The sequence below is a fragment of the Prevotella scopos JCM 17725 genome, from assembly GCF_018127785.1.
Lineage (GTDB): Bacteria > Bacteroidota > Bacteroidia > Bacteroidales > Bacteroidaceae > Prevotella > Prevotella scopos.
The window spans coordinates 1,730,138-1,787,808 of the sequence record NZ_CP072390.1 but is presented as its reverse complement, the minus strand read 5'-3'; the positions used below and the strand labels follow the sequence as shown (position 1 = coordinate 1,787,808).

At 41.1% G+C, this 57,671-nt stretch carries 37 protein-coding genes and 1 pseudogene (2 of these 38 running past the window's edge); 23 read left to right on the top strand and 15 right to left on the bottom strand.

Annotated features, from left to right (window positions below; translation table 11 throughout):
• The 6 genes and pseudogenes from J4856_RS12720 to J4856_RS12695 all read right to left on the bottom strand — a co-directional run.
• On the bottom strand, window positions 1-906 hold the beginning of the coding sequence (locus tag J4856_RS12720) for a T9SS type A sorting domain-containing protein (RefSeq protein ID WP_025837466.1). 2,301 nt of this gene lie to the left of the window's left edge; the window shows 906 of its 3,207 coding nt (coding positions 1-906); its start codon is at window positions 904-906; the stop codon falls past the left edge of the window.
• Window positions 907-1,212: 306 nt separating this feature from the next.
• Entirely contained in the window at window positions 1,213-2,781 is a 1,569-nt protein-coding gene (locus J4856_RS12715; protein ID WP_025837464.1) for a T9SS type A sorting domain-containing protein, read from the bottom strand.
• A 111-nt stretch (window positions 2,782-2,892) separates the two neighbouring features.
• Window positions 2,893-4,653: a helix-turn-helix domain-containing protein gene (locus J4856_RS12710; RefSeq protein WP_065367659.1), complete on the bottom strand. Its 1,761-nt coding sequence runs from the start codon at window positions 4,651-4,653 to the stop codon at window positions 2,893-2,895.
• 309 nt (window positions 4,654-4,962) lie between these two features.
• Window positions 4,963-5,210 (bottom strand): annotated as a pseudogene (locus J4856_RS12705) (IS5/IS1182 family transposase); the annotation flags it as partial.
• Window positions 5,211-5,216: 6 nt separating this feature from the next.
• Window positions 5,217-6,812 carry a SusR family glycan utilization regulator gene (locus tag J4856_RS12700; protein ID WP_025837462.1) on the bottom strand — a complete coding sequence of 532 codons (1,596 nt, stop codon included), beginning with the start codon at window positions 6,810-6,812 and terminating at the stop codon, window positions 5,217-5,219.
• A gap of 173 nt (window positions 6,813-6,985) precedes the next feature.
• Window positions 6,986-9,889: a right-handed parallel beta-helix repeat-containing protein gene (locus tag J4856_RS12695; protein WP_081764306.1), complete on the bottom strand. Its 2,904-nt coding sequence runs from the start codon at window positions 9,887-9,889 to the stop codon at window positions 6,986-6,988.
• A 1,456-nt stretch (window positions 9,890-11,345) separates the two neighbouring features.
• Here J4856_RS12695 and J4856_RS12690 point away from each other — a divergent pair.
• The 8 genes from J4856_RS12690 to J4856_RS12655 all read left to right on the top strand — a co-directional run bounded on the left by J4856_RS12690 (window position 11,346) and on the right by J4856_RS12655 (window position 26,079).
• Window positions 11,346-11,852: a DUF5004 domain-containing protein gene (locus J4856_RS12690; RefSeq protein ID WP_025837457.1), complete on the top strand. Its 507-nt coding sequence runs from the start codon at window positions 11,346-11,348 to the stop codon at window positions 11,850-11,852.
• A gap of 136 nt (window positions 11,853-11,988) precedes the next feature.
• Window positions 11,989-13,209 (top strand): hypothetical protein, encoded by a 1,221-nt coding sequence (locus J4856_RS12685; protein ID WP_025837456.1) that lies wholly within the window; start codon window positions 11,989-11,991, stop codon window positions 13,207-13,209.
• 59 nt (window positions 13,210-13,268) lie between these two features.
• Complete coding sequence (locus J4856_RS12680; protein ID WP_025837453.1) at window positions 13,269-16,205, top strand: SusC/RagA family TonB-linked outer membrane protein; 2,937 nt, start codon at window positions 13,269-13,271, stop codon at window positions 16,203-16,205.
• Window positions 16,206-16,244: 39 nt separating this feature from the next.
• Window positions 16,245-17,807, top strand: coding sequence for a RagB/SusD family nutrient uptake outer membrane protein (locus J4856_RS12675; protein ID WP_025837451.1), 1,563 nt, complete (start codon window positions 16,245-16,247; stop codon window positions 17,805-17,807).
• 493 nt (window positions 17,808-18,300) lie between these two features.
• A complete protein-coding gene (locus J4856_RS12670) occupies window positions 18,301-19,533 on the top strand; it encodes a glycoside hydrolase family 99 protein (RefSeq protein ID WP_065367863.1) in 1,233 nt (410 codons plus the stop codon).
• A gap of 20 nt (window positions 19,534-19,553) precedes the next feature.
• Window positions 19,554-21,575 carry a glycoside hydrolase family 97 protein gene (locus tag J4856_RS12665; RefSeq protein ID WP_065367660.1) on the top strand — a complete coding sequence of 674 codons (2,022 nt, stop codon included), beginning with the start codon at window positions 19,554-19,556 and terminating at the stop codon, window positions 21,573-21,575.
• 524 nt (window positions 21,576-22,099) lie between these two features.
• Window positions 22,100-24,577, top strand: a complete 2,478-nt coding sequence (locus J4856_RS12660) for a TonB-dependent receptor (RefSeq protein ID WP_025837449.1) — start codon at window positions 22,100-22,102, stop codon at window positions 24,575-24,577.
• 368 nt (window positions 24,578-24,945) lie between these two features.
• Window positions 24,946-26,079 (top strand): AAA family ATPase, encoded by a 1,134-nt coding sequence (locus tag J4856_RS12655; protein ID WP_025837447.1) that lies wholly within the window; start codon window positions 24,946-24,948, stop codon window positions 26,077-26,079.
• Between the two features lie 140 nt (window positions 26,080-26,219).
• Here the strand turns inward: J4856_RS12655 and J4856_RS12650 are convergent, their stop codons facing one another.
• Together J4856_RS12650 and J4856_RS12645 are read right to left on the bottom strand one after the other, a co-directional pair.
• Window positions 26,220-27,188, bottom strand: coding sequence for a phosphatase PAP2 family protein (locus tag J4856_RS12650; RefSeq protein ID WP_025837445.1), 969 nt, complete (start codon window positions 27,186-27,188; stop codon window positions 26,220-26,222).
• An 81-nt stretch (window positions 27,189-27,269) separates the two neighbouring features.
• Window positions 27,270-28,259 (bottom strand): NAD-dependent epimerase/dehydratase family protein, encoded by a 990-nt coding sequence (locus tag J4856_RS12645; RefSeq protein ID WP_025837443.1) that lies wholly within the window; start codon window positions 28,257-28,259, stop codon window positions 27,270-27,272.
• A gap of 265 nt (window positions 28,260-28,524) precedes the next feature.
• Between J4856_RS12645 and rnr the strand changes: the two genes are divergently transcribed.
• From rnr to J4856_RS12625, 4 genes are all read left to right on the top strand, one after another.
• The gene (gene rnr, locus J4856_RS12640; protein ID WP_065367661.1) at window positions 28,525-30,822 is read left to right on the top strand and encodes a ribonuclease R; all 2,298 of its coding nucleotides are present in this window, start codon (window positions 28,525-28,527) and stop codon (window positions 30,820-30,822) included.
• Between the two features lie 8 nt (window positions 30,823-30,830).
• Complete coding sequence (gene trhA / locus J4856_RS12635) at window positions 30,831-31,487, top strand: PAQR family membrane homeostasis protein TrhA (protein ID WP_025837441.1); 657 nt, start codon at window positions 30,831-30,833, stop codon at window positions 31,485-31,487.
• 27 nt (window positions 31,488-31,514) lie between these two features.
• Complete coding sequence (locus J4856_RS12630) at window positions 31,515-32,330, top strand: hypothetical protein (RefSeq protein ID WP_025837439.1); 816 nt, start codon at window positions 31,515-31,517, stop codon at window positions 32,328-32,330.
• 118 nt (window positions 32,331-32,448) lie between these two features.
• Window positions 32,449-33,450 (top strand): C1 family peptidase, encoded by a 1,002-nt coding sequence (locus J4856_RS12625; RefSeq protein WP_025837437.1) that lies wholly within the window; start codon window positions 32,449-32,451, stop codon window positions 33,448-33,450.
• Between the two features lie 103 nt (window positions 33,451-33,553).
• Here J4856_RS12625 and J4856_RS12620 read toward each other — a convergent pair whose 3' ends face one another.
• The 3 genes from J4856_RS12620 to J4856_RS12610 all read right to left on the bottom strand — a co-directional run bounded on the left by J4856_RS12620 (window position 33,554) and on the right by J4856_RS12610 (window position 36,091).
• Complete coding sequence (locus J4856_RS12620; RefSeq protein ID WP_025837435.1) at window positions 33,554-34,096, bottom strand: RNA methyltransferase; 543 nt, start codon at window positions 34,094-34,096, stop codon at window positions 33,554-33,556.
• A gap of 222 nt (window positions 34,097-34,318) precedes the next feature.
• Window positions 34,319-34,735 carry a SufE family protein gene (locus J4856_RS12615; RefSeq protein WP_025837433.1) on the bottom strand — a complete coding sequence of 139 codons (417 nt, stop codon included), beginning with the start codon at window positions 34,733-34,735 and terminating at the stop codon, window positions 34,319-34,321.
• Window positions 34,736-34,834: 99 nt separating this feature from the next.
• Window positions 34,835-36,091, bottom strand: coding sequence for a peptidase U32 family protein (locus tag J4856_RS12610; protein WP_065367662.1), 1,257 nt, complete (start codon window positions 36,089-36,091; stop codon window positions 34,835-34,837).
• Between the two features lie 579 nt (window positions 36,092-36,670).
• Between J4856_RS12610 and J4856_RS12605 the strand changes: the two genes are divergently transcribed.
• The 8 genes from J4856_RS12605 to J4856_RS12570 all read left to right on the top strand — a co-directional run bounded on the left by J4856_RS12605 (window position 36,671) and on the right by J4856_RS12570 (window position 50,845).
• Window positions 36,671-37,630, top strand: a complete 960-nt coding sequence (locus J4856_RS12605) for an AAA family ATPase (protein WP_025837431.1) — start codon at window positions 36,671-36,673, stop codon at window positions 37,628-37,630.
• A 15-nt stretch (window positions 37,631-37,645) separates the two neighbouring features.
• Window positions 37,646-40,048, top strand: coding sequence for a S8 family peptidase (locus J4856_RS12600; protein ID WP_025837429.1), 2,403 nt, complete (start codon window positions 37,646-37,648; stop codon window positions 40,046-40,048).
• A 1,049-nt stretch (window positions 40,049-41,097) separates the two neighbouring features.
• On the top strand, window positions 41,098-42,426 hold the full coding sequence (gene miaB / locus J4856_RS12595) for a tRNA (N6-isopentenyl adenosine(37)-C2)-methylthiotransferase MiaB (RefSeq protein ID WP_025837427.1): 1,329 nt from the start codon (window positions 41,098-41,100) through the stop codon (window positions 42,424-42,426).
• 100 nt (window positions 42,427-42,526) lie between these two features.
• On the top strand, window positions 42,527-44,386 hold the full coding sequence (locus J4856_RS12590) for an ABC transporter ATP-binding protein (RefSeq protein WP_025837425.1): 1,860 nt from the start codon (window positions 42,527-42,529) through the stop codon (window positions 44,384-44,386).
• Window positions 44,387-44,408: 22 nt separating this feature from the next.
• Window positions 44,409-46,421 (top strand): LTA synthase family protein, encoded by a 2,013-nt coding sequence (locus J4856_RS12585; RefSeq protein WP_025837423.1) that lies wholly within the window; start codon window positions 44,409-44,411, stop codon window positions 46,419-46,421.
• Entirely contained in the window at window positions 46,418-47,374 is a 957-nt protein-coding gene (locus J4856_RS12580) for a lysophospholipid acyltransferase family protein (protein ID WP_025837421.1), read from the top strand. The genes J4856_RS12585 and J4856_RS12580 overlap by 4 nt, the downstream gene beginning before the upstream one ends.
• Before the next feature lie 442 nt (window positions 47,375-47,816).
• Window positions 47,817-49,790 carry an LTA synthase family protein gene (locus J4856_RS12575; RefSeq protein WP_025837419.1) on the top strand — a complete coding sequence of 658 codons (1,974 nt, stop codon included), beginning with the start codon at window positions 47,817-47,819 and terminating at the stop codon, window positions 49,788-49,790.
• Between the two features lie 53 nt (window positions 49,791-49,843).
• Window positions 49,844-50,845 (top strand): glycosyltransferase family 2 protein, encoded by a 1,002-nt coding sequence (locus J4856_RS12570; protein WP_025837417.1) that lies wholly within the window; start codon window positions 49,844-49,846, stop codon window positions 50,843-50,845.
• Between the two features lie 731 nt (window positions 50,846-51,576).
• On the opposite strand, the gene J4856_RS12565 is transcribed toward J4856_RS12570, so the two are convergent.
• Window positions 51,577-52,356 carry a glycosyltransferase family 2 protein gene (locus J4856_RS12565; RefSeq protein WP_025837415.1) on the bottom strand — a complete coding sequence of 260 codons (780 nt, stop codon included), beginning with the start codon at window positions 52,354-52,356 and terminating at the stop codon, window positions 51,577-51,579.
• Between the two features lie 92 nt (window positions 52,357-52,448).
• On the opposite strand from J4856_RS12565, the gene J4856_RS12560 reads away from it, so the two are divergent.
• The 3 genes from J4856_RS12560 to J4856_RS12550 are packed head-to-tail and all read left to right on the top strand — an operon-like array spanning window position 52,449 to window position 55,532.
• Window positions 52,449-53,219 (top strand): glycosyltransferase family 32 protein, encoded by a 771-nt coding sequence (locus J4856_RS12560; RefSeq protein WP_025837414.1) that lies wholly within the window; start codon window positions 52,449-52,451, stop codon window positions 53,217-53,219.
• Between the two features lie 5 nt (window positions 53,220-53,224).
• Window positions 53,225-54,424: a glycosyltransferase family 87 protein gene (locus J4856_RS12555; protein ID WP_065367663.1), complete on the top strand. Its 1,200-nt coding sequence runs from the start codon at window positions 53,225-53,227 to the stop codon at window positions 54,422-54,424.
• Entirely contained in the window at window positions 54,399-55,532 is a 1,134-nt protein-coding gene (locus J4856_RS12550; RefSeq protein ID WP_025837412.1) for a glycosyltransferase family 4 protein, read from the top strand. Before J4856_RS12555 ends, J4856_RS12550 begins: the two co-directional genes overlap by 26 nt.
• Window positions 55,533-55,726: 194 nt before the next feature.
• Here J4856_RS12550 and J4856_RS12545 read toward each other — a convergent pair whose 3' ends face one another.
• The 3 genes from J4856_RS12545 to J4856_RS12535 all read right to left on the bottom strand — a co-directional run.
• Window positions 55,727-56,134 carry a GtrA family protein gene (locus J4856_RS12545; protein ID WP_025837410.1) on the bottom strand — a complete coding sequence of 136 codons (408 nt, stop codon included), beginning with the start codon at window positions 56,132-56,134 and terminating at the stop codon, window positions 55,727-55,729.
• Between the two features lie 12 nt (window positions 56,135-56,146).
• Window positions 56,147-57,091: a glycosyltransferase family 2 protein gene (locus J4856_RS12540; RefSeq protein WP_025837408.1), complete on the bottom strand. Its 945-nt coding sequence runs from the start codon at window positions 57,089-57,091 to the stop codon at window positions 56,147-56,149.
• A 79-nt stretch (window positions 57,092-57,170) separates the two neighbouring features.
• On the bottom strand, window positions 57,171-57,671 hold the 3' portion of the coding sequence (locus J4856_RS12535; RefSeq protein WP_025837406.1) for a polysaccharide deacetylase family protein. 279 nt of this gene lie beyond the right edge of the window; 501 of the gene's 780 nt are visible here — the last part of the coding sequence; its start codon lies beyond the right edge, outside the window; it ends in the stop codon at window positions 57,171-57,173.

Below are 57,671 nucleotides of genomic sequence, written 5' to 3'. Positions count from 1 at the left end.
TATACTTGCTTGTGGCGTTTTGTCTTGATTATAAAGATGATTCAAATAAGCAAACTTGTAAGTTTGCAGAAATTGCTGTGAGGTTGTATTAAATTTGTATTCTTCTACTTCATAAGGAATTGTGTCAGAGGCTGTATAAGCGTAATTGCGTTTTTGATATAAGCGGAAAGCTGTAGAACCACTTGGTTCTGTTATCTTCTTATAAATGGTATCACACAAAAGACGTTTTTGATCATCGTAAGCAAAAACCTTACGTTCTTGTACATCTCCGCTTGTCGCAGTAAATCTAATAACCTTTGTTTCGCATAACAGATTATCGTCATTATAGCTAAAGATAGTTTGACGTTGCTTTTTAGCCGTATTTCCTCCATTGCTATACGATGAGTAAGTAATAGTTGCTGGCCTGCCTTTTTCATCATAAGTATGTTGTTCTTCAGTATTTTTCTCTCCTTTATTTGTAAAGTGTGTAATGATAGACAACCTATTTTGTTGGTCATATTCACAAGCAATAGAGTCAATACGACGGGCAATATTGGTTTTATAATTATATTGGGTAGAATATTTTAATAGTCCACCATCATTGTAATAGTAGCAAGATTTAACTCTATCAGTACTGTCGGAAAGTAAACGTGATTGTGAATCGTAGGTATAGATAGTATTTACAGGAGTTTGTAATTTCCCATCTCGTGTAAAATTATATTTGCTACTTTGTATTAACCTACCTTTTTTGTCGTAAAAATATTGCTCCAGGATCTTTTTCTCCTCAGTTTTTGCTAACGTACCATCAGGAGCTTGTTGGAACTTTATGCGATATGTTTCCATATTTTCTTTCTTCAGAGTAGGCTGTATTTGTGCCGTCGTCAGAAGTGTAGAGAAGAAAAAGAGTATAAAAAATAACTTTCTCATAGTTGGTATGCAATTTAAAATCAAGTTTTCTTATAGGTTCTATAACGAATCGTGTGGGTAATTCGTCATAGAACCTAAAAATATTGTAAAAAAGTATAGCCTCGAAATAAACAAAACTCCAGGTTGACCTTAGTTTCAATAGCTTAACGCACATGAAATTCCTAGCCTTCCATATACAGTAATGGTGTTAGCCCTTCGCACATGTGGTGCATACCATCCGCACCATTAGTGTTAAGCACCCGCACCACATGTGCTAAGCACCCGCACCACACGTGTGGAATATCAACACACAGCCCAAACGATTCGTTATAGAGCCTTCTTATATACTTTGGCTTTAACATTTTGTCTACCAATTTGGGCAACTACAATGTAAATACCTTTAGAAAGATTACTTACGTTATAGCTTTCTTGCTTTGAGGTAGATTCAAACACTTTTTCTCCTGCTAAGTCGTAAATGCTAATCTTTTCTGCTTTTTGAGAGACAGTAAGCATATTGTCTTTGAAGTATATAGATGCAGAAGAAGGTGTGTTGAGTGTTTCAATGATGTTATTGACTATAGGAGTTTTAATACAGATAACTTCTTTCTTATCTAAATCGCCATTGTCGAGTACAGAGCGATAAGAAGCAACAATCAAACTAAGGTCTGAACCTATTGTCTGACAATTTAAATATTTCGTATTAGAAGGCAACTCCTTATACAGATTAAATCCGTATTGATTTTTAAACCAATCTGAAAGTTCTATCTTTTCATTGCTATCATGGAGTAAAAGTTCTATCTTCTCGCCATTAGATGACAACATATCACCATAATTAGAAACTGCAATAGGAATAAAATCAGGTACAGACTTAATAATTTCTGCCTCTTTCGTTTCAGTATTGTAACGACAAGGATAAACCAATTGTCCAACACGTTCTAAACTTGTAGCCCCCTCAGTATATGAATATTGATTTATTACAACAGTTGGAGCAACGAATTTCCCGTTTTCGCTCATGATAACAGGAACAGAAGTAAATTCAGGACCTTTCTTCCAAGCTTTGAAAAATTCATATTGCCACTTAGCAAATGCTTTTTGATAAGCTTTAACTTGTTCGGCATAATCGCTTTCTCCAGAATGAGCAGTAATATAATCTTTCGTTTGTGGTTCTTTGTTCATCCAAGTTTTATAGACGTCCATGTTATAAGATAAGGCAACAAAAGGAGTTTCATATTCCCATTCACCATTATCTTTCTTATGGTATATGATGACTTGAGAATAGGAACCACGTTGTTCCATCATAACACCAATAATAGTTTTTCCATCAGGCGAGATTGCTCGAGGAGAAATAAACTGTGTCTTGCCACCTAAAAAATCAGTTTCAGGATTAGGCAATCCTATATATTTATAGTTGTCGTCTTCCTGCTTTTCCCATAATGCTGGAATAGTTTTATAAGGGCTACTTGCATTTCCTTTACCAATGATGTAACCTGTAATATATTTACCATCGCCTGTACATTGTGCACAACAACCATCTTGCCATTCGCCTTCAGGATAAGGAAGTGCTTCCCAACCAATTACACTATCACGATAAATTGCAGGTTGTTTCTTATCGTTTTTGCCAACTAAAGTTCCGTCGTCTGTTACATCTAAAGCTGCCATATCCGAATAAGAATCAGTAGCAGGTATTGTGATAAGTGCTTTCTCTTCTAAATCGAATCGATAAGCTTCTTCATACATGCGTGCTCCGCAAATATACCTGCCATTGTTGGAAATACCCTTTACGTTTACAGAAGTACCTGTAAAAATAACTTGAGGATTATTTCCAGTTTGGGATTGAGCAGATACTTGAACAGCAAATGCTGCACTAATTAACGAAATGTAAAAATAATGTTTCATAAATACTATACTATTTGAGGTGGTTATTATAATTAGGATTGTTCACAAAGTTAGTGGTTATTGCTGAGAAGAAGGACTTTTAAAGGTTTTTGCTTGTTTGAATTCTTGAATTCAGACAAAATCAGAATATTTTTCCTTAATCTTAGCGTCGATGTTTCTTTGAAAGTCGAAAGGTGTTAAACCAGTTACTTGCTTAAATGCAGCTATGAATGATGAGCGGGATTTAAAGCCTACGCTGTTTCCAATAGCTTCCAAAGTAAAACCACCATACTGCTCCTTATCTTCTATGCGTTTACACGCTTCTTTAATTCTATATTTGTTAAGAAGGTTAGAGAAACTGCATTGTATTCTTTCGTTAATAACTTGAGAAATGTATTTGTAGTTTACTCCAACTTTAGCAGCCAACTGGTTTGCTGAGAAATCGCAAAGGAAAATGCTCTCATCATTATCCATCAGTGTGAGTATTTTCTGAAGTAATTCTTCCTTGCGTTGGTCGCTAAGATTGCTTGACTTATATTTTCTTTCCTGTTTATCTTCAGTAAACTGTTCCTCTAAAGCTTGTCGGCGCAGGCGTTCTTTTTCTTCAGATTGAAAGAGTTCGATATTTTTTTGAAACAGTGCTTGGTTAGATTGATTAAGTTTTTTATTCTTGGAAGCTACTAAATATAAAAAAAATGCAATGATAAAACCAATTATCAAAAATAGGAAAATAACAATTCTCTGAATTTCCTTTTGGTGCTCTAATTGTTTAAGATGCGATTCCACATCCTTCATCTTATTCTCAAATTCCATTTCGTTGATACCTGCAATAAGACGATAATTGAGCAGAGAATCTTTTAACAAGACATATTTGTTCTGATATTCTGCCGCTTTCTGCGCGTTCCCTATCTTGCTATAGGTTTCATGCAAGAGTTTGTAAGCCTCCAGTTTCGTATCCTTTGTTTCAAAATCCGCACTGATATTTTCTCCTGTTTTTAATTCTTGCAGTGCTTCCTCATATTTTCTTTGAAGACAATAACTTTTAGCTAAATTGATATGTGCTAAATAAATATAACGGGAATATTCGAGAGAAGGCTCTTTAAACAATTGCAATTGTGCTTTGAAATAAGTCAATGCCAATTCTGCATTTTTCTTTTCTAAGGCTAAAGTGCCTAAATAGAGTAAAGAGTCGTATTCGTATTCCAAAACACAAAAGCTCTTAGGAATTTGTTTAAAGACAGCAACTTCAGAATGTATAGAATTTAATTCCCGCATTTCGGATACTACTATGATAATGTTGCCGAAAGCATTGAGCATTACTCCCCAATCGTTATATTTTCGTGCTTCATAAAAGGCTGATTTGTAATGCCTAAGTGCTTTTCGATACAAATTCTTTTCCATACTTTGTTCGGCAATCATCTGATACATAAAACCAAAATTGAGATAGACCCATGCAGAATTTAGTTTTCTTTCCTTGCAAACGTTAAGACTTTCTTTTAGGATCTCGTTCGATTTGATATAGTCGTAGTAGTGAAAAAAGTAGATATACCACAGTCCTCCGAGCGTCTTTGTAAGCATCGAATCGTTGATAATTCCTTTGTTTTCTGCATATCTCTTATAGATAATGCTGTAACACATCAGTGCACTATCCAAAATATTTTTTTTGTCCATATAAACAGATGCTTCTCTAAGCAGAACTTCGTTAGAATATGTTTTGAAATCTGTTAAATGGTTTTCTGAATTATAGTTTGGTTCGTTTGTATTACTATGGTATTCTGTATTATGCTTTCCACTCAAATTTGTTTTCTTCTTGTTAATACTTGATGAAGAATTCTGAGCATACGCAATTATTGCTATCAATAGGCAGATTATTGTTAGTATTCTTCTTTTCATGAATTAGCTTTATTTAGATTTAGATGTTCTTATTCTACTGCAATATTATAAATAATTTTTATAATTAGCAAGTTTTTAAAACTCTAATACCTTATAAACACATGTACACTAAGATATTATGGATATAAAAAACATAATTAGGGTTCTATAACGAATCGTGTGGGTAATTCGTCATAGAACCTAAAATATTGTTGAAAGGTATAGCCTCCAACTAGACACAACTCCTGATTGACCTTCATTTTAATATGCTTAACTCACATTAAATCCCTACCCTGGCATATACAGCAATGGTGTTATACCTTCGCACATTTCATTCCTAAAAGAACATGTACCAAGAAAAATTCCTGACCATGAGCGAAGAATAAGTACTTTATTGCCAAACTTATATTGTTTATGTTCCTTACCTTTGCTGATGCAAACTACATCTGGTTCGTGCAAAGAATATACTTTGTTCTTTGACTTCCGATTCTGAGAAGGAACTCTGTAATATAGCTCAAACATCTTCTCATATCCTTTCCTTCTCTTCCCCCAAGATTACGCTCTAGCTCTCTTACTAATGTTTTTTAGAACTCCATAATACGGCTTTCAAACTTATCATTATCAATGTGTGAGCGGTTCTTTACACGTGTCTTATAGGTATTTATGGTGTGTACAGAATAGTTCAGGAAGTTTGCGATACGTTCAGAATCAGTGATTCCCAATCGGATAAGCGCAAAGATACGCATCTCTGTCGTAAGTTGTTTCCTATCGAGAGGCTTCTGGTCTGGTTCGTCAAAGAGTTCGTTGTATCGCTCGATGAAATGTGGGAAAAGCTTCAAAAAGGTCTCATCAAAATCTACAAACATCGACTTTCTTTCTTCTCCTAATTCACTCTCTTTTAATGAAGAACGCAAGTCTTCAAATCTGTGCATGGAAATCTTACGGTCAATAGAACGATAAAGTTTCTCTACCTTATTGATGTATTCCGAGTTGATATAGAATGACCTACCAATGTATTCATCTTTGATTTTATTCACCTCCTCCAACTGTTCGTTCTTAACTTCCAACTGTTGATTTCGCTGTGCGATAAGTGCTTGTGCCTTCTTCAGCTTTATCATTTGCCTACGGATAAACCATCCTGCCATCAACAGTCCAATGACAAAGAGGATGAAGATTATTGCAGCCATAGCAATAGCATTGCGTTGTCCCTGCATTATCTTGTATCTATCCTGTTCAATGATAGGTAATACGCTGCTAACCTCAATCACACGCTGTCTTGCTCCATAGAAGTTAGCATTTGCAAGTGACTCTCTTACATACTCCGTAGCGTGCTGTATGTCTCCTTCTTTATAGAGAAGATTAGCCAATGTACAAAGAGCAGTAGTCTCTCTGACCACTCCTTCGTTGTCATATATGGCTGCTTGTGCAAGATAATCCATTGCCTGATCATTCTCTTTTAGAAAGAGATAAATCCATCCGATACAAGATGTAACAATCGCCTTGTGGTGCAAATCCACCCCTTTCCTTTGTAAGAACTGCTTGAAAGTATCGAGAGAAGCCTCGTATTTTCGTTCCTTCATTTGTTTCATTCCTATCGCATAGAGCCATTCCGTAGAGCCTTCTGGAAGATAATGGAGCAAAGAATCAGTATAGATGCCTGCTTGTCTCACATACTGACTCTGGTAGGGTTCAGTGCGTGTATAGTCAGATACGTCATAATAAAGGCGTGATGCCATTGTGTAATATAGCTTTCGAGCATTGGGAGTCGTTCCTTCCGTGTGAATAGAGTGTAGTTCATTGAAAGCCTCAGTATAGAGTCCTGCAGACAACAAGCAGAAGACTAAGTCGCAATGTGCCTCAACCTCATAGTCAGGATTCTTCAGTTTACGGGCTTCAGAAAGCAGATGATTAGCATAGACGTAGGCAGAATCGTATTGATAAGATGAATATGCTTTAAATAACTGTCTGTTTATTTCAAATCTGTCTTTCGCTGGAATCGTTTTCAAACGGCCTTTTAATCGTTTGATTTTTTCAAGTTTTTCATGCTCAAACAGCTTCTTTTTTTCCAAACTTTGATCGAGTTGGTTTAGTCGTTCTTCCCATTTCTCATTATTTGCAATACTGAATAAGGGAATAACAAGTAAAAATAATGACAGATATAACTTCATAAGCGTATTCATCTGAGGTATTGTTTGTTGATTATCAGATGTTTTTAATCATCTAATCTATCTGCAAAAATAAATCTTTTATTAATAACTACAAAAAATATCGACTGGAACTTCTGTCCAGCCGATACATTATATATCCTATGGGAAAATATGTATTAGATACTTCCCCATAGGCAGCTTGGATATTATCTTACGATGATTTTCTTTCCCTTATGGATATAAAGACCTGGTTTCAGACTCTCCTTGGATATTGAAACCTTATTTCCTTGCAGGTCATAGTAGGCTTCATCCGATTCAATTCTATTTGTCAAGCCATTGATACGATTGCTTTGATCGAGGTTATTCAAGTCGTCTGGTGAATTAACTTCAGCATCAGAGAAGAATCTGATAGCACCCAATGGAATCTTCAACTCAATAGTCTTTTTATTAGCATCATCACTTCCATTTACCTCATCTCTATAATCATGAGTATCATTTACCCATGCGGTGAGCGTATGAACACCATTTGTTGCAGTCCAAGTATTCTTTCCATTCGTACCGCCAGTTGCTGAAAGCGTAATCTTCTGATGTGACTTCAAACCGCTATAGTGCTTGTCGTTCCATGTGATAACGCTAGTATTGCCATCTATCTGGAACTGTACACCAAGTTTTGTACCTGCTGGTACGTCTTTATCACCAGCATTAACAATCGTTGCTGTGAAGCGTACTTCATCGCCAGCATTGATAGTTTTCTTATCAAAAGCAACCTTTGTAACAACAAGGTCATAGCCTCCCGTAACAGGAGTATAGTCTTCGTTGTCATCTTTCTCAGTCACATTAAACTTCTTCTCACGGCTGTTATTGTCTCTTGTTAACTCATCAGTAAGCTTGTTACGATAGTCAGCTCCAGCCTTTACAATGTGTCCTCCAGCTGTTGCTTTCCATGCTGATTGAGTTGTAAGGATGACGGTCTGCTTTGCTTTCAGTCCATTCTTATAGCTTGCGGTGACGAAACTTTGCTCGCCATCAATGGTTATCTTTATGCCGATATTTGCACCAGCAGGAATGTCAACATTACTTACGTTCTTAAGAGCAAACTTAAAGGTAACATCATCTCCTTCCTTCAGTGAAGTATTACCTTCGGCATTCTCCCATCTTAAACCTTGTAAAGCAATGTCATACCCTTTGATACCTTCCAACGGATTGACGATACCTCCCTGCTGACTTGTGTCTGCTTCAGGGAAATCTGGTACTTTATATGTAGCATCACTCAGGTACTCATAACCGATAGCAGCCGCACGTGCCTTGTTATTATCAGTCCATACAGGCCATGTCTGATTGTTTTTAATCTTGTCCTCGCTAACGTTTGCAATCTTAATGCCATTGCTAAACTTTACACCATCAACGTCCAAACGAATAGCACCAGTAGAGTGTTCCCAAGTAGAATACTTGGTTGTCTGTCCTGCAAGAGAAGCACCAAGAATCTCTGTGTTCTTAAATTCAATGCCTGTTGGGCCTGACATGACACGGATAGCATCGAAAGGTGAGTCATAGATCTTCGTATTGTTGAAGACAACATTGCGCACACCACCTTTGATATCAATGGCAGCTAAGTCCTCATGCCAACTGTCATTGTTGGTTCCACAGCGTACAAGTATGTTGTTGTCAAAGCTAATCTTCTGTGTATTCTTATACTTTGGACCAGGGAATACATCATTCAGATGAATACCTGCAGCCATGAACATATCAGCAATATAGTTATTATAAATCTTATGACCATCACCACCATAGAGGGCAATACCGCCTGCACGCCAAATAAGTTCAATGGTATTGTAAGCAAAGGTATTGTTCTTTTCATCTACAGCACCCATTGTTTCATCGTTCCACATTGCCAAACCATCATCTCCGTTGTTACGAACACTACAATTATAAACTGTTGCATTAGATGTTCCTTGACAGAAGTTCACACCGTCAGCGAAGTTATTACGGATACGACAGCTGATAATCTTCACACCATTGCTATAATCTACTTTACCATTGTAATCGCCTAACCAGAAGCCACACTCAAAGTGATCTTCCCATACATGATGGATAACACTTCCACCCTTGAAGATATCCATGAAGCATTTATATACTGCTTGCTGGTTATGACGACTTCTCAAATTAGAGTTCAGATAGAGGTTACAGATTTCAACATTGTTGCAGTAGCCATCTGGTCCGTGTGAGCCATTACCGCCAGAGATACCACCTCCGAAACGATTAGGGTTCGTAAACTTAAGGTTAGTGTACCACATACCAGCACCAGTAATCTTTACGTCGGATCCAAAGATGTACCAGATACCGCTCAATTCGAATGTTCCAGCAGGAATATAAAGAATCTTTGAGCCTGCGTCAGCATCCTTCAAAGCTTCTTCAAAAGCCTTCAGATAATCATTCCCTTTGATATACTTGCTATATTTGGCATCTGTAACGCTCACCGCACCAGCAGGGCATTCAATCTCTTCTGGCACAACCTCGGTCTCAATGAAATCTACTCCATATTTATGACCATTGGCACCAGAACTCTGAATGCGGATTCTATCACCTGCTCGAAGTGACTTATTAAGAAGGAAGTGGGTCTCATCAAAGGCAAAACAAGCTGGTCCACCATCATTTACATCAGCTGGATTACCACCAGAAAAGTACTGATACATATAATAAGATGTCAGATTAACTGTCTGCACCTTCTTATCATTTACATAGACATCCAACGAACCATTCAAACCCATTCCGTCACCAGAATCAGGCATTGTAAAGCGCATTGTCACACCATTAGCATCTCCCTTCATGGTCCATTCGGCGTAGGAGCCATTAGAAGGAAGCTCAACATATGACTGACGAGAAGCCTGTGAAGCTATATTCTTACGGTCCCAAGTAGGAGAGGTCTTCAAGGTGGCACCTCCTCCAAGACTTGCTGTTTCAGAGTCATAACGTGTGTAAGGCATCAAAGCACCCACTCGTCCCTTGGCATCAGCTGACGGGATATTCCAGTCATCAGCGTAAGATGCCTTTGACACCATCGTACAAGACAATAGAAGTGTCAGAGCAATAAATATTTTTTTCTTCATCATATTACTTGATTTTGTTCTTATAAAATGAGTTTTTGAGATTAACTTTGTTATGACAAAAATAGACTTTTCATGCTACAATGTAAAGTTAAAAAAGTCAATTACAAGTCTTTTAAGTGTATATAAATATTATTATCTTGATTATCAGGTAATTATAAGTATCTTAATTGAGTTTAATACAAATAAAGTCAGTGTATTAGAAAGGGCAAATAGGTTATATATTGCCCTATTCCCCTTAAATAACAAGGTTATATTGTAGGGTGATAACATTTAAATACAAGGTGTTGATAATTAGTTCATTATGTTATACATGGGTACTTATATAGCTCTCTTTTCTTTATATTTATAAATGACAAGCTTTAAAAATAATTGACATCAGCATTTTTTTTAGTAATTTCGCTATCAGAAAATGATAATAAATGCTTGGTATTTTTACCTGATACAATAAGAATTGTTTGGTTTTTGTTCAGTGGAATATAGACCTATTAGGTTAATGAATTAAAGTTAGGTTTAGTTTAACGAAGTGCAAACTTCAGAATGATATTTGGTATATATATTTGTTATTTGGGTAATTTAAGTAATATAGATTTAATTAGACGCATTTTATAAGTTAATTAAAGAAGTTAGAGCTTGTCGTGAGACAGGCTCTAACTTTTTGTTTTCTATTCTGCTAAATACATGGATTGTAAATAGAATAAAGGCTTATACACTTGTATAATATTAATATCTCAAATCAGATGGTCTTTCAAAGTGGGATTAATTTAAAGCTATAATGCATATCAGTCAAATTAATAATTAGGTCTATCCATTAGCATATTTATGGCTCTATAACTAATCGTGTGGGTTGTGTGTTGATATTCCACCGGTTTGGTGCGGGTGCTAAGCACATGTGGTGCGGGTGCTAAGCACTAATGGTGCGGATGGTATGCACCACATGTGCGAAGGATTAACACCATTGCTGTATATTGAAGGGTAGGAATTAAATGTGAGTTAAATGTATTAAAACAAAGGTCAATTTGGAGTTGTATTTTGTTGGAGGCTATACTTCTTGAAAATATTTTAGGCTCTATGACGAATAACCCACATGATTCATTATAGAGCCATTTAAGCTATACGAAAAATGCCTGCGTATTTAATGAAAGAAGCTTTTCAAGAAGAACTATACCTTTTGTGGTCTAATGACAGATATGTTTTAAATGTTAATAATTGCATTCCTTTTAGGTGAAAGTTTGTTGTTTTGAGGCTACGAAATGGCTAAAAAGCTAATATTTAAGTTATATTATTTGCTCTATACGATAATAAATATAGTTTGATTATCAGCTATTTAGGATTCACTATGGTTGATTTACGTTTATACAATTATCTGTTTTCTTTACTTAATGAATAAAGATAACTAACTTTGCCAATAAAGAAATAATCAACAAAAATAAAAATTTAATAACTAAAAACAAGATTCACTATGAGAACAATCAGAGGTTATTTGTTCGCTATTGGGCTACTCTTTTCTACGGCAATGGCGTTCACGGGATGTTCTACAGTTGATGACGGAAGTTTCACAGCACCGATAACGCTGAGCGAAAAGATTGGCGGTAAGTGGGTGGTTAATTCTGTTTTGCAGACTGATGAGGCGAATGCTCGTACAAAGACATTGACAGACCTACTCGATTTTGATACGTTTGTCATCAATCTAAACCAAGATGAGGCTGGCAATCCATCGACCTTCACGGTAGAAGGTAGTGCACCACTTTTGTTGCCTACAAGTGGTACATGGAAGATGGATTACAATTTCACAAAGAGTGATAATACGCCAAGTCGGCTCCTTCTCAATGACGGAAAGGCTGAGACAGCACTCACTGTAACGGCTGTGCCGGGTAATACGAAGACACTGGAATATCGTTTGACACGCAAGACAAACGGCCAGCCTTTTGTTTCTTACACTTATAATCTGACACAGGCAGTTAAGTAAATTCGGAGCGTGGAAGTTATCAGTACTTATTCTCTTAGGCTTATCAAAGCTTCAAAGTTTCCCTTCTCAAGGACTTTACTATAAGTCACAATCTTATGTTATAACTTCCTAACTCCCCTAAAATGACAGAATCAATATGAAGAAGATATTATTTGCATTGATGTGCTTGTTCCCCTTGGCATTGTTTGCTGATGGTGTAGAACTACCGAAGGCACCAAAGTGCTGGACAGTTCCAGCTGTCTTCACGGCTGATGAAGAGGTTACTTTCTATTATGATTTGACCGATGTCGGTTTTCAGGAGGGCGTTGACCTCTATCTATGGGCATGGCAGCCAACTGAGCCTGATGCTGGTCATGGTGGCAATTCGTCTGACTTTGCGAAGTTGGAATACGTTGGTAACAACATCTATAAGAAGACAATGGTGCCAACACAGTATTTTAATAGTGATGTATCAAAGTTTGAAGACGATGCATGGCCAGGCTTTTGGCAGCGTTTGAAGACGAAGGATGGTAGTATGTGGTCGGGTGTTTTCGCAGCTCCTGATAGCCGTTCTGAATTCAAGGAGTTTAAGAAGTCGGGTGATGGAATCCGTTTTTTCAGTGGTAAGAAAGACAAGGGTTTCACCGATAAGTTCACCTTAGACGAGCCGTTGACGGTAGTCTTCAATCCTGATGTCTATAAGTTGGGTGAGAAGACATTAACAGAATTGGCAAAAGATGCCGACTTCGTAGAGTTTGCTGCACACTCAGGTTTGAACGATTGGACCGTACAACAGACCTTGGATGTATGGCGTCCTGCGGTGTTGGCAAAGACAGGTTTGAAGAAACTTTCTAATGGTTTGTATGTTTGGAATGTAGGTGTTCCAAGTGAATACTATGCTTATAACCCACAGGATGCTGGTCAGGCAGACAAGCCAACAATCCTTGCCGATCCCGATGAAAAGGCAGCTTTTCAGCTCGAAAATATGACTTATCTTATCGTTAAGGTCATTAAGGATGCTGCAGGAGCTAACCAGTGGGGTGTGAATAGTGGTGACCAAAAGCAGAAGGCAGGTACGGCTACTCCTTATCCAGACCCTGTTTTCTCTTATTTCCCAACACGTCTAAGCAGTAAGGATATCCTTACCTTGACACGTGAATACAACGAGCGTACAGCTGGTGACTTGAAATATACAATCGTTGCAGGTACAAAGACGATTACTGGTACTATGCCTGGCGTGCGTGATAAGCGTGAGGCAACACTCGACTTGAACAAGGAGTTGCAGGGAGTAGAGGCTTCTGAACTGAAAGTAACAATAAAAGATCAGCATGATAAGACGGTCGTTACATCAACAATACCGCTCGTTGTGGCTGATTAATAACGGAAGAGGAGAGAATGATTCCTCGTCTTATTCAATCCATAAAAGCATTAAATTCTATGAAACTAACAATAAAAAATAAACTATCGGGACTCATCCTCTTTGTGTTGATGATGTTCTGTAGTCAGGTATCAGCACAGGATTTCACTGCTACTGGTACGGTATCTGATAGCGGTCATGAACCACTTATCGGTGCCTCGGTGAGTGTTGTAGGCGGTAAAGTGGGTGCTATCACTGATATTGATGGTCATTTCAGTATTCAGTGTAAGCAGGGCGATATGCTCGAAATCACCTATGTGGGTTATACAAGTCGTAAGGTGCAGGCAGGAAAAGGCTTGAAAGTCGTGATGGAAGAAGATGCCAAGACACTTGATGAGGTGACTATCGTGGGCGTCGGATACGGTAAGATGCGCAAGAGCGACCTTACGGGTGCCATTGCCTCAGTCAATTCTAAGGATATGAAACAGGGTGTTATCACCTCTACAGAGCAGTTGTTGCAAGGTAAGGTGGCTGGTCTTTCTATTGTTCAGAGCTCTGGAGCTGTTGAGTCTGGTGCTTCTATCCGTCTTCGTGGTGGTACATCTTTGTCAGCAAGTAATGGTCCGTTGGTTGTTGTAGATGGTATTCCGGGTGTTGATATCAACTCTGTTCAGCCTTCAGAGATTGTCAGTATGGATATTCTTAAGGACGCCTCTGCAGCGGCTATCTATGGTTCTCGTGGTGCAAATGGTGTTATCATCATTACTACCAATCGTCAAGGCTCAGACACTGAGGTGAATACTATTCAGTATAATGGCTATGTTGCCTTAGCTTCTGCAGCCAAAACGCTCGACTTACTGTCAGCAAATCAGTGGCGTAGTTATGTTCGTTCAACAGGCAATATGAGTGCTTTAGACTTCGGAGCAAGTACCGACTGGCAGAAAGAACTTATGCGTACGGCTGTCTCTCATGGGCATAATATCAACTTCTCATCGTCAAAGAAGAAGCATGGATATCGTGCCAGCTTCACTTATAACAACAACGAAGGTGTCATTAAGAACAATACAATGAACCGACTTGCAGGTTCTCTCTCTGCCTATCAGACTGGAATGAATGGTCGTTTACGTTTGGATGAGGGCATCAATACCAACTTTGACAGTTGGCATCCAGTCGATAACCGTATCTTTGAACGCATGACTAACCTTCAACCAACCTTCCCTGTCTATAATCAAGATGGCAGCTATGCTCAATTCAATGGTACTAACACAGAGAATCCAGTTGAGTTAAACAACAACAGAACCGAAGACCGCAAGCGTCATCGTTTCTTAGGCTACTTGAAGGCAGAGCTTTCTCTCCTCGAAGGATTGGTTGCTACGGTGAATACATCATACGAATTTAACTCTGTTAAGTCGGGTTTATACAAGCCTACTTACGCTCGAATGGAGGGACAGAGTGAGCATGGATGGGGTCAAAGAATCTATGATGACTATACAAATAAGCAGTTAGAACTTTACTTAACATACGATAAAAAGTTCGCAGACATCCACCATTTGAATCTTATGGGTGGTTATTCTTACCTCGATAACACCTATGAAGGCTTCAGTTCAACACGCTCTGGCTTCGATTCTGATGCTTTCGGATATAACAATCTTGGTGCAGGAACAGACCACAGACAGGGAGATGTGGGTTCTTATAAGGGTGAATCAAAGCTCATTTCGTTCTTTGGTCGTGTGAATTACAGCCTGATGGACCGCTATATGCTTACTGCTACGCTACGTAATGATGGTTCTTCTCGCTTCGGTCAGCACCATAAGTGGGGCGTATTCCCATCTCTTTCTTTGGCTTGGCGTATCTCTGAAGAGCCTTTCATGGCTTCAACACGTGAGTGGCTCGACAACTTAAAGCTTCGTGCAGGCTTCGGTGTGACTGGTAATCAGAATGGTATTGGCGAATATAAGTCGCTCTCTATCCTCTCTGCAGCAGGTTCTGCCTACTACGATGGGACTACGGGAACATGGAAGAACTCCTACACACAGATTCAAAACCCTAACCCTGACCTTAAATGGGAGTCAACAGCACAGTGGAACCTTGGTGTTGATTTCTCTTTATACAATAGATTGAATGGTACGTTAGAACTTTACTATAAGAAGACTTCCGACCTCCTTTGGACTTATCCAGTGCCACAACCTCCATACCTTGTGGGTACGATGTTGGCGAATGTTGGTGACTTAGTAAACAAGGGATTTGAGCTTACTTTGGGTTATAAAGCAGTCCGCACGAAGGATTGGACACTTGATGCTAACCTCTCTCTTGCCTACAACCATCAAGAGATTACGAAGCTTTCAAACGACCAATATCAGGCAGTTGGACTTCAAGCAGGTCCTCTGCACAGTGTTCGTGGTATGTCAAACACCTACGCACAGGTCATCAAAGAGGGCTTTCCAGCAGGTGCCTTCTGGGGTCCTCATTGCACAGGAATATCAGACGACGGCAAGTATATGCTTGAGAAAGACGAGAATGGAAAGGTGAAGGAAGGCTATTTAGGCTCCGCAATGCCTAAGTGGAACCTTGGTCTTTCACTCAATGCAACATGGCACGACTTCGATGCAAGCGTAGCTGCATACGGTATGTTTGGACAGAAGGTACTGAATGTTAGCCGCATGGTGATGTATGATCCAACACGCTTCCCATCACAAAACACCCTCGACGACTTCATGAAGAGCGGTATTACAGATAATCCAACTTTCTCTGATTACTTCATAGAGAATGGTGATTTCTTCCGTCTACAGTCTATCACTTTGGGTTATTCTGTTCCGATGAATGCAGTGAAGAAGATGGGTCTTAGTCGTCTACGTTTCTACGTGACAGGCGAAAACCTCTTCTGTATCACAGGCTATAAGGGTATCGATCCAGAAGTAAGTGTACCAGACAACGTACTGAACTCACCTGGTATTGACTTCTTCAACAGTTACCCACGACCACGCACTTTCTCATTGGGTGTGAACATCGGCTTCTAATCTTACCGTAACATTCAACATTATAAGAACATAATTATTATGAAACGATTGAATATTAGCATATCAAATATCCTTCCTGTACGGAAGGCTTGGTTAGGAGTAGGACTGCTCTTGGCAATGGCTTCCTGTACTGACCTTAACGAACAACTCTACGATAAGGTGTCGCAGGATGACTATGGCAAGACTTCTTCTGAGGTAGCAACTATCGTTGGAGGTGCTTACGCTACCCTTCGAGGCTATGGTTCTGGTACTCCTGAGGGCGCAGGTATCATCTGTTATCCTACTTGTGAGTATGTCTTCTTCACACAGGAGTGCTCAAGTGATGAGGCATGTATCCCAACCCGTGGTACAGACTGGTATGATGGTGGTCGCTATCAACAGTTCCAACGCCACAACTGGGACGCTAAGAACTCTGGTATCCTCTCTGTTTGGCGATATAACTTCACTGGTGTTTCAAAGGTGAATGCCATCATCTATCAGGTAGAACAGAGTGGACTGACCACAGAGGATAAGCGGAAAGTGGAGGCAGAGTTGCGTGGTTTGCGTGCTTACTACTATTACAACCTACTTGATTGCTTTGGAAACGTACCTGTTGTGACCGACTTCACGCAGAAGGAACTCCCAACGAATACTCCGCGTAAGGATGTCTTTGCTTTCATAGAGAAGGAACTCAAGGAGATTATCCCACTCTTGCCTTCTGGCATTACCTACGGTCGTTTTACCCAGAACGTAGCCAATACGCTCTTAGCACGACTCTATCTCAATGCCGAGGTGTTTACTGGTACAGCTCGTTGGCAGGATTGTCTTGATGCCTGCAATAAGGTTCAAGGCTATTCGTTGACAGCAAATTATAAGGCAAGTTTCGCTATTCAGAACGAGAAATCTCCTGAAATCATCTTCGCAATACCTTACGATCACAAGCAGGGAACCGTAGGTAACTATCTTGCAAGTATGACCTACCACTATAATCAGAAGTTGGCTTTCGATCCAGCTGGCGTTTATCAGTGGTGTGGTAACGGTATCTGCGCACAGCCGGGACTCTACTCATCATACGATGCGAAGGATGTACGTCGCCAAAGTCTGCTCATCGGTCAGCAGTATAGTGCTAAGGATGGTTCTGAAGTACTGATGGATGATGGCTCACCATTGAACTATACGGAGGAGATTGACAACTTCACCGATGCTGCTAAGAATGCTGGTGCACGTCTGAACAAGTACGAATGGAGTGCTAATGACTCTTGGGAGCGCGACAACGACTGGGTACTAATGCGCTATGCAGAGATTTTGATGATGCAAGCAGAGTGCAACTTCCGCTTAGGTTACACCTCAACAGCACTCACTTATATCAATCAGATCCGAAAGCGTGCAGGCCTTGACGACCTCACAACGCTCACCCTCGACGATCTTGACACAGAGTGGAAGCATGAGTTTGTATTTGAGAATCTGCGCCGTACAACCAACATCCGCTTCGGAACTTACTTCAAAGCATGGTGGGAGAAACCAGCTGACCCTGCCGACAAGCATACAGGTATCTATCCAATTCCACAAGAGGAGTTGAGCAAGAACCCTAACTTAAAGCAGAATCCCGGTTACGAAAGTTAATTTTAGAAGGGTTTATATTATAAAGATGCCCAATGGTACGGCAGGGATTTTAGGTCCATGCAGTTGCCATTGGGTATTAAGGGCTTTATTAGAGAAGCTTTATACAGCTTGGAATAAGCTACTAACGCTTACGAAAACAGCCTCTTTTATGATGCAATATACCACGTAATATCATATTAATAACATGACTTTCTCCTATAGAAAAGCTGTCTGTGGCAAATTATTTTCATGAAGAAAAATATTTTTTATCGTGAAAAGAAATATTTATTATCATGAAAAGAATTCTTTTTCTTCATGAAAATAATTCGGAGAAGATGACTTTTTATACTATTAGAGTTTACCTTTATGGTATTTAAAGTTTATCTTTGTGCTTATGAAAGGATAGCTTTTGTATAGTGGCAGAGAGTAGGATAGCGGTATCAATATAAGAAGTAGGAATCTTTCTGCACCTGCTTTGGGAATAGGAAAGTCAGCTAAGAGAACATTAAACGAGATGAAGTTAAAATCAGTATTTACATTTGCAGCTGTCTCAGGATTGCTTTTTGCGTCTTGTGCAGACAGCTATGAGGGTGCACCTAAGAAGCCTGAAGCCATTCAGTCGGCTGGTCAAGTAGTGCCTGTTGCCGTTACAAAGTCAAACACCATGCAGGTATATGCACATTATATGCCTTGGTTTGAAACCACCACATCCAACCCTAAGAACGAAGGGAAGTGGGGTTATCACTGGACAATGAAGAACTGTGACCCGAATAAGACCGATACTAATGGTAAAAGGCAGATCGCTTCCCACTATTATCCACAGACGGGTCCTTATGCAAGTGGTGATGAGGCAGTGCTGGATTATCAGTGTTTGCTGATGAAATATGCTGGCTTAGATGGTGTAATGGTTGACTGGTATGGCGTTAATAGTGATAATTCTATTGCCTTACATAAGTCGAATACCGAAGCACTCTTCCGTGCTTTGAAGCGTGCAGGGCTCAAGATGAGTGTCGTTTATGAAGACAGAACACTCGAAGGAGTGACAGATAAGGTTGGAACAGTACGTCAGGACTTACGTTATTTAGCTGAGAACTTCTTTAAAGATGATAGTTATGTGAAGGTTGAGGATCGTCCATTGTTATTAGACTTCGGTCCTATTCAGATGGAATCACCAAAAGACTGGTATCGTAGTTTCTCTATCCTCACCACAAAACCAATGTTCCTTGTACTGGAAGGAAAGATGGGCAGCGTTAATAATACTACTTATTCAGACAATGCACAAGGTGTTTATACGTGGGTAAATCCTAATCCTAACTATGCTATAGCTAAGGATTATAAGTGCTTTGTAGGCGGTGCTATGCCTAGTTTCTGGGACTATTACAAAGAAGGTGAGGGCGGTACAGGTTATCAGACATACAGTGCTGAGAACGGAGCGTTGTTCCAGCGACAGCTTGATGCAGCCCGACAGGCAGGTCTGAAGTATCTGCAAATAAGCACATGGAACGACTATGGCGAGGGAACTACTATCGAACCAACATTGGAGTATGGGTATAAATACCTTGTTATGTTGCAGAAGTTCATGGGTGTAAGTTATCAGCAAGCCGACTTGGAACTTATCTATCGTTGGTATCAAGCACGTGTTGCACAACCTAATAATACGAAGGTAAAGGAGGCTTATAACGCCCTTGTACAGTTGAAGACAGCTGAAGCAAAGGCACTGTTAGACGCAGTTAATGGTAAGAATTAATATTATTAAAATCTCAATAAATGACAACAGAACGTTTTAAAAATCTCTTTTTAGTGCTGTGCTTTGCACTCCTTCCAATGACAATGATGGCAAAGCAAGAAGCTACGGTAAGTTCACCTTCGGGCAATCTGACACTGACTGCAGGTGTTGATAATGCTGGACGACCTTATTATTCTTTGCGTCGTGGCGGGGAAGTAATCCTTCTCCCTTCAGCTTTGGGAATGAAACTGAAAGATGGAAGTCTTGATAGTGACTTCCGTGTTGTGGCTTTTGCAAGAGCAACAAAGGACGAAACGTGGCGCCAGCCATGGGGAGAAGAAGTCGATGTGCGCAACCATTATAACGAGTTGACTATGAAGTTGGCACAGAAGAAAGGACTGCAGCGACAGCTGAATATCGTCTTCCGTGTCTTTGACGATGGTATGGGCTTCCGTTATGTGTTCCCCGAACAAAAGCAGTTAAAGGACTTTGTCATCACGGATGAGGCTACAGAATTTTGCTTTAAGGGCGATCCAGAGGCTTGGACATTACCATACGATGCTAGTTACTATGAGGGACTGTGGACAAAGGAACATCTGAGTAAGAAGGGAAAGGTGTGTACTCCAGTTACTATCGAGGCGAAACCAGACCTTTATATGATGCTTCACGAGGCAAATCTGACAGACTATTCTTCGCTGAACGTCAAGCCTGTAGAGACAAAAGGTGGTAACGTAAGTTTGAAGGCTGAGTTAGTTCCATGGTCAAATGGCGACTTGGTGCGTGCAAAAGCTCCTTTCGTTAGTCCTTGGCGTATGTTGTCAGTGGAGAATAAGGCGGGTGGTTTGATTACAAACCGTGTCATGTTGAACCTCAACGACCCTTGTAAGATTAAGGATACATCATGGATTACAACAGGAAAGTACGTAGGTGTATGGTGGTCTTATCACATGCAGACAGCAACTTGGGCTCCTGGTCCTAAGCATGGTGCCACAACCGAGAATACAAAACGCTACATCGACTTTGCTGCACAGCATGGTTTCAAGGGTGTATTGGTTGAAGGTTGGAACTATGGATGGGAAAACGACTGGGGTAAAGAGGGTGATAAATTCAACTTCACAAAGGCTTATCCTGATTATGACTTTGAGGGATTGCAGAAGTATGCACTGTCAAAGGGTGTCTCGCTCATCGCTCACAACGAGACAGGTGGTGCTGCAAAGAACTATGAAAACCAGTTAGAAGAAGCCTTCTCTCTCTATGAGAAGATGGGAATCAAGGCTGTTAAGACGGGTTATGTCAATAATCTAATGGACGATAAGGAGCACCAACACTCTCAATATGGTGTGCGTCACTATCGCAAGGTAATAGAGGCTGCAGCTCGCCATCACATTATGGTGGTTAATCATGAGCCTGCTATGCCAACGGGTTTACAGCGCACTTATCCAAACCTCATTGCCAGTGAGGGTGTTAGAGGACAAGAGTGGAATGCTTGGGACGGCAATGGTGGCAATCCTCCTTACCATCTTTGTGTGCTTCCTTTCACCCGTCAGTTGGCTGGACCGATAGACTTTACGCCAGGTATCTTTAATCTTGAAGGTAAGGTTTTCCCTAATACGCATCCACATACAACACTTGCTAAGCAGTTGGCTGAGTATGTTGTTATTTATACTCCATGGCAGATGGCAGCCGACGAAATCGAAAACTACAAGGACCAACCAGCCTTTGCTTTCATTGAGGCAATGCCTTCTAATTGGCAAAAGACTGTGATTCCTATGGCGGAGATAGGCAAGTATATTGTTACAGCACGTAAGGATCGCGATAGTGAGAACTGGTTTGTTGGAGGTATGAGTGACGAGAATGCACGTGATATCAAGTTGAAACTCGACTTCCTTTCACCCGGTAAAAGCTACAAGGCAATCATCTATAAGGATGGTCCTGATGCTGAATACGATAAGAATCCTTACTCTATGACGATTGAACAGCAGGTGGTTAACAACGAAACAGTACTTAACTTGCACTTGGCTAAGAGTGGTGGCTTTGCTATCCAGTTGGTTTGTTTGAAGTAAGATAACTTTTTAAAAGATGATTATCAAGTCTTTACGATTGTCTATCTGGGCTTGGTAATCATCTTTTCTTTTGTATTATGGGGTAAATGTCTACCCTTATGAAGTGGGTCATTAACGCCTTACGATACCTCTTATCATGCCAATAATGATTCTCCAGAACCCTTTTCTATTACTTTGTTGATATCCCGCACATAATGTGCGGAGCGTTAGCACGAGTGGTGCGGGGCGTTAGCACCAATGGTGCGGAGGGTTAATCACGATGCAATACGTTGTTAGTATAGTTATTGTATATCATAGAAATGATAGGAAAGGATCCTATTTTAAGTTGCTCTTTTTTACCTTCAAAACTTGTTTTATTAGAATATTTTCGTTAGTTTTGCATTGTATAATGCGCACATAGATTAGATAGTAAAACACTACTGGTTAGGTGATTGATAATGATTTTATTGATGTTGTTTGTCGTAATGGGAAACAACTTTATATTACATCTATATCATCTTTGCAGCCGTAAAAACATAGAGAATATGAAAATTAATAGATTAATTTTTACTTTGGGTATGATGGCTATTGCCATAACCGCACATGGTCAGACCTCAACGATATCGGGTGTATTACTCGATTCTTTGACCCACGAGGGGGAACCATACGCCACTATCAGAGTCTATAAAGGTAAGAAAAGCGACAAACCGGTGGCTATGTCGGTGACGGCAGCAGACGGAAAGTTCTCTCAAAAGGTGGAAGGACAGGGTAGTTATATCGTTTCTTTCACTTCGATGGGACGTAAGGAGATTCAGCGTAGGGTAAACCTTACAGAGGCTGGTGGCACTATTGACCTCGGAAACCTCCTTGTACAAGATGATACAAAGCAGTTGAAGGGTGTGGAAGTGGTGGCACAGAAGCCGCTTGTGAAGATGGAAACCGATAAGATGACCTACGATGTTCAGAGCGATAACGATGTCAAGACAAACACCGTACTTGATATGTTGCGTAAGGTTCCGATGGTAACAGTGGATGGACAGGACAATATTACTGTCAATGGACAAGGTTCTTTCAAGGTCTATGTGGACGGAAAACCTAACGTAATGTTCTCTTCCAATCCCTCACAGATATTCAAGGCAATGCCTGCATCGGCTGTGAAATCAATCGAAGTAGTCACAAACCCCGGCGCAAAATATGATGCAGAAGGTGTCGGTGGTGTGCTGAATATCATTATGAACGGCGCTGATGGAAAGAGCAAGACAATGATGAATGGATATAATGGCAGTGTAGCTCTTACCTTAGGCAACAATGGTTCTCGCACCACAACCTTCTTTAGTGGACAGCAAGGAAAGCTCACCTACAGTGCCAATGTCATGGGAGCGAAATTCAAGTCAAACGGAACAGAAACCGAAATGCGCCGTACTTCATCTGATGGGTCTGCTATGTCCTATTGGCAAAAGGGCAATACAAAAATCAATTTTACGATGGCTAACATCAGCTTAGGCTATGAACTCGACTCTATGAGTAATATCGGTGCTACCTTTGGGTTGACTGGTCACACAATGAAAAACGATGGTCATCCTACGACAACCTTCTCAGGTGGAGCCTATGGCACTGGTTTTACGTATGGTAATGAGATGACAATGGAGAATAAAAACATGTCTTTTAATGGTAGTGTTGACTATCAACGTTTCTTTAATAAGGCACGTACAAGTAGTCTGACATTGAGTTATCTCCTTACAACCTCACCTGCAGAAAACAACAATCGACGCATTTATGATGCCTTACCAGCAGGTGTGTCGATCCCTTTAACAGACCTTTATTCGGCTGCAAAGATGCGTGGAACGGAGCATACTGTGCAGGTTGACTTTACGACTCCATTAGCAAAAGGACAGACATTGAGTACTGGTTTGAAGTTTATTTCTCATCGCAACTCGTCTGATTCTAAGTTCTATGACATCACAGGAGGTGCAGAAGTCTATAATGCAGCTAACAGTGTGAACTATAAGAACACACAGAGTATCTTGGCAGAGTATGCTGAGTACAGTGCGACAATGGGTAAGTTTGGTGCAAAGGCAGGCTTACGTTATGAGCATACGTGGGAGAAGGTGAACTTTATTGTTGGTTCTGGTGCCGACTTTAAGAAGAATTATGGAAGTCTTGTTCCCTCTGCCAGCTTCAGTTATAACATCTCTGGCGGTATCAACTTAGGCTTGAATTACAACATGCGCATCAGTCGTCCGGGTGTTAGTTACCTCAACCCATATATCGATCGTTCCAACCCAACAGTCTTGAGTTATGGTAATCCGAACCTATCAGTTGAGAAGAGCCACAACGTTAGCTTAGTATTCAATTACTTTACACCGAAGTTTATGATGAATATGACGCTTGGTGAAGCTTTTGCTAATAACCAGATAGAGCAGTATTCATTTATGAATGGAACCGTATTGAATACTACCTACGGCAATATTGTGCGTAGTCGTTGGACCAATTTTACTACTTTTATGAATTATGCTGTCACCCCTAAGACACGTATCATGCTCAATGGTGGCGTTGACTATGGAGATATTCGTTCAGAACAGTTGGGTGAACACAACTTTGGATGGCAAGCAAGTGCATTCTTGGGCGTACAACAAACCTTCCCATGGAAGATAAATTGGAGTGTGTTTATGGGTGGACTGACAAAGAAATACTTATTGCAGGGACATAATGGAGGTTTTAATATGTTCACATCAACCCTTTCAAAGAGTTTCATCAAGGACAAACTCAACCTCAGTTTGATGTATTTCGTACCGCTGACAGGAAAGATGCACATCAAACAATACAGCCATGGTGCTAACTTTGAGAACTACATGAACATCACGGTACCAGCACAACAAGTAGCATTGACCATTACTTGGAATTTTGGAAATACTAAGAAGCAGTTCCAAACACATGAGAGTAAGATTTCAAATGACTTCCAAGAGAAGAAGAATGACCAACAAATGAATGGTGTTGGACTGGGCGCTGGCAGTGGTATGTAGCCCTATCGCCGAATTATTTTCATGAAAATAAATATTTCTTATCATGAAAACAAATATTTCTTGTCGTGAAAATAATTCTTTTTGTTCATGAATAAAATTCATAGTTGTGGTCTTTCTGTATGATAAACACAGGTAGAATGTAGGTTTCCCACATGTTTATTCTACGTAAAAAGAGCATAAAAAAGAAGCGATATCAAGGTGTTTTTGATATCGCTTCTTCCTTTTCTTGTATATTATAATTGATTGTTAGTAAGCGTGTTAGTTGTCACACAAGTTTGTGTCACACAAGTTTGTATCACACAAACTTGTGTGATTGTTATTTTATTACTATATTTGCAGTCGTAAGACAAGCTAAAATTGTAATCGTTATGTGCAAGAAATTCGTTTATGGAGTAGCTGTTTCTGATTATAACTTCATAGGGAGAGAAGTGGAAACAAAGCGATTAATGAATAATTTCAGAGGTGGTATCAATACCATTCTGATGTCTCCTCGTCGACTGGGAAAGACTTCCTTGGTGATGCGCGTGTGTGAAAAGCTGAAGTCAGAAGATATTATTACGATTTATTTAGACATCTTTGGATGTAAGAGCGAGTATGACTTTTACAACCGTTTGACGTCAGAAGTACTGAAGCAGACGGCATCGAAGCAGAGTATGTGGCTCGAGGAGGCAAAGGAGTTCTTGTATAGGCTTACGCCAAAGATATCATTCAGTCCCGAACCGAACAGTGATTTTGCTATTTCCTTGGGTATAACACCGAAGACGCATACGCCAGAAGAAGTACTTGAGGTGGTTGAAAAGATTGCCATAAAGAGAGGAAAGCGGATCGTTGTCTGCATAGATGAGTTCCAGCAGATAGGTGAGATGACCGATAGTAAGCATGTACAGGCACGATTAAGGAGCGTATGGCAACATCAGAAGTACGTTTCTTATTGTCTCTTCGGTAGTAAGCATCACTTGATGAGTAGCATCTTCCTACATCGCAGTATGCCTTTCTATCAGTTTGGTGACTTGATTATATTGGACAAGATTTCAACGGCTGAATGGGTAGAGTACATTGTTAGCCATTTTGCAGACGGTAATAGGGCTATCAGTCCAGCCCTTGCAGAGGAAATATGCAGCTTCACCGACAACTATTCAGCATACGTTCAGCAGTTATCTTGGCTTGTTTATACACAGAAGGAAGAAGGAGAGACGGTGGATGAAACCGATATCAAGCAGGCAACAGATGATCTCTTAGCGACGAATGAGGTACTCTTTATGCAGATGGTTGAACCCCTTTCGGAGTATCAGCTTAACTTTCTACGTGCCATTACCTCTGGTGTTACGAAGGACTTTGGACTTGCAAAGATACGAGAAAAATATCAGTTGGGTAGTTACTCGAATATCAGCCGATTGCAGAAAGCACTCCTTGAGCGCGACTTGATAGAGAAACGCGGGACAGAGCTGGCTATTACTGACCCTGTGTTTGCCAAGTGGTTCCAACGGAAAATGGTATTTTAAAGATTAGAGAAGTAGAAAAGTAAAAGGAGTCAAGTCAATAGTTTTTATTGTATTACATGCTTTTTTTATACGAAGAAACGATTGACTTGACTCCTTTAATTGACTTTATTTTAGTTTTATTTCTTATTCATAGTGTCGCATTACTCTGTTATCATCTTACGTGATACACGTAGGAGGATGGCGAAGAGGATGACTGCTGTGATGAAACCTACGATAGCATCAATGAGATAATGAGCTTGGATATAAACTGTGGCACAGCAGAGAAGGAGATAGAATGGTGCCAATACTGCTAAGAGCTTATAGTTGCGGTCGTGCCAAAGGAGCAACATACAAATTGTGCTGACACCCACGTGCGAGCTTGGGAAGGCTGCAGTAGGGCGTTCTCCAGCGGCTTTTGCACTCTCAACAAGGTGGTAGAAGATACCATCCGTATAGCCAGGACTGGGTAAACAAGTCTGGTTGTGGTTGAAGTAATCGTGTATGTTAGGGAAGATACCTGCTGCAACGTTCTGCATACCAATTGCCTTGTAATAGAACGTAGGACCAGCAACGGGCACAAAGAGGAAGACAATGTAATAAAGGAAGAACGAAGACAAGATGATGAAGGTTGCTCTGTTAAACTCCTTATAGTACCAGCCGAAATAATAAACAGCCGTTGCGGCAATCATTGGATAATAAGCTGCATAACCCATATCGAATAACTCGCTGAAGACAGGACCCGGCAAAGCCTTTGAGAAGAGCAATGCTGGCTGATAACCAAAGAGGTCTTGCTCCCATTGCGCAAAGAGGTGGTCGAGGTTGGGCAGGTGCCTATTGATTTCAAAGGTGTCAGGATACCACCAAGCCAGTAGTCCTAACTGTACGCCAACACGTGCAAATCGCGTTGCTCTACAAGGTGCCATGCGATAGACAAGCCACATGGCAGCTGTCAATGCGACGATGCGAAGTCGTCCGAAGATCATTGCCTGCGGGTTATCTATGGTTGTGTACATAAAGAAGATGACGATGAGTGTAAATAGTAAGTATGCCATTACCACCCATTCGTAAGCCATAAGTCCCTTTACGGGCTTCTTTTCTAATTTAAATAAGTCTATGATGAATTGTTTCATTGTTTGTTGTTATTGGGCTAATTGGGCTTATTAGGCATATTAGCCCAATAGGGCCAATAAGCCTAATAATAATTAGCTATTTTATAGCCAGCCTTCTTTTTTATACCATTCTATAGTTTCTTTCACGCCTCGTTTGAGGTCATATTCAGGCTTATAGCCTAATTCTTCAATCGCAGGACGGACGTTACAACGCCAGTTACGCTGCTTCAGAATCTGGTATTTATCATTGTTCAAAGCAGAAATCTTTCCCGTCATCTGTGCGATGAGGTCGCCGAAGAAGGTTACGACACGCAGTACCCATATCGGAGCAGTGATGCGAACCCACCAAGGCCGACCTAACTCCTCGTGGATGAGGTCGCTGAAGGTAGTACTCTGATAGACCTTTCCATCACTTAGGAAGTAGGCACTGCCCGTCTTTCCGTGGTCAAGTGCAAGGAAGGTAGCCTGCACCACGTCCTTAACATATACGAAGGTGATATCCTGTTGTTTGTAGCCAACAGCGAAGTCGCTATGCCCCTTAATACTCTTCGCCATCAGGAAGTAATCCTTCTCACGTGGTCCATACACGCCAGTTGGGCGCAAGATGACGTATGGGAAGGAAGAAGGGAGCAACTGTTCAGCCTCTAGCTTACTCTTGCCGTATGCCGTGTTAGGATGTGGAGTGTCTGTTGGCTCAATCTCTTTGTAAGGTTGTTGCTCTCTGATAGCACCGAAGATGCTAAGACTTGAGAGGAAAACGAATCGCTCCAAAGGCTGATTAAGTTTCTGTAGAGCCTGTACGAAATTGCGGGTACCATCACGATTGACACGGAAGAAATCTTCCTTGTTCAGACATTTCGTAACACCAGCGGCATGAACAACATAGTCAAACTGATGTCCAGAGAGTTGTTCTTTTAGTTTATCGACAGATGAGAAGTCTAATTCTATGAAATGAATTCGTTCATCTTGGAGGTATTCTCGTGAGGATGTACGACGTACCACTGCCCAAGTCTCCATACCTCTGCGCAGTGCTTCCTCCACGATAAAGGAGCCAATGAAGCCCGATGCGCCTGTTATAAGTATCTTTTTCATTAAAAATTTCGTTGCAAACGTTTGCAAAGATACAAACTTTTTCGTTACTTTGTAGAAAATAACAAAACTCAAGTTTCGGTTTTTAGTTGTTTTGTTTAGAATGAAGTACATGGCAACTAAGCATCAAACGATTTTGTCCGGATGCTCCGGACACACGTTCCGACTATCTCGGACAACTTGTCCGGATGCTCCGGACAAATTGTGCGGAAGTCTGTTGAACTAAAAAAGGATAACCATTACTTGAGTTCAAACTACTAATTCCACTATGAGGAAAGAAAAGAAAGCAAGTAAGCGATTGACAAAGAAACAGCTTGCAGAGAAACTCATAAGTTTCTTTCAGACACAGCCCGACGAGACATTTAGCTTTAAACAGATATTTCATGCACTCAAGCTTACCACCCATCCAGCCAAGATGTTGGCTATCGATGTAATGGAGGAATTGGCATGGGACGACTTCCTGTCAAAGGTTGGTGAGAGTGCTTATATGTTGAATACCAAGGGACAGGTGCAAGAGGGTACCTTTATCCGTAAGGCAAATGGTAAGAATACCTTCCTGCCTGAGGATGGTGGTACACCAGTCTTTGTCTCTGAGCGTAATTCTATGGCGGCTTTGAATGGCGACCAAGTGAGGGTTCAGTTTATGGCACGCCGCCAGAACCATATCAAAGAGGCAATGGTCATCGCGATTCTGCAACGGAAGAAAGACACCTTCGTGGGAAGGTTGCGTGTCGAGAAGGACATTGCCTTCCTTGTAACACAGGAGAATCTCTATATTCACGATATCCTTATCCCTAAGAAGAAACTTAAGGGAGGAAAGACAGATGACCGTGCTTTGGTGAAGATAACCAAGTGGCCTGATGCCGACCATAAGAACCTTGTGGGCGAAGTGGTGGACGTCTTGGGTGAAGCTGGTGACAATGATGTAGAGATGAATACCATCCTTGCACAGTATGGCTTGCCTTATAAGTATCCGAAACGTGTCGAGGAGGCTGCTGAGAAAATTAGTGCAGAGATTACAGCACAGGACTATGCGGAACGTGAAGACTTCCGTGACGTGTGGACTTGTACGATAGACCCAAAGGACGCCAAGGACTTTGATGATGCGCTCTCTATCCGAAAACTCGAGAATGGATTATGGGAAGTGGGCGTACATATTGCTGATGTATCGCATTATGTTAAGGAAGGCGATATCATCGATCGTGAAGCACAGCAGCGTGCAACATCCATTTACCTCGTTGACCGCACGATTCCGATGCTTCCTGAACGTCTGTGCAATTTCATCTGTTCGCTCCGCCCAGATGAGGAGAAGCTTGCTTTTAGTTGTATCTTCAACCTTGACGAGGAAGCAAACGTAAAGGCTTACCGCATTGTGCACACGGTTATCAAGTCGAATCGTCGTTATGCCTACGAAGAGGCACAGCAGATATTGGAAGACAATGGCGTTGTTGATGGTACAGGTGAGCCTGCACCAGATCCAGGAAAAGCAGGATATAAGGGCGAAAATGCCGAACAAATCATCACACTCGATCGTCTTGCAAAACAGATTCGTGCGCGTCGTATGAAGGCAGGAAGCGTGAAGTTTGATTCTGAAGAGCTCCACTTCGACATTGATGAGAAGGGTAAGCCAATCCGTTGTTACTTTAAGCGTTCAAAGGATGCCAATAAGTTGATTGAAGAGTTTATGCTCTTGGCTAATAAGACAGTAGCAGAAAGCGTCGGCATAGTGAAGAAGGGCAAGAAAGCCAAGACCCTTCCTTATCGTGTTCATGATAATCCTGACCCACAGAAGTTCGAGAACTTGCGTGAGTTCAGCGCTAAGTTTGGTTATAAACTCAAGTCTGCCAGCACCAAGGGTGCCACTGCTCGCGCACTGAACAAGCTGATGGACGAGGTGCAGGGTAAGCGTGAGGAGAAGGTGATACAGACGATTGCACTCCGTTCGATGATGAAGGCAAAATATACCACGCACAACATCGGACACTTCGGTCTGGCTTTCGATTACTATACCCACTTCACTTCGCCTATTCGTCGTTATCCTGACACGATGGTTCACCGCTTGATAACACGCTACCAGAATGGTGGTCGCTCGGCTAACAAGGAACATTACGAGGAACTTTGTGAGCACTGTTCAGATATGGAACTCGTTGCACAGAGTGCTGAACGCGACTCTATCAAGTATAAGATGGTTGAGTTTATGGGTGAGCATATCGGTGAATGTTATGATGCACACATATCTGGTATTCAGAGCTTTGGTATCTATGCGGAGATAGATGAGAACCATTGTGAAGGTATGATTCCTATGCGCGACCTCGATGATGACTACTATGACTTCGATGAGAAGAACTATTGCCTTGTTGGTCGTCGTCGTCACCATGTCTATCAGCTTGGTGATCCTATCCGCATACAGGTGGCTAAGGCCGATTTGGAGCGTAGGCAGCTCGATTTCGTACTTGATGATGGTCGTCCATTGAAGGCAAAACAAACCGCTGCAGAGTATGCTGTAAACAGAAAGAACGACCGAAAGAGCAGCAAGCGTAGTAGCAAGAGCCGCAGAAGAAAGTAATAAATAAAGTGAGGCGGAAGATATTCTTTTCACACAAGGAGGAGCTATGGAACGCATGGAGTCATAGTGGAGGAATCGTACTGGGCGTAGTGTTCGGTACGATTTTCCTTGTTTGGTGCTTTCATGAGAGGGCTGGTTGGGCAACAGCAGGTGTGATATTGTATCTTATTGGAATGCTTTTTAGCTATATCACGTCAACCGGCTATCATGCACTCTCTGCCCATTCAGTATGGAAAGAACGGCTGAGAAAATGGGACCATGCCGCCATCTATTGGCACATAGCAGGTTCTTATTCGCCCATAACACTGATAGCTTTGCGCAATCACGGTGCTTGGGGCTGGGGCTTGTTTGCCTTTGTATGGCTTTGTACAATCCTTGGCACCATCTCTTCCTTCCGTAAACTGCGTGACCATAGTAACTTAGAAACGTTGACATTCATTGGTATGGGGCTATCCGTATTGGTAGCTTTCAAACCATTAATAGACACATTGGCGACATCATCGCTCGTATGGATCATTGCAGAGGGCGTGATGTATATTACTGGTGCGGCGTTCTATTCGCTCAACAAAAAGAAGTATATGCACACAGTGTTCCACTTCTTTGTCCTTGCAGGTAGTATCTGTCATATCATAGCCGTGTGGGGAATATTGAAGGTGTATCTGTGAGTTGTTTTCGAATAAAAACTTAAAGGAATGTTGAAACGTAGTGTTTTCCTCTCTATCATCCTTCTTCTTGCCGTCTTACATACGCAGGCACAGGAACGGAAATACATGCGTCTGAAAGGCTATTATCGTGCCTATCAGGCAACAAACTCTATGCTTAGTTATTTCATAGATGGTATGATGGAGTTTTATGTCCCACTAACCGATTCATCTGATGTGGTTTCAGAAGGGAAGAAAGGTTCGCCCTTTGTTGAGCGAAAGTTCTTGGGTGAACGTCGTCGGAAGGCTCCGAAGGCGAATGGTGACGACACCTTTGTGCGTATCTCACTGCCTAATCTGGAACGGCAGACGCTTCTTGAGAGTATTAAAGGTGAGGAGTATTCGACACGGAACAATGGGGATGTGTACCGATGGGCAGATAAATGCGGTAAGATAAGCACGGAAAAGCGGAAGATTAATGAAAAGGCAGAGAATGTGACAACCATTGAGATGGATGAACTTGTAGGACAACCAAAGCACGAAATAGATATGAGTCAGCTGCGTATGTATGGTATTGTGGCTCGTATGACACAGTATGATGAGAGCGAGAGCTACCTCTCTAATAATCTCCTCCTTGCCTCACAAAAGCATCAAACCTTCTTCGCTCATTATCGTGGAGAGGATGATGACGAGCGAATTGATGTGTGGAGTGAATTCTATGTGTCGGATCGTATGACTATTACAGAGAGCGAACTCAAACGTATTAAGAAAGAGAAGAACAACGTTTGGACCTTCTCCGTTCCTGCTGTTGTCCCACCATTAGACAAGGAAGTGGCTGAGGCTTGGACGAAGATGGTGGAGTATTGAGTGGAAAGGATGGTCTTAGGAGTGAAGGAGTAAGGAGTGAAACGGAGTTAAGACGAATGTCATGTAGGTAATATCTACAAGTGAGTGCAAGAAAGAAACGATAATATTGAGTTGAAGGATGAAGAAAGCAGTCTTTTTATTCTTATCTTGTTTAGTTTTGATCAGCTGTGGAAAGCAGCGTGATAAAGTAAATGTTCCAGAGGAGAAGTTCACTGTTGAGTTGCGACTGCCTACTACCCCAGTAAAAGATCAGGGAACAAGTTCGCTCTGCTGGGTGTATGGCATGCTTGCAACCCTTGAGACAGAGCATATCATGCGGGGTGATTCTATAAACCTAAGTCCTGACTATGTGGCACGTATGTACCTTAGTGAGCAGGCTGACCGACATCGTCTGCTTCCTAATAAAGTGGCGAAAAATCTACCTTCTATCACCACACGTGGAATGTCCACAATGGCACTCGATCTGATACAAACATACGGTTTGCAGCATGATGATGCCTATCATCGTAAGGCAGATATGGACTATAATGTTCTCTGTCGTAAGTTGGATTATGGACACGATACGGAGAAACTGTTGGATGAGTATATCGGACCGCTACCTAAACAGGTTTTTATGTTTGGCGCATTATACACTCCATTAGAGTTTGCCCATAGCGTATGCACTGATGATGAGTACATAGCATTAACGAGTTTCACACATCATCCTTACGGACAACGCTTTCCTTTGGAAGTACCTGATAATTACTTTCATAACACTTTCCTCAATGTTCCACTTGACACGATGATGAACCGAATTGTTCAGAGTTTGCGTTCAGGACATCCAGTGTGCTGGGAAGGCGACATATCGGAACCTGGTTTCTTATTTGGAGATGGCTTTGCAGTGTTGAAACATGAAGACAAAAAGGTAACAGCAGAGCGCCGTCAGGCTGCGTTTGAGGCACACCGCACAACGGATGATCATGTCATGGAAATCGTCGGATTGGCTCACGACCAACACGGACGTCGCTTCTTCCTTTGCAAGAATAGCTGGGGAACAGCCAATCGCTACCATGGTTTTATGTTCTTAAGTGAGAACTATGTACGCATGAAGACGATTGCTGTTGTGCTTCGTAATGTATAAGACGTATTTAATCGTCTGTTTTTCATCGGTTTATTCCAAATAGTTGATAATAAAAAAGGGGACGAATACGTCCCCTGTATCTTATGTTGGTAGTTGGTTATACTTATTTTATAAGCAACTGACGAGTAAACTCCCAAATGACAATACCGGTTGTTACACTTACATTCAGTGAGTGTTTGGTTCCGAATTGTGGAATTTCAAGACAGCCATCACTTATATCTACGACACTCTGCTTAACCCCTTTCACCTCGTTGCCCATGACGATGGCATAGTGGGTGTTGGGTGTTGGGTGTTGGGTATTGAGGTCTTGCAGCTTTGTTGAGCCTTCCACTTGTTCTACGCTATACACGAATACGCCTTGACGATGGAGTTCTTCAATGGCATCCTCAGTACGTTCAAAGTAACGCCAGTCAACTGAATCCTCACCACCAAGTGCCGTCTTATGAATCTCAGCATTGGGTGGTGTGGCAGTGATACCGCATAGATAGACTGCTTCCACACGGAAAGCATCAGCAGAGCGGAAGACACTTCCCACATTATGTAACGACCGCACATCGTCTAACACAACGATGAGTGGTAACTTATCAGCCTCCTTGAACTCCTCAAGGGAAAGCCTATTCATTTCTATTGTGCGTAGTTTTCTCATAAATAAAAGCCCCACCCGGCCTCCCCGAAAGGGGAGGAGTGTTAGCTTGTATGTGGGTTATACTTGTAGAATATTATTATAGAATAGGGATATATGCTAAATATTATATAGAAGTCTCAACAGAGCGAACCTGTATTATTCTCCCTTTGTTATCTGCACTCCCCTCCTTTCGGAGGGGTTGGGGGAGGCTTTCTCCTTTCGGAGGGGTTGGGGGAGACTTTCTTACTGCAAACTAAACCCTACAGCGTACGCCTTAATCTTTGTCACCATAGATAGCAAGCCGTTGCTACGTGTAGGTGAGAGATGCTGGCGAAGACCAATCTGCTCAATGAAATACAGGTCGGCATCAATAATCTCTTGTGGTGTATGATTACTCAAAACACGTATCAGAAGGGCGATGATACCCTTTGTGATAAGTGCATCAGAGTCAGCAGTGAAGATGAGCTTACCCTCTACATAGTCACACTGCAGCCATACACGGCTCTGACAGCCATCAATGAGGTTCTGTTCGTTCTTATACTGCTCGTCTAATGGCTCTAACTCGTTGCCCAAGTCAATGAGCATCTGATATTTGTCCATCCAATCGGTGAAGTCCTCAAACTCAGCGATTACTGCATCTTGTGCTTCGTTTATTGTCATAGATCCTTATTTTTAATTCACAATTCATAATTCATAATTATGATTACTTCTGTGGGCAGAGTTTATCGCTACAAGCAACTTGTTAACTCGTCAACTTGTTCACTTGCTAACTCGTTCACTTATCAACTTAAATAGTTTATCATTTGGGCGCACCTTATCAGGAACAGGGATAGAAACGCGCCAACCTTGTTCTGCTTTATCAACAGGATTGAGGTCGTAGCGGATTTCTTCTGCATTGAGGAACATTGCTCCAGTGCTGTTACCAGTGATAAGAAGCTTTTCTCCCTTTACAAAGGTATTAGCCTCAACAGCCACCTCAGCCACACCAAGACGTGAGAAATACTTTATTACTTTACCGATGAGTACCTTCTTCTCTGTAGCCTTATTACCATAATCCTTGGTCCATTCGCCCATCTTCTGACCTTGATAGTAGCCATCCCAGAAGCCACGGTTGAAGACTGTTGAGAGACGTTCGTCCCATTGGTCTTTCTTCTCTTCGGTGAAAGTGCCATCGAGTACGCTCTCAATAGCTTCTTTGTAACAGCTCACAACGGTGTGAACATACTCTGGTCCACGCGCACGACCCTCAATCTTGAACACACGTACACCGGCATCCATCATCTTATCAATGAAGCGAACGCTCTTTAAGTCCTTTGGACTCATGATGTACTTGTTGTCAATCTCAAGTTGGTTGCCCGTCTCATTGTCTGTAACCGTATAGCTACGGCGGCATATCTGGGTGCAAGCACCACGGTTAGCAGAGCGGTTAGAGTCGTGAAGACTCATATAACACTTACCCGAAATTGCCATACAGAACGCACCATGGCAGAACATTTCAATGCGCACAGGCTCTCCCTTTGGTCCGCAGATATTCTGTTTGATAATCTGTTCGTGTATCTCCTTCACCTGATCCATATTCAGCTCACGTGCCAAAACGGCAACATCAGCAAACTGAGCGTAGAACTTCAAGGCATCAATGTTAGAGATGTTCAATTGTGTAGAGAGGTGAACCTCAACACCTACTTGGCGGCAATACATCATTACGGCAACGTCACTTGCAATGACAGCGGTGATGTTGGCGGCCTTAGCAGCGTCGATAATCTCGTGCATAGTCTCAATATCCTCACCATAGATGACGGTGTTTACCGTAAGATAAGTCTTTATCCCCTTTACATTACAAGTCTCGGCAATCTCTTTGAGGTCGTCTATGGTGAAATGGTTAGCTGAGTGCGAACGCATATTCAGCTTTCCGATACCGAAGTAAACAGAGTTAGCTCCAGCATTGATGGCAGCTGCGAGTGACTCTCGTGAGCCAACGGGTGCCATTATCTCATATTCATTTGTATTCTTATTCATTGTTTTATTTTCATTACCAGGTAGTTATCAGGCATTGGTTTTGTTAGTAACCTTTCGTAGGTTTATCCCAATACTTTATCTGCCTTGTTGCTATCCTTTATTTATTGTGAATGTGTCTAATCGGTCTGCAAAGGTACGGAAAAATATCCGATAAAGGGCGTAAACGAGATTGTAAGTTTTGCAAATCTTACTATCTAATAAACCTAAATAGCGTTTGTTTAGCCCTTTCTTGATAATAAGTTTTATCTATATTGATGGTATATTGTAGGATATTTGTTCCTCCGCACACATGGTATTAAGCCTCCGCACCACATGTACTAAGCCTTCGCACCACTCGTGCTGAACCTTAATACATTGGTAAAATATAAGTAAGACAAGTCATAAATATAGGTCTTCAGAAATTAAGAGTGATAAGGTTTGTCTCTTGCGTTAAGTTTTTTAAGAAATGACACACAGAGAAATAGAAAGCTTCTTTTTTATAGTTAAAAACATGAAATGACATTTTTTTGAGCATAAAAGTCTTTATTGTCAATATAAGATGCTATCTTTGCAATAGCAAATATTGTATATATCTTATTTATGGCTACAGCTGATCAAATATTATCACTGATACGTAATCATGTAAACAATGATGATACGCAGTTCAGAAAGGTTGCCCTACAGATTTCCGCTGTGGAGGCAAGGAATGGTCATGCTATAATTGCACGAACTATACAAGAGTTGCTTAGGCAAAAGAACACATCTTCAGGGACTGTTCGTTTAGTATCAAAGAATAAAGAAGTAGATGACTTGTTGCTTCAGTTAGAGACTTATGACGATATAAAGAGCCTTATCCTGAGTAATAGTGTGGAGGAAAAATTGGATAGAATAATCAAAGAATACCTTAAAAAAGAAACACTAAGGAAATATGGGCTTGTCAATCGTAGAAAACTTTTGCTATATGGGGCTTCTGGAACAGGTAAGACAATGACTGCAAGTGTACTTGCAAAGGAATTCAACCTTCCTTTCTTTGTTGTTAGAACTGAAAAAGTGGTGACCAAGTTTATGGGTGAAACGGGACAGAAGCTTGGTCGTATCTTTGACTTTATAGACGAAGTGCCAGCTGTGTACCTGTTTGATGAATTTGATGCTATTGGTTCTCAGCGTGGTATGGATAATGAGGTCGGAGAGCAGCGAAGAATACTCAATACTTTTCTTCAGTTATTGGAGCGTGACGATTCTGATAGTTTTATTATAGCTGCTACTAACAGTATTGAATCTATAGACAAAGCAATGTTTAGGCGGTTTGATGATGTCATAGAGTACAATTTACCAGATAGAGAGCAGCGATTAGCATTGTTGCATGAATATCTTTATACGGCTAAGGATTTAGATTTTGCATCAGCGGAACCCTTGTTTGAAGGTATGAGTCACGCTGAAATAAAAATGTTATGTTCTGACATCTTCAAGGAGTCTCTTCTTAATGACAAGAAGATAGATTTTTCACTGGTTCAGACTATTGTAAATATGCGTCATCAGTTAAGTTATCAAATTAGCTGAACAAAGTAGAACGATATGCATAAAAAACATTTCTTTTTAGGCAACAATATAGCCGAAGATTATGATTTTTCACCATGGAACACTCCTTTTAAGGGGGAGCAACTTCCTCAAAGAGATAGAACAGCACACGCTACGTTAGTGAGAGAATGTTATAAAGCTGCAATTGCTCATGCTATTGCTTGTCAAGAAGAAAGAAACAAGCAAGGTTTTCCCATGGCGAACGGAGTATATGTTGATATAGAGATGGATAAGAAGTTTATACCTGTTTCGTTGGGCAAACAAGATGGGCATGGAGGTGCTACTATCATGAAAGTCACGGATAAAGGTAATGAGTCGAGTGTCGACGTAACTGTATTCGTGAAAAAAGACAAGAAGAACTGGCTTGATAAGAAAGTTGACGATTATGAAAAAAAGAACACACCAAAAGGGATTCCTTGCAATGAAAAAATAATAGCTCCAATTAATAATATAGTAGCAACTGATATCAGAACCCTCTACGTATCAGCAGCAGAATTTGATGCGATACCAGAGGATGGTTTTTATCGTTATGAATTGTGGTTAAGTCATAGTAAAGAAAATACCGACGAAACAATTGAAACAACTTTGTTACAACTTGGAATTGAAAAGCTTACAGAGCCCTTGCGTTTCGATGGTGTTAACGTGTGGTTGATTGGGGCAAGCAAGCAACAATTATGCTCACTTCCTTTTTCATTGGGCTATATTGAAAGTATTCGCCCTTACAAAGAACCTTCCATTCTCATAGGGACTAATACAGAGAATCGGGAATGGAGTGAACTCATAAAAAATCAGATTACATTTTGTGATGATGCGGAGAATGTAATAGTAGGTATATTGGATTCTGGAGTAAACAATGCGCATGAGTTGCTAAATTTTTCACTTCCAGACAAACGTATGGATGTAGCCATAGGTGTGCAGGATGCAATAGACAAAACCAACCATGGTACAGGTATGGCTGGACTTGCCTTGTTAGGTGATTTGACTGATATAGCTTACCAAAGAAATATGTCGGTAGACGTACATCATTCATTGTCCTCTATTAAAATTTATGAAGAAGGATATGAAACCCTCAAAGAGTTTTATGGAGCTGTCATAGAAGAAGCCGTTGATAAAGCTTCAAATATGGGAGCTTCAATACAATGTATGGCTATTACAGACGAAAGCTCATACAATGGAATAGCCACTTCAAGCTCAGCAGCACTTGATGAAAGTATCTACCACCAAGGGCTGTGTGATAGATTAGTCTTAGTTTCTGCAGGAAATGTAGAGATTAGTGGTGTTGATTCTAACAATTATATTGAATCTTGTAAAGCGTATACTGTAAAAAGCCCTGCACAAGCATGGAATGCGCTGACAGTTGGAGCTTATACAGAAAAGGCAACTATAAATAATCCTGCTTATAGACCCTTAGCAGCCTTAGGAGGTATTTCGCCATATTCTTGTAGTTCATTTCCATGGAAAGAAAAGCGTAACAAACCTGATATTGTAATGGAAGGTGGCAATGTGGCTTTCCACAACATATACAAAGAAACATCACATCCTGATTTGAGTCTTGTTACTACCAGTAATAATTTACAAGAGCCTTTAGAGTCATTTTGTGCTACAAGTGGTGCAACAGGATTAGCTGCAAGACTTGCTGCGCGGATAAAGGTTGAGAATCCGCAATTGTCTATGCTTTCTATTCGTGGACTTATGATACATTCCGCTCAATGGACTGATGAAATGAAGCGTATTAATAGCATAGAGGAGCGTATGTCTTTATGTGGATATGGTGTACCTGATGAGGATATAGCACTATTTAGCAATGAAAAATGTGCTACCTATATCTTTGAGAATCATCTAAAACCTTATACAGAAGGAGACAACTGTAATATTTATGGTCAAATGCACTACTATGATTTGCCTTGGCCAAAAGAATTATTGGAAGAAATGGGTAGCGAAGACGTAAGGATTCGTATTACTTTATCTTATTATGTAAAGCCTTCGCCAGGTTATACGGGAAGAACCAATAAGTATCGTTATCCATCCGCAACATTACGCTTTGATCTAAAGACTGCTACAGAAACACAAGAAGAATTTCTTTGTCGTCGAAATAAGTATGAAGGGGAAAAGACTACTGATAATGAACCTGATAGGTGGAATGTCAAACAGCAAAGAAGAGAAAGGGGAACTGTACAGTCTGATTGGATAAAATGTACCGCTGCAGATTTAGCAGAGATGGATAAAATAGTTGTATTTCCTGGACCAGGATGGTGGAAAAATCGGAAATTAACTAACGTGGATAATGTAGTGTCCTATTCTCTTATTGTAGCTATAGAAACGAAAGAAACAGATATATATAATGCTGTAGAAGCGGCTATTGAAAATCGTATTGGAATACAAATAGCACAAGGAACATAGAGCCAACTTTCTTTACAGACAATCCTAATTGATTATCAATTGAAGAAAGCTGGAGTGATAAGAATCATCGACATAAGTTGTTGGTTTCTGAAACTCCCACTTTTTTCTTAGTTAATTCTCGCGGAATTCCATAAAGAAAGTTCATAAAAAATCTGTGAGAAACTGTTGCTAACTCTGTGGTTGTTTCGTATAAAGCGATGATTATCAATTATGTGTTTTTTTTATTCTGTGGAAATTTGTGGAGGAAGAAAATAAGACATAATAATAAGTTGTTTTAAACTTAATTTTCTTAGCCCCTTTTGTTTCATCCATAATCTTTTGCATATATAATGAAAATATCCAGAAATAGTTTCCTGTCATTCTATCATCTTATAGAAGCGTGTAAAGTGCTATTATACATAATGTTAATTGAGGATGTTAAAATGACAGCAACCTAAAAAAAACTAAAATAGCTGTTTTGCAATGGTTTCCTCTTAATCTTAGTTTGTGTTTTGTGAGAGATAAAAGTTATTTTCTTGCATGAATAACATTTTATGGGTCTTTAGAGTGGTAAGGTTTGTCTCTTGCGTTTATAATTTTAAGAAATATAACACAAATAAATAGAGGGAACGGAGGGCAGTTAAATACAACGTTATGGTAGTCACGGAGGTACTATCGATGCGTGGAGTCACGGAGGGTGTTTGGTAGTTTTATTAGAGATTTTATGCACAAGGTTTATGAATAGCCTTTATTCCAAAAGTTATCAGGAATCTATACGCTTCACCTCTGTCGCTCTTTGTGCTACTTTAGCTCTGTTCTCTCTTTCTCTGTGTACCTTATTATGTAATAGATTAGTTTATCGCTCCATATTTCGGAAGAACAATAAATGCCTTTATAATATTAATGAAATATCACTGACAAAACTTGTATGAGAAATGTTTATTAAGCGACTTAATTAGATAAAAAGACTGTGTTAGCACGCCATAAGACTCAAATAGTCAGGTGGTTTTTCGATGATATGCGATAAATTTTGTATCTTTGCATGCTAAATTTTTCGAGATAACAACAGAATGAAGAAACTATATATTGAGACATACGGCTGCCAAATGAATGTGGCAGACTCTGAGGTTGTGGCTTCTGTCATGAAGATGGCAGGCTATGACGTATGTGAAAACGAGGATGAGGCTGATGCTATCTTTCTCAATACTTGCTCTATACGTGAGAACGCAGAGAACAAGATATACAATCGTTTAGAGGCATTACACGCAGAGAAGAGGAAAGGTCGCGACTTAATTCTAGGTGTGTTGGGATGTATGGCAGAGAGAGTAAGGGATGACCTAGTTGAAAATCACCACGCCAACCTTGTGTGTGGACCTGACTCTTACCTTAATTTGCCTGATATGATAGCGCAGTGTGAGAATGGTAGAAACGCATTGGATATCGAACTCTCTACTACTGAGACCTATCGTGATGTGATTCCACAGCGTATTGGTGGCAATAGAGTGTCGGGCTTCGTTAGTATCATGCGTGGTTGTAATAACTTCTGTCACTATTGTATTGTGCCTTTCACCCGTGGTCGTGAGCGCTCACGTGATGTTGAAAGTATCTTGAAGGAGGTTAAGGACTTGCATGACAAGGGCTTTAAGGAGGTTACACTCTTAGGTCAGAACGTTAATTCGTACGGCTTGTTGCCTAATGGTAAGCGTCCTGAGAATGGTGTTTCCTTTGCAGAATTGTTGCATAAGGTGGCACAGAGCGTACCAGATATGCGTGTGCGCTTCACGACTTCTAACCCAGAAGATATGACAGAGGATATTATTGAGGCGGTAGCTACTGAGCCTAACCTCTGTAATCACATCCACTTCCCTGCTCAGAGCGGTAGTAACAAAGTGTTGAAACTGATGAACAGAAAGTACACCCGTGAGGACTACCTTGAGAAAGTGGCTGCTATTCGTCGTCTTGTCCCTGACTGTGGACTTACAACTGATATCTTTATCGGTTATCACGATGAGTCGGAAGAAGACTTCCAAGAAACGCTCTCGTTGATGCGTGAGGTTGGTTTCGATTCAGCCTTTATGTTCAAGTATTCTGAACGACCAGGTACTTATGCTGCAAAACATCTTCCTGATAACATATCAGAGGAAGTTAAGATACGTCGTTTGAATGAGTTGATTCGCTTACAGACCGAGATCTCAGCTGAACAGAACAAGAAAGACGAGGGCAAGGAGTTTGATATCCTCATCGAACGCTTTGGAAAACGTAGTCGTGAACAGCTGATGGGACGTACTCCACAGAATAAGGCTGTAGTCATGCCACGTGGCAATCATCATATTGGTGAGACAGTCCGTGTACGTATTACAGGCTCAACCAGTGCCACACTCTTTGGAGAAGAAGTATAAATATACTTTACATATAAAGATAAAACCGCAAAACAATTTTGCGGTTTTACTATTTATAGCTATATTTGCAAAATTGAATATAAGATAAGAAGATTAGTTGATGAAGGAATTCATACACGTACTACGCAGGTTCGTACCGCCCTATAAGAAGTATCTTGTGCTGTCAATCATTTTCAACATATTGTCAGCAATTCTCAATATATTCTCCTTTGCAACCCTTATCCCTCTCCTTCAGATTCTTTTTAAAGTTGATGCAGGAACGGGAGCGATGCGTGCAATGGCTTGGAGTGAAGGCTCTTTCAAGGAGGTACTATCGAACAATGCAGATTATTATACGCAGATATACATCACTAGTTGGGGTCCAACAACTGTCTTATTGGTTATTGGATTGCTACTTGCCTTTATGACTTTCCTAAAGACTGGTGCCTATTTCCTTTCTTCTGCATCAATCATTCCTATCCGAACAGGTGTAGTTCGTGACATTCGTAACCAACTCTATGAAAAGATAACATCCCTTTCTCTTGGTTTCTTTAGTGAGGAGCGAAAAGGAGACATCATCGCTCGCATGAGTGGTGACGTACAAGAGGTTGACAATTCTATCATGTCATCTATTGACATGCTCTTTAAGAACCCTGTTCTTATCATTATTTATTTTACCACACTACTTGTTATCTCTTGGCAGTTGACCCTCTTCACGCTCATCTTCGTACCTATCTTCGGATGGTTCATGGGCTTTGTTGGTAGAAAGCTAAAGCAGAATAGTATGACAGCACAGAAGTTGTGGAGTGACACGATGAGTCAGGTAGAAGAGACCTTGGGTGGTTTGAGAGTCATCAAAGCCTTCTGTGCTGAAGGAATGATGAACGAACGCTTTAACAAGATTAACTCACAATACCGCAGCGACATCATGCGCGTGAACATCCGTCAGCAGTTAGCACACCCGATGAGTGAGTTCCTCGGAACGGTTATGATTGTTGTCGTACTTTGGTTTGGTGGTACCCTTGTCTTGGGCGAATCTCCAATTATCAGCGGTCCTACCTTCATCTACTATCTTGTTATCCTCTACAGCATTATCAATCCACTGAAGGAATTCTCTCGTGCAGGCTACAATATCCCTAAGGGACTTGCCTCAATGGAGCGCATTGATAAGATTCTTAAGGCAGAAGTGAAGATACAAGACCCTGAGAAACCTGTTCATATTGATAGTTTCGAGCATGAGATAGAGTTCCGTAACGTCAGTTTTGCTTATACTGATGGTAAGGACGATGAAGATTATCCAGAGCTACACTGGGTATTGAAGAATATTAATCTTGTTATTCCAAAAGGTAAGACGGTTGCCTTGGTAGGACAGAGCGGTAGCGGAAAGTCAACCTTGCTCGACCTCATCCCACGTTACTACGATGTGCAGGAAGGTGAGATTCTCATTGACGGAATCAATGTTAAGGACTTAGGAGTACATGACCTCCGCCAGCTGATTGGTAATGTAAACCAAGAGGCAATTCTCTTCAACGATAGTTTCAAGAACAACATCTCCTTCGGTGTCAATGCAACAGACGAGGCAATAGCCGAAGCTGCGAAGATTGCCAACGCTCATGAGTTTATCCTTCATAGTGAGCATGGATACGACACAAACATCGGCGACCGTGGCGGTAGGCTCTCTGGTGGACAGCGTCAGCGTGTAAGTATTGCGCGTGCTATCCTTAAGAATCCTCCAATCCTCATCCTTGACGAAGCTACATCAGCCCTCGATACAGAGAGCGAACGCCTTGTACAGGATGCTCTTTATAAGTTAATGAAGACTCGAACGACTATTGCTGTGGCTCATCGACTATCAACTATTAAGAATTCTGATGAGATTTGCGTACTGCATGAAGGTGAGATTGTAGAGCGAGGAACGCACGATGAGCTTATGGACATCGAAGGTTACTATAAGAAACTACATGACATGCAAGAGATATAAAGGCTCAAAAGGATTGAAAGATATGAAGAGATTATTAACAACAACATTTGGTTCGCCAATAGCATTAGTGCTCAACTTGCTATTGGCGTATGCCATTTTCTTTGTAGCACGATTGGCATACTTTTTTGTCAATTACAGTTACTTCATCGACGGACTTAGTGCTTCTTCACTCTGGATGTGGGTGAGAGGAAGTCTTCTCTTTGATACAACAGCCATACTTTATACACATATTCTCTACATCGTAATGATGCTCTTGCCACTATGGAGGAAGGAGAACCAAGCCTATCACAGGCTTTGTAAGTGGATATTCATGGTTATCAATGCGCTTTCACTTGCCATTAACCTTGCCGACTCGGTGTATTTTCCTTTCACATTGCGCCGCACAACAACCAGTGTGTTCCGTGAGTTCGATAATGAAAACAATATTGCTGGCATCTTGTTCCACAATGCTATCACACACTGGTACCTTATCCTTATTTTTATTCTCGTCCTGTGGCTTACCAATAAACTGTATGTTATGCCACATACCGACCACAGCCACTATAAAAGTCTGCGTCAACGCTTAGTCTATGGAGCACAACTTTTCGTATGTCTTGCCGTTGCTGCCGTCCTTACAGTGGCTGGTTGTCGAGGTGGACTACAGTCGGGTGTGCGTCCGATAACCATCAGTAACGCCAACCAGTACGTAGAACGTCCTACTGACTGCGCCTTGGTGCTCAATACCCCCTTTGCGCTAATCCGCACGATAGGCAAGTCCGACTTTGTTGTTCCCGATTATTTCCCATCCTTGGCGGCTGCCAGCGAGGTCTACAACCCTATTAAGTGGATGGCTTATAAGGCTCCAGGGCCAAACTCAAACGTACGACTTCCTAACAAGAAGAACATCGTCATCCTCATTGTCGAGAGTTTCGGACGTGAGTATATAGGAGGGTTTAATCGTGACTTCTTCGATGGTAAATACAAGGGATACACTCCGAATGTAGACAAGCTCATTGATAAGAGCCTCGTCTACCGCTTCTCTTACTGTAATGGACGTAAGAGTATTGATGGCATGCCATCAATACTCTGCAGTATTCCTCGCTTCGGAGAACCCTTCATCCTGACCCCAGCTTCAATGAACAACTATACTGGTATGCCTGGACTCCTTAGTAAGTGGGGCTATCAAACGGCCTTCTTTCATGGTGCTAATCGTGGTTCTATGGGGTTCCTTGCATTTGCTAATAAGATTGGATTTCAGCACTACTATGGTCGACAAGACTATGACGAAGACCCTCGCTTTGGTGGGGATAAGGACTTTGATGGCAACTGGGGTATTTGGGACGAACCTTTCTTACAGTACTATTGTACGAAGATGGGTGAGATGAAACAACCTTTTATGACCGCTCTCTTTACCGTCTCAAGTCACGACCCATTTGTTGTTCCTGAGAAGTATAAGGATGTCTATAAGGAAGAACACCTCCCTATCCAAAAGTGCATCCGCTATACCGACATGGCGATAGGCAAGTTCTTCGAGTCTGCCAGCAAGCAACCTTGGTTTAAGAATACTATCTTTGTCCTCACAAGCGACCATACTAACCAGAGTGACCATGAGCAGTATAAGACCGACATAGGCGGCTTCTGTTCACCTATTATTATATATGACCCATCTGGAGAGATAAAGCCAGGACGTGTAGATGGCGTGGCGCAGCAGATTGATATTATGCCAACTCTGCTCTTCCACATAGGTTATGACGATGGACCATACCTTGCTTTCGGTAAAGACCTACTACATACACCGGCGAAGGAAACTTGGGCTGTCAACTATCTGAACGGTATCTATCAATACGTTAAGTATGGTTATGTACTCCAATGGGACGGTAAACAGACTAAAGCTATCTATCGAGTAACCGACGCACTGATGAAGCACAATCTTCTCGGACACGTGCCTGAGCAGGCAAAGATGGAACGAGAACTGAAGGCTATCATCTATCAGTATATGTATCGTATGGTGAATGATAAGATGCATCCAACGATTAAAACCCCAGAGATTCAATGAAAAAAGCCTTTTATAAAACCCTTTACTTCCTTGCTTACGGCTTCTGGTATTTAGTGGCTTTGCTACCATTCCCTGTGTTGTATTTGCTCTCCGATGGTCTTTATCTATTGATGGCAAGGGCGGTAAAGTATCGTCATAAGGTGATATGGAAGAACCTCAAGAACAGCTTCCCTGAGAAGAGTGATGATGAACTCCGTCAGATAGAGCTGGGATTTTATCATTGGTTCTGTGATTACATTGTTGAGACGCTGAAGCTGATGACAATGAGTAAGAAACAACTGATGAAGCGTATGACCTTTACGGGTACAGACGAACTGAACAGGGTGCTTTTTGAAGGCAAATCAGCTGCTGTTTACTTAGGACATTTAGGTAACTGGGAATGGATTACATCCTTACCTTATTGGGTAAATAACGCACTTTGCTGCGAACTTTATCACCCATTGGAAAACGAATACTTCGATCGTCTTTTCAAGTTTGTACGTGAGCGTCAGGGTGCGCTTTGTATTCCTATGCAAGAGTCTTTGCGTAAGATTATACAATTTGGTCGTAGTGGCAAGCCACTCGTTGTGGGTTATATATCTGACCAAGCACCCTTCTGGTGGAGTATCCATCATTGGGTTCAGTTTATGAATCAGGAGACTCCTGTACTCACAGGAGGAGAAAGAATCGTAAAGCACATGAGCCAGGTCTTCGTTTATGGTGACGTGACCCGTACCCGTCGTGGGCATTATAACTGTGAGTTCCGCATCATTCGTGAAGAGACCAAAGGACTACCAGATTATGAGATAACCGACCTCTACTTCAAAGAGCTTGAACAATCAATTCGTCGTCAACCTGAAATTTATCTCTGGAGTCACAACCGTTGGAAGCGTACACGTGCTCGCTTTGATGAATATTTTGAGGAGATTGATGGAAAGGTACGCCTGCGTGAGGGCAAAGAAATGATTTACTAAATCGCTCATTAACGTCAAAGCCTCGTTTCTTCCTCAATCGATAGTGGTGGAGGAGAAAGTAATAAATCTTTAAAGAAACAACGGGAGAGCTTGCAATTTTTGTTGTCTTTCCCACTATGAACATTAACAATAAACCTGCTACACGATGCAAGTAACCCTTGGAATACATTTGTTTAATACATCGAAAAGAGCCCTTAATGGTTGTTTAAGTTATCTTTTGCTGATGCTTATTCCTTCTTATATGTTCTATCAGAGTGGTCAAATATGATTTTTTTTCATGGTGAGAAATATTTATTGTCGTAAAAATAAATGCCAATAGCTAATCAGAGAACCTACTCATAAATCCCTTTCAGTATTGTAAGAATGGTAAAGACATTGACGATTAATACTTCTTTCTTATTGTAATCCTACTATCATAAACCCGAAATAAACAAATCAAATAATGTATAAGAACTTAAATTACTTAATCAAACATTCTGCCGTAATCCTTGTTATCCTCTTGTTCGTTCGCATTTGCTTTGCTGTTGTGTTCGTTCCGATGAGTGTTATCAGCAGTAATCTGTCGGTTCTCCCTCGTTTGTTTTTTAATCTTTTGCGCTTTGATGTGCAGGTGATATGCTATGTGTTGTTACTACCTACGGCTCTAACATTCATCTTAGTAGTCCTTCGTAAGCCTTGGACTGACCATGTGTTGAGCCGTTTTCGTTTGATTTATTTCTCTATTGTCAGTGTTCTTCTGTTGATGATTAGTGGTATAGATATGGGGTTTTATGCTAATTTCAACAGCCATATCAACCTTACGTTCTTTGATTTCTTCAATGAAGGTCCGATGAGTTTGATACAGACTATATGGGAGGAATATCATTGTGTTTATGAAGCTATTATCTTTCTGCTTATTGCATTGCCAGTTCTTTTACTAATCCGTAGATTAGAGTCAGGGAACTTATCTTCTCGTCTTTCTGTACGCTCGTCAAATAGTCGGAACTCATCGCGTCGCAATACAATTAATCTGTCGATTATTATTTTGTTATATATCGTCTTTTTGGCTATTGGTTTGCGTGGTTCAGTATGGCGTTTCCCATTGCAGATAGAGGATACCTTTGTATCAAATCAGAAAGCTCTTAACGACCTTGTTCCGAATGCTGTTTATATGTTGAAGAAGGCTTACAAGGAGAAGAGGAATGCTTTTAAGATTGAGAATACGACTGACTTGTTGAAGCAATATAAGTTCAAGAGCTTGCAAGAGGCACTGGATATCTATACTGGTGGTAAAGTAAGGATAGTGAAGAACGATACGCTAACAGCGCTGCAGCATGCACTCTTTGCAGAAGTGGACCATGGATTGAAGCAATCACAACCCAATATAGTTATTATTTACAGTGAGAGTTGGAGCAATTATCTGTTCAATCTTCAGCAGAAAGATGCGGAGATGTACTTCGGTTTAGAGCGTCATTTCAAAGAAGACCTGTTCTTTCGTAACTTCCAATCTGTACAGAATGGTACAGTAGCTTCGCTTGAGAACCTCTATGTCTCTACTCCTTTTCCACGCTTCTTTGCCTCCGCCTATCGATTCAAGATGCTCCCAACATCGATAGCCTTGCCTTTCAAAGCCAACAATTATACAACGATGTTCATGTCGGGAATGGATGCTGCGTGGGAAAATTGTGCTGAGGCATTGATTCATCAGCAATTCGATGCTATCTATGATAAGTTCTTTCTCTTGAAAGACTATCCCCATGCGACTTATAATAGTATTGGTGTTTACGATGAATACCTCTTCCAAGCGTTGTTAGATAAGTTAAATAAACCGTCAAAGAAACGGCAGATGATAACTGTGATGACGACGACAAATCATCCACCTTTTGAGTTCCCAAAGGACTTGAGACTTCCTCCTTTGCCCGATTCTTTCTATGGTAAGAAGTGTTTTGCAGAGCATAATCGTAAGGTTTTGGATAAGTATCTCACTGGATTCCGCTATTATAACAAAGCACTGAACGACTTCCTCAATCGCTTCAAAGCCTCTACAGCAGCAAAGAATACGATACTCGTTATTACGGGCGACCATAACGTGCGTTCTATCCTTAATTATGATACAATCGACAAGCGGTATGAACATTCCGTTCCGCTCTATGTCTATCTCCCACCTTACCTACGCAAGGAGGTTTATAACAAGCTAACTAATCGATGGGGAAGTCATGATGATATCTTAGCGACATTAGCTCCTTTTGCTTTCCGTAATACAAAGTATTTCAAGATGGGTAAGAATCTCTTAGATACGTCCGTTTCAGATAGTACTTATTATAGTGCAAACGTTGACCAGATAGAAGCTATACCAACCTATCAAAAGAAGGCTGAGCGACTTACTGCAGCTCGCAACTTTCTTAGACAGGTTTACTTTGCAAAACTGTTTCGTTGATATATTCTTTTATAATTTGATTATTTTCATTCATCTTAAAATAATAAAAAACGATGATAAGTATAATAACACCTGTTTTTCAAAGTGAGAGATACTTAGAAAAACTTATAAACTCTATTCTTAATCAGACATACCGTGACTGGGAATTGCTGCTGATAGACGATGGTAGCACGGATGGTTCAGCAGAAATCTGCGATCGTTATGCTCAAAAAGATAAAAGAATACGTGTCTTCCATAAAGCCAATGGGGGTGTTGCTTCTGCTCGTAATCAAGCGATTGAAATGTCCAGAGGAGAGTTTTTAGCTTTTGCTGATAGTGACGACTGGGTAGAGCCTGATTGGTTGGAGCGTTTGTATACAACAGCAAAGGAATATGATGCAGATATTGTTGTATCCGATTTTTATCAAGAGTATTCTCAGAATTCAGTTATGCGAAGTAAAGGAGACCATTCTGTAGACGTTCTGAATAGAGAAGAGGCTCTTTATCTATCTTTTCAAGACAAGATAAAAAGTTATCTGTGGGCAATGATTATGCGAAGATATATAGCAAAGGAACGTTTTGGTACTTATCATGCTTATGAGGATTATGCAATCGTTTTTGCATGGATGGTTCATGCCAGTAGAGTTGTCTTATTGCATACTCCCCTTTATCATTACAGACAATCGGTCTATAGTTGTCTTCATAATCATATGGAACAAAATAATATAGATTGGTTTAATGCGAGTATCGAGCGTTATGAATTGATAAAAAGTGCGAACTTCCTACAGGATAATATCTCCCGTTTTAATGTTGCTTATGTTCGTATCTTGGTGAAAGGAGCAAAAGATCTAGTTCGTGCTCCGTATAGTAGTGAGTTTAAATTGAATTTATTAAGGTTAGCTTTGTCTGAAATTCAGCGTGTTCATATTTCTTCTCCTTATAAAATGTTAGGCTTAAAGTATTTTATCCGATATACATTGCTCTGTAAGAACTTAAAACTATTCAAGTATATTGTGGAAAAAACGGCAATATTCTCTATTCAGAATAGGAGGAATAATGATGATTTATATTCATAAAGTTGCAAGGAGTTAGTGTTGTACCTTAATGTGGCAGCATTACTGCTTGTGAGATAATTTTATATATTGAGATGTCTTTTGGAGCATTATACATTGATATATGAGGGGGCGTGGGCGTGGTTCTTGCCTATACACGAAATATCCCACCAAAACTAATGGGAAGTTTGAAAGCATAAAGGTATGTTCTTCCTTCTATTAAGTTGTTCATGTTGATGGATGTGACATCGAATTTCTCATAACCCAGTTCAATGCTCTTCCATTCTTTCATCTGTAGGGATCACCTCGTTGCGGCTGCCACAGTTGACAGAGATTCCGCTGACTTCTCACGACAAGTTTTGCTCTGCGACTTTCGTAAAGACAACTAATCCTCACGTCCGTGAGACCTCCTCGGATAAGGGCATTGTCTTTCCACCTTATATCTACTTCATTTTTTCGCTTCGCTCAAGGAAACTCCACCAACCGTTCCGAATAGCTATGGGACTTTGATTTGGTTGGCAATCTCATCCACGGTCATTTGCCTTATATGAAGTTTCTGTCCGTTAGGTCAGATGTTTGCCGATGGCTTCCTTCAGATTTAACTCACGATGAACACCCTTGCCTATATAATTCCCGATATTAGGGCTTACTCGGGACTTACACCCACTAGACAATGCTCATGCCGAGCGTACCAAATAGAGGGTGTATGCTTTTACGCTTACACCCTCTATCTTTATGACCTTTTTTGTTTATTTTTATTCATCTTCTGTCTGTTTCTTTATCTTAGCTTCAATTATCTTGGCCACTACAATAAACTGATAAAAACCTGTCATCACGCTATCAATAAAGCCGGTGACGCCATTTCTTATTTCTCCATTCATAAAGTAGGATTTGAAGAAACGCCAGAAAGGACGGAAGAGTAATGCACCAACTCCATAGTTCTTGCCCTGTTTTTTGAGGACTTCGTTAGTGGTATAGCGGTTACATTTCTCTAACATATCAGCTAAATAGTTTTCTGCTAAGTGAATCAATTGTACGTTGTAAAGATGTTTGTCAATGTACTCTACTTTCCCCTGTACTTGTGGAATGGCATGTATTAGTGGAGGCCAAAAGGTTCCTTCACGAATAAAGAAGCGTAACTGATAATCCTTTGAAAAACCTTTCTTAGGAGTGTTCATAAATCGGTTCTGCCTTGGAATATAAAGACCTTTCGCACAGTTAGGTTTATTGATATGCTGATATAGATAGGTTCTCAGTTCTGGTGTTACCAATTCGTCGGCATCAACGACGAGTAGCCAGGGACTTTTAGCACTCTGTAAGGCAAAGTTTCGAGCTGGTTCGACGCAGGTATGATTCTTTTTTGGGAAAGTGACAACCTTACATCCGGCACGTTGAGCAATCTCTACGGTATGGTCAGTACTCTCCATATCGCAGATAACAACCTCATCGAAGTCCTTAACGGAGTCGAGTACACGCTGCAGGAATTTCTCTGCATTGTAGGTATTGATAACAACTGATATCTCTTTTTTTTCCATCTTATGGGCAAAGATACGATTTTTTTCTGTACATTTGCATCATACCAATTGAAAAAATAATAAAGAAGTAATCGATAAATAAGCATATAGTTATGATACCCAAAGTTATTCATTACTGCTGGCTCAGCAACGACCCATATCCAGCTAAGATACAGAAGTGTATGGACACTTGGAAGAAGGTGTTGCCTGACTATGAGATAAAATTATGGAACACTGAGAACTTTGATATGTCAAAGGCACCAGTCTATGTGCGTGAAGCTTTCGAACAACGTAAGTGGGCTTTCGCTGCCGATTATATCCGTATGTATGCGCTATATACCGAAGGTGGCATCTATCTTGACTCTGATGTAAAGGTCTTGAAATCGTTTGATGAGTTTCTTCACTATAACTTCTTCACCTCCTTGGAATATCATCCAAAGCAGATAGAGATGACTGGTGCGATGGATATGATTGATGATAAGGGAAATCGTATTAAGGATGGTTTCGTTTCAGGCATACAGATTCAGGCTGCAGTGATGGGTTCTGAGGCTGGCTGTCAATTTGTGAAAGATGTCTTGGATGACTATGAAAAGCGTGAGTTTGTTTATCCAGAAGGTTCAAGATTAGTTTGTAAGGGGGTAATCTCACCATTTGTCTATGCCCGAGTAATGGAAAAGTATGGCTTTAAGTACTTGGATAAGGACCAACCACTCGAAGACAATATGATGGTGTTCCGTTCGGAAATCTTTGCAGGTAACAAGTATGAGGCTACACCAGCTTCATACGCCATCCACTATTGTGCTCATAGCTGGAAGCGAACACCGATGGAGAAGTTAAACCGATGGTTGAAAAGGAATATCCCTTGTCTGTTTCCTAAGAAATAAAAGTGATGAAAGATAGAATAAAGCAACTCTTACACCACCCTTTACTCTCTAACCGATGGTTCTTGATGGGCTTATGGTTTATCATTGCCCTCGCAGGAATGCTGAAGTACAATCGAAGTTTCAATAACTTCCTAATTTTTCGTGGTGTTTACTGGCACACAGTGAACCAAACTTCACTCTATGCGGCCTATCCTGCAGAGTATTCTGATGTGAACCATTATGGCCCTGTGTTCTCACTTGTCATCGCACCCTTTGCACTTTTGCCGCTTTGGGCAGGTATGTTGCTGTGGTTATTGTTCTTAACAGCGTGGCTATATGTTGTTATTGTCCGTTCAGGACTACGTGAACAACAAAAGATATTCATACTTTGGTTCTGTGGAATAACACTTCCAACGGCCCTCTTTATGCAGCAGTTCAATATTGCTGTGGCTGCAATGATTCTCTCTTCTTTCTTTCTTATTGAGAAAGAGAAGGACGGCTGGGCTGCTTTTTTCATCGTCTTAGGAACGTTGGTGAAGCTATATGGCATCGTAGGATTGGCTTTCTTCCTCTTCTCTCGGCATAAGCTGCGTTTCTTGATGTGGCTTGTCGTATGGTCAGTTGTACTCTTCTGTGTGCCAATGGCTATCAGTTCGCCTTCGTATGTCATAGAACAATACCACGAATGGTTTACTTGTTTGGTGGAAAAGAATGCAGAAAACCTTGGCTCAATACAACAGAATATCTCTCTGTTAGGGCTTGTTCGTCGCACAACAGGCTGTATGAACTATTCAGACCTATGGCTGATTCTGCCTGGAATGACACTCCTTGCTCTTCCTTACCTGCGTTTTTCACAGTATAAGAACCTTGCCTTCCGTGAGACAATACTTGCGTCTGTACTCTTGTTTGTTATTCTTTTCAGTACCGGTAGCGAAGCCAGTGGATACGTGATAGCCTTGTTAGGCGTTTGTATATGGTACACGGCTGCTCCATGGAAGCGTGGAAAGTGGGCGATAGCATTGATGGTCTTTGTCTTCCTCCTCTCTGGTATGGGTAGTAGTGACCTCTTCCCGAAGTTCATCCGACAGGAATTTATCAAGCCATACGCCCTTCGTGCGTTGCCAATCAGCATTCTCTGGTTATGGCTTTGTTATGAGTTATGTACGAAGGATTACACCCCAATAGAAAAGGTTGAAGCCCATGAGGAAGAAGATAATAGGTTATGATGCTAAGCGAATCGTAAGAAATGGTACCGGATTAGGTAGCTATGGGCGTACACTCATCAACGACCTTGCTCCATTGATGCCTGACACAAACTTACGACTCTATGCTCCTGATGCTGGATGTGACGACCTTCGCAATCAGGTTGAATTGCGAGATAACGTGCAGTTTTGCTATCCTGACCACCTTTGTTTCCGTCTGCAGCGTGACTGGTGGCGTGTGAAAGGGGTAGTAAAAGACTTGAAAAGGGATGGAGTACAACTCTATCATGGGCTTTCGGGTGAACTTCCTTCAGGCTTAGCTGCAGTAGGAATCCCTGGTGTTGTCACTATTCATGACCTTATCTTCCTACGTCATCCAGAGTTCTATCCGGCTATTGACGTTTTCTTCTATAAGCGGAAGTTCTATCAGACATTACAGGAAGCTACGCGCATCATTGCTATTAGCGAATGTACGAAGCGTGACATCTTATATTATGGTGACTTTCCTGAGGATAAGATAGACCTTGTTTATCAGAGTTGTAGTACGCAGTTCAGTCAGTCGGTCAACCCATCACTGATAGAAGAGGCCCGCCGTAAATACCAACTCCCACAACGTTACATCTTGAATGTAGGAACGATAGAAGTGCGAAAGAATATTCTTTTGGGTATTCGCACTATGGCAAAGCTACCTTCCGACTTACATCTTGTCATCGTAGGACGGCAAACTAAGTATCAAAAGAAGCTTGATGCAGAAATCAAACGCTTAGGAATTGGCGAGCGAATCCATTTCCTTCAAGGTGTACCCAACGATCTTCTTGCAGCTATTTACAATCAGGCTGAGGCTTTCATTTACCCTTCTCGTTACGAAGGCTTTGGTATTCCAATCATTGAAGCCATACAAAGTGGATTGCCGGTAGTAGCTGCTACGGGTAGCTGTTTGGAGGAAGCAGGTGGCCCTGGTTGTCTTTATGTAGGTCCAGATGACGTTGATGGCAATGCGGCTGCAATCCTTTCAGCGATAGAGAATCGTAAGGGAATAGTCAGCAAAAGCCAACTCTACGTAAAACGATTCGAAAATCAAGATGTAGCCTCCCAGATTCTTGAGGTATATGATAAGTTACCACTATTTTAATGTTTTCACTATAAAGATGTAGCCTCCCAGATTCTTGAGGTATATGATAAGGTATAAAGCATCATCCCCAAGCCCTTTTCTTGTCAGAAAGAGCTTGGGGATAAGTTTATTCTTCCCTTTTCTATTGTTGTGTTACTGCTTAGCACCAATCCCGCTAACCATTAACACCAATCATCCAACACCCATCACCCAAACTATTTCTTTCCTTTCACGAATACAAGTCGTAATAAAACGAAGTTGATAGGTACTACTATCACCATCACAAGGATAGGTGAAAGCCATTTGTTTATACCCATCCAAAGGAAGAGATGGAGCAGTCCAATCTCTAAAAGATAATTGAGTATGTGACTGCCAACGAAGCCAGCAACATTATTCTTTGTTGGTTTTCCCTTAAAAGTAAAGTAGGTTGTAAGTCCGTAGTTACAAAGAAGTCCCACTCCGTAACCAGCTGTATAGGCAATGGTTGTGTTCGTGAAAAGCAGACACAGACAGTAAATACCATAATGAATAAGCGAACACAGCGTACCTGTTATGCCAAATCGAAACAGTCGCCAAAAGTCTTTCTGCCAATGCTGCCAAAGCTCTTTTATACGTTGTGCCATATAGAATGATTGTTAATCGAGTATTTGACTGATGTTATAAAGCGGACGCTGCTTTACCTCTTCATATATTTTGGCAATATAAACTCCCACTGCACCGATAGAAATCATCAGCATAGCACCCACAAGCCAAATACTAAGAATGAGTGAAGCCCAGCCTGCCACCTCTGTATGATTGAGGAAAGCATGGACGACATAGATACCAATGCAGAGCGTGACGAACAAGAAGGCGATACCAAGGTAGATGACATAGTAGATTGGTTTCACGGAGAATGATGTGATACCGTCCAATGCCAAGCTGAGCATCTTACGCAAAGTGTACTTAGACGTACCAGCCTTACGTTCGCTGATGCGGTCGTCAACCGTTGTAGATTTGAGTCCAATAGAAGGGATGAGGCCACGTAAATAGAGGTTGCGCTCCTTATAATGCGAGAGTATCTCTAAGGACTGACGACTCATCAGACGGAAGTCAGCATGGTTAAAGATACTGTTCACGCCCATCGTTTCTTGTAGATGATAGAACGCCTGTGCAGACATACGCTTCAAGATTGGGTCGGCTTTGCGCGAAACCTTTACACCATAGACAATCTCATTGCCTTCATTAAAGGCTTCAACCATCTGTGGAATACATTTCTTATAGTCGTCTTGCAGGTCGGCATCAAGTGTGATAACAGCATCAGCCCAGTCCTTTGCTGTCATCATACCAGCCATAATAGCATTCTGGTGACCCACATTATGAGCGAGGTTGATACCCTTTATACGTGGATGCTGGCTGTGGAGCTGTTGGATAATCTCCCATGTTCGGTCACGGCTTCCGTCATTGACAAACACAATCATCGAGTCATCGGAAATCTTTCCCTGACTGATGAGTTCGTCGAATAGCTCCATGAGCTGTGCTGCCGACTGTTCTAAAACCTCTTCCTCGTTGTAACATGGAGAGACTGTTGCGAGTTTTATCATATCTTATATTCTGCTTGTTGAGGTGTTTATAGGGAGCGTTTCTTAGCCTGCTTTCTGCTATTCAGAGCGGGAATTCAACTTATTTCTTCTGGCGGTTGACAAAGTCAACGTAGGTAATAAACTCCTGCTTGTCTGCCTTCATTGCCTTGATAAAGCGGTCGAGACGCTGTTCTAAATCGTGTCCACTGTTGTTCTTAATGATAAATGGCATCTTAAACTCTGGATGTGACTTGAGATCATAGAACTCCCATGGGTGGAAATAGGTCACGAAATAGCCATCATGGTGCAATACTTGTCGAACTAAACGAAGATAGAACCACTCTGGGAAGTTGTGCATAGACAGCCAAAAGAGCGGGATGCGCAGGTGAGGACTAACGCTGGCAGGTATCTGCATGACCTTTCCTTGCATAAACCATGTGCGTGGAGTGGTGAGGTGCATATATCGCCCCGGTATGAAAGCAGGGTTCAAAGAAGAGTTATAAAGGTAGCCAGCCTTCTCTATATCCTCATCTGATACAGGGAACATACGTGGCTGACGATAGCCCGCAACTTTCACACCTGTTACACGTTCGATGATTTC

What these genes read in the sequence shown, in the direction of transcription:
- J4856_RS12715 (WP_025837464.1), bottom strand. Translation starts at nt 2,781, where the DNA reads ATGAAACATTATTTTTACATTTCGTTAATTAGTGCAGCATTTGCTGTT.
- J4856_RS12710 (WP_065367659.1), bottom strand. Translation starts at nt 4,653, where the DNA reads ATGAAAAGAAGAATACTAACAATAATCTGCCTATTGATAGCAATAATT.
- J4856_RS12700 (WP_025837462.1), bottom strand. Translation starts at nt 6,812, where the DNA reads ATGAATACGCTTATGAAGTTATATCTGTCATTATTTTTACTTGTTATT.
- J4856_RS12695 (WP_081764306.1), bottom strand. Translation starts at nt 9,889, where the DNA reads ATGATGAAGAAAAAAATATTTATTGCTCTGACACTTCTATTGTCTTGT.
- J4856_RS12690 (WP_025837457.1), top strand. Translation starts at nt 11,346, where the DNA reads ATGAGAACAATCAGAGGTTATTTGTTCGCTATTGGGCTACTCTTTTCT.
- J4856_RS12685 (WP_025837456.1), top strand. Translation starts at nt 11,989, where the DNA reads ATGAAGAAGATATTATTTGCATTGATGTGCTTGTTCCCCTTGGCATTG.
- J4856_RS12680 (WP_025837453.1), top strand. Translation starts at nt 13,269, where the DNA reads ATGAAACTAACAATAAAAAATAAACTATCGGGACTCATCCTCTTTGTG.
- J4856_RS12675 (WP_025837451.1), top strand. Translation starts at nt 16,245, where the DNA reads ATGAAACGATTGAATATTAGCATATCAAATATCCTTCCTGTACGGAAG.
- J4856_RS12670 (WP_065367863.1), top strand. Translation starts at nt 18,301, where the DNA reads ATGAAGTTAAAATCAGTATTTACATTTGCAGCTGTCTCAGGATTGCTT.
- J4856_RS12665 (WP_065367660.1), top strand. Translation starts at nt 19,554, where the DNA reads ATGACAACAGAACGTTTTAAAAATCTCTTTTTAGTGCTGTGCTTTGCA.
- J4856_RS12660 (WP_025837449.1), top strand. Translation starts at nt 22,100, where the DNA reads ATGAAAATTAATAGATTAATTTTTACTTTGGGTATGATGGCTATTGCC.
- J4856_RS12655 (WP_025837447.1), top strand. Translation starts at nt 24,946, where the DNA reads ATGTGCAAGAAATTCGTTTATGGAGTAGCTGTTTCTGATTATAACTTC.
- J4856_RS12650 (WP_025837445.1), bottom strand. Translation starts at nt 27,188, where the DNA reads ATGAAACAATTCATCATAGACTTATTTAAATTAGAAAAGAAGCCCGTA.
- J4856_RS12645 (WP_025837443.1), bottom strand. Translation starts at nt 28,259, where the DNA reads ATGAAAAAGATACTTATAACAGGCGCATCGGGCTTCATTGGCTCCTTT.
- rnr (WP_065367661.1), top strand. Translation starts at nt 28,525, where the DNA reads ATGAGGAAAGAAAAGAAAGCAAGTAAGCGATTGACAAAGAAACAGCTT.
- J4856_RS12630 (WP_025837439.1), top strand. Translation starts at nt 31,515, where the DNA reads ATGTTGAAACGTAGTGTTTTCCTCTCTATCATCCTTCTTCTTGCCGTC.
- J4856_RS12625 (WP_025837437.1), top strand. Translation starts at nt 32,449, where the DNA reads ATGAAGAAAGCAGTCTTTTTATTCTTATCTTGTTTAGTTTTGATCAGC.
- J4856_RS12620 (WP_025837435.1), bottom strand. Translation starts at nt 34,096, where the DNA reads ATGAGAAAACTACGCACAATAGAAATGAATAGGCTTTCCCTTGAGGAG.
- J4856_RS12615 (WP_025837433.1), bottom strand. Translation starts at nt 34,735, where the DNA reads ATGACAATAAACGAAGCACAAGATGCAGTAATCGCTGAGTTTGAGGAC.
- J4856_RS12610 (WP_065367662.1), bottom strand. Translation starts at nt 36,091, where the DNA reads ATGAATAAGAATACAAATGAATATGAGATAATGGCACCCGTTGGCTCA.
- J4856_RS12605 (WP_025837431.1), top strand. Translation starts at nt 36,671, where the DNA reads ATGGCTACAGCTGATCAAATATTATCACTGATACGTAATCATGTAAAC.
- J4856_RS12600 (WP_025837429.1), top strand. Translation starts at nt 37,646, where the DNA reads ATGCATAAAAAACATTTCTTTTTAGGCAACAATATAGCCGAAGATTAT.
- miaB (WP_025837427.1), top strand. Translation starts at nt 41,098, where the DNA reads ATGAAGAAACTATATATTGAGACATACGGCTGCCAAATGAATGTGGCA.
- J4856_RS12590 (WP_025837425.1), top strand. Translation starts at nt 42,527, where the DNA reads ATGAAGGAATTCATACACGTACTACGCAGGTTCGTACCGCCCTATAAG.
- J4856_RS12585 (WP_025837423.1), top strand. Translation starts at nt 44,409, where the DNA reads ATGAAGAGATTATTAACAACAACATTTGGTTCGCCAATAGCATTAGTG.
- J4856_RS12580 (WP_025837421.1), top strand. Translation starts at nt 46,418, where the DNA reads ATGAAAAAAGCCTTTTATAAAACCCTTTACTTCCTTGCTTACGGCTTC.
- J4856_RS12575 (WP_025837419.1), top strand. Translation starts at nt 47,817, where the DNA reads ATGTATAAGAACTTAAATTACTTAATCAAACATTCTGCCGTAATCCTT.
- J4856_RS12570 (WP_025837417.1), top strand. Translation starts at nt 49,844, where the DNA reads ATGATAAGTATAATAACACCTGTTTTTCAAAGTGAGAGATACTTAGAA.
- J4856_RS12565 (WP_025837415.1), bottom strand. Translation starts at nt 52,356, where the DNA reads ATGGAAAAAAAAGAGATATCAGTTGTTATCAATACCTACAATGCAGAG.
- J4856_RS12560 (WP_025837414.1), top strand. Translation starts at nt 52,449, where the DNA reads ATGATACCCAAAGTTATTCATTACTGCTGGCTCAGCAACGACCCATAT.
- J4856_RS12555 (WP_065367663.1), top strand. Translation starts at nt 53,225, where the DNA reads ATGAAAGATAGAATAAAGCAACTCTTACACCACCCTTTACTCTCTAAC.
- J4856_RS12550 (WP_025837412.1), top strand. Translation starts at nt 54,399, where the DNA reads ATGAGGAAGAAGATAATAGGTTATGATGCTAAGCGAATCGTAAGAAAT.
- J4856_RS12545 (WP_025837410.1), bottom strand. Translation starts at nt 56,134, where the DNA reads ATGGCACAACGTATAAAAGAGCTTTGGCAGCATTGGCAGAAAGACTTT.
- J4856_RS12540 (WP_025837408.1), bottom strand. Translation starts at nt 57,091, where the DNA reads ATGATAAAACTCGCAACAGTCTCTCCATGTTACAACGAGGAAGAGGTT.